Raw genomic sequence first — 57,671 nt, 5'->3', positions numbered from 1 at the left:
GTCGTACACCTGGGTGACGTGCGGATGCGTGATCCGGGCTGCGGCCCGGGCCTCCTTCCGACAGGCGGCCCGTACCGCTGGCGCGATCGGCGGCGTGAGCGCCTTCACCGCGACCGGTCGGCCGAGCAGTTCGTCGCTGGCCCGCCACACCTCGGACATCCCACCCAGCCCGATCCGGTCGACCAATACGTATCTCCGGTCGAGACGCAACCCAGGACCGAACACCATGGTCACAGTCTGTCCTGGGACGTGTGCGGCGTGGTGTGGATTTCTGGTTACCGACGGTGAGTTCCACCGGAGGATGTAATCCCGTCGTCTCCCCGCCCGGCCTGGCCGTGGAGCATCGCCTCGGTCAGATGGCGTTCTCCGCGATCACCCGCCGGTACCAGTGCGCGCTCCGCTTGAAAATCCGCCGTTGCGTTGGGTAGTCGACGTATATCAGCCCCCAGCGCTGCTGGTATCCCTCGGCCCATTCGAAGTTGTCCAGCAGCGACCAGACGTGGTAGCTCTCCACGTTGACGCCGGTGCTGATCGCCCGATGCACGGCGGCAAGGTGATCACGGAGGAAGGCAACCCGGCCGGGGTCGTCCACCGAACCGTCCGCCGCCAGCCGGTCCGGGGTGGGCAGGCCGTTCTCGGTGATCGTGATCGGCACGGTGCCGTACTCCCGGTGCACCCGGGTGAGGACGTCGAACATGCCGTCCGGGTAGATCTGTTGCCAGTCCGCCTCCGAGGTCGGCCAGCGTCGGACCGTGCTGCCGTCTGCGGCGACGTAGAACGGGGTGTAGTACTGGACGGCCAGCAGGTCGATCGGCTCGGCGATGACGTCGAGGTCACCGTCATGGATCCCACCGGCCAGCCGGCTGGCCGGACCGAGATCGGCTAGGACGTCCGCCGGGTAGCTGGCGAGGAAGATCGGGTCCAGGTACAGCCGATTCTCGTAGCCGTCGTACAGGCGGGCCGCGGCGGCGGCGGCCGGGCTGCCGTCGGCGGGGTAGCAGGGATGCAGGTTGAGCGCCGGGCCGATCCGGCACGCGGCCCGCTCGGCGCGCAGCGCCTGTACGGCCAGGCCGTGCGCGAGCTGGAGGTGGTGGGCGACCAGGTACGCCCCGTCCGCGTCCGGTCGGCCCGGTGCGTGATGCCCGCTGAGATAGCCGTTCTGTACCACGGTCTTGGGTTCGTTGATCGTCAGCCAGATCGGGACCTCGCTACCGAGGGCGTGGAACAGGATCTGGGCGTACTCGGCGAAGCGGTACGCGACGTCGCGCTGTTCCCAACCGCCGAGGTCCTGCAGCGCCTGTGGCAGGTCCCAGTGGAACAGGGTGGCCATCGGCTCGATGCCCCGTTCGACCAGCCCGGCGACCAGTCGGCGGTAGAAGTCCAGCCCGCGCCGGTTGGGCTGCCCCGTCCCGTCGGGCTGGATCCGTGGCCAGGAGATGGAGAACCGGTAGCTGTGTAGCCCGAGCTTACGCATCAGGTCGAGATCGTGGCCGTACCGATGGTAGTGGTCGGCCGCGATGTCGCCGGTGTCGCCGCCGCGGGTCCGACCGGGGGTGTGGCTGAAGGTGTCCCACACCGATTCGCCACGGCCGTCCTCTTTGGCGGCGCCTTCGATCTGGTAGGCGGAGGTCGCCGCGCCCCAGCGGAAGTTGTTGGGAAAGTGCAGACCGATCGGACGTTCGGGATCGGTGCGGTGGCGGACGGCCGGGTCGGCTCCGGTCGCGCCGGCTGGTTCGGCTCCGGCCGGGCCGACCGGGTCGGCGATGGCTCGGCCGGGTTCGGCGCCGGTGATGCGTCCGGTGCCGGTGCCGGTGGCGCGGCCTGGGTCGCCGCTCGGATCGTCGTTCGCTGCGCGGACGGCGGAACGCTCGGCCCGGCGGTGCAGGTGCCGGCGGGACAGTACGGCCATCGGGCTCTCCTGACAGTGGTGTCCGATCCACTGCGGTGCGGCACGGGCGCGCGGATGCGCCGGTCAGGTGGCGCGGATGGGGGATCGGCGGTGGTGGAACCGGGTCGCGTCGGCCGGACGGCCGGACGGGGTGCCGGGTCGACCGATTTCCTGCCGGGCGCGGGGAAGTAGTGTGGGGACGGGGAGGGCAACCCCCGTCCCCACCATCAGTTGCTCTCACGCACGAGCGGTTTGGCGTCCAGGTCGTGCGTGACGCGCGGGAGCCGGGCCACGCGAGTGGCTCTGGATCCACCTCCTCTCCCAGGTGGTGTCTGCAGCTGCCGGCGGAGTCCGGGCTGGCCCGCCGTCAGCTGTACGACCGGTAGTGGTGTGCTCCACCGGAGCGGCGGAGCACCGCAGGCACGGTGTACTCTCACGTGTTGCCACATCCATCGATGGAAGCGCTCCCATCGACGTTGGTTCTGGACTGTAGTCTCCGTCACGGGTTTGTGAAAGACCCAAAACGAGATCGAAACATGTTGGTGGCGTGAGTGAGTTCGTCCGCGCCCGACCTTCCCTGGTGAATTGCCTGCTCAGCATGAGTCCGTCCCGGGTCTGCGGTGGGTTGTCGAAGGTTGCCACTTGCTGCGGGAGCGCTCCCATGTAACACTGTCGACCATCGCAGGTGGGAGCCAGCAGACCACGCGACAGCGGCAGCCGAGGGCATCCGACTCCGTGTCGGTACGGCGCCACGCAGTGAACCGGAGCCGCCGGTCCGGCGCCCTCCGTCGTATGCAGACCCCGGTCCGGGACGGGTCGCACCCATCCGGCGCCTGGCGTCCGACGCGCTGCTCCACGACATCGCCCACCGCGCCCAAGGCGCCAAGCCGAGGTGTACCTCACTGCCTCGGCCTGGTTCGCGAGGAGAACCCCGCACATGAGATTGACCGCGACGAGACGGCGGCTGGCAATGCTCGCCGCTGGCGTGATGGTCGTCGGAGGTGTCGCCGCCGTCCCCGGCGTCGCCAACGCGGCCACCGCCTGCGACGTCGTCTATTCGACCAACGACTGGAACAACGGCTTCACCGCCAACGTGACCATCGAGAACCTCGGTGATCCGCTCACCGGGTGGACCCTGCGCTTCACGTTCCCGGGCGGCCAGCGGGTCACCCAGGGCTGGTCGGCCAACTGGACCCAGTCCGGCAACGTGGTGACCGCGACCAACGCCGCCTGGAACGGCAACCTGGCCACCGGTCAGTCCACCAACATCGGCTTCAACGGCTCGCACACCGGCTCCAACCCCCGGCCAACCTCGTTCTCCATCAACGGTGTGACCTGTAACGGCGCGTCGGAGAACCAACCGCCCACGGTCGGTTTGACGGTGCCGTCGGGGCCGTTCATCGCGCCGGCCGACGTCCCGCTGACCGCGACCGCCAGCGACGCCGACGGCACCATCGACCGGGTCGAGTTCTACCGCAACGGGCTGCTGGTCAACACCGACACCACGAGCCCGTACCAGTACGTCATGGAGGATCTGCCCGCAGGCAGCTACACCGTGCAGGCCCGGGCGTACGACAACGCCGGCGCGAGCGCCACCGCCGAACGGTCGTTCACGGTCAGCCCGGCAAACCCAGGTCCGGCGCTGGTCGCCACGCCGTCATCGGTGAGCGTCGAAGAGGGCGGCAGCAACACCTTCAACCTGCGGTTGAGCTCCGCGCCGACCAGCAACGTACCGGTCAGCCTGGCGATCTCCGGCGACAACAGCATCACCCGGTCGCCGTCGTCGGTCACCCTCACCCCGAGCAACTGGAACACCGGGGCGACGGTCACCGTGTCGGCCGCCGAGGACAGCGACACGGTCAGCGGCACGGCCACGATCACCGCCACGGCGAGTGGCCTGGCACCACTGGCCATCGTGGTCACCGAGATCGACAACGACTCGCCCGGCGGCGACAACGAGTACATCGAACGCTTCCTGGAGCAGTACGGCAAGATCAAGAACTCGGGGTACTTCAGCCCCGAGGGCGTGCCCTACCACTCCATCGAGACGCTGATCGTCGAGGCCCCGGACCACGGTCACGAGACCACCTCGGAGGCGTTCAGCTTCTGGATCTGGCTGGAGGCCAACTACGGTCGGGTGACCGAGAACTGGGCGCCGTTCAACAACGCGTGGACGGTGATGGAGCAGTACATCATCCCGGGCACCGCCGACCAGCCCACCGCCGGCGTCGCCGGCACCCCGCAGTACGCCGCCGAGTACCTGCAGCCCAACCAGTACCCGTCGCGGCTGGACCAGAACGTCCCGGTCGGTACCGACCCGCTGCGCAGCGAGCTGCAGTCGGCGTACGGCACCGGCGAGATCTACGGCATGCACTGGCTGCTCGACGTGGACAACGTCTACGGCTACGGTTTCTGCGGTGACGGCACCACCCGCCCCGCGTACATCAACACCTTCCAGCGCGGCCCGCAGGAGTCGGTCTGGGAGACCGTCCCGCAGCCGTCCTGTGACACCAAGGCGCACGGCGGCCCGAACGGCTACCTGGACCTGTTCATCGCCGAGGACAACGCCCCGGCGTCGCAGTGGAAGTACACCAACGCCCCGGACGCCGACGCCCGCGCCATCCAGGCGGCCTACTGGGCGCTGGTCTGGGCCGAGGAGCAGGGCAACGAGAGCGAGGTCGCGGCCACCGTCGCGAAGGCCGCCCGGATGGGCGACTACCTGCGCTACGCGATGTTCGACAAGTACTTCAAACGGATCGGCAACTGCGTCGGCGCGACCAGCTGCCCGGCCGGTACCGGCAAGGACTCCGCGCACTACCTGATGTCCTGGTACTACGCCTGGGGTGGTGCGACCGACACTTCGGCGGCCTGGTCGTGGCGGATCGGCTCCAGCCACAACCACTTCGGCTACCAGAACCCGTTCGCCGCCTGGGCGCTGACCAACGTGCCCGAGCTGCGGCCGCGCGGCGCCACCGCGGTGCAGGACTGGACCGAGAGCTTCGACCGACAGATGGAGTTCTACCAGTGGCTGCAGTCCGCTGAAGGTGCCATCGCCGGCGGTGCCACCAACAGCTGGAACGGCTCCTACGCCCAGCCGCCATCGGGAACCCCGACCTTCTACGGCATGTACTACACGGAGCACCCGGTCTACCACGACCCGGGCAGCAACGAGTGGTTCGGCATGCAGGTCTGGTCGCTGCAGCGGGTGGCCGAGGTCTACTACGTGACCGGTGACGCCCGGGCCAAGCAGATCCTCGACAAGTGGGTGCCGTGGGCCATCTCGCACACCGAGATCGGCACCGGCGGGGACTTTGCGATCCCGTCGACCATGGAGTGGACCGGTGCGCCGGACACCTGGAACCCGAGCAACCCAGGTGCCAACAACAACCTGCACGTCGAGGTCGTCGGTACCGGTCAGGACGTCGGCGTGGCCTCGGCCTACGCCCGGACCCTGATGTGGTACGCGGCCGCCTCCGGCGACACCGAGGCCCGCGACACCGCCAAGGGCCTGCTGGACGCGTTGTACGCCAACGCCGACGCGCAGGGCTCCTCCACCGTGGAGACGAGAGGTGACTACCGTCGCTTCGACGACGTCTACAACGCCTCCACCGGGCAGGGTCTGTACATCCCGAACGGCTGGTCGGGCACCATGCCCAACGGCGACACGATCGAGCCGGGCGTGAGCTTCCTGGACATCCGGTCGTTCTACCTGGACGACCCGGACTGGCCGAAGGTCGAGGCGTACCTCAACGGTGGGCCGGAGCCGGAGTTCCGCTACCACCGGTTCTGGGCACAGGCTGACCTGGCGATGGCCTACGCCGACTTCGGTCACCTGTTCCCGAACAACTGAGACCGGTGTCCGGGTGGGCGGCCGGCCCTGCCCGCCCGGACACCTTCACCACGATCCATCACCTGAACCAACACCTACCTACCACCGTCCCACCGAACGGTTCGGCACCGCCCGACGGTGCCGAACCGCCGCAGACGGCCTGATACCCACGGTCAGGCCCGCCCGTGGTGGGCCGGCCGGGATTGGCCAACGCAGCGATCCCGGTCGGCCCACCACACCCTTGTGCTCGTCGGCTGACGTCAGCCCCGGTAGCACCGCCAGCTGTACGCGTCCCGACGACTGCCGGCCTCGGCGATGACCGGCTCGCCGTACCGGCTGGCGCAGGCCCGGCGGACGTCGAGATCCCGGTCATGATGGGTCCACGGCCGGACGCACTCCCAGTCGGTGCCGTTGCCCGGCCAGTCACGCGGCCACGCCATCCACTCGCCGCCGTGCTCCTGTTTGCAGTAGCTGTCCAGCATGCCCCGGAGATCGTCGCTGTTGTCCGGGCCGAGCAGTTCCGGCTCGCCGCCGCCGGTCGGGGCGGCGCTGGACGCCGGCGGGTCCTCCGACGGGGGCGGGGGAGGGGCGGGGGCGGACGCGGGCTGTTCGGGGGGCACGGCCGGCGGTTCGGCCTGCCGCACCTCGGGTGACTGCTCGCCGTTGCCGGCTGCCGGCGAGGCGTCGGTGACCTCCGGCGTGACGGTCGCGGCCGGGGCGCTGCCCGCCGTCGCGGTCGGCGGGCCCGTCGAACTCGCCGGGCTCCACAACAGTCCGTTGCCGGAGACGAACGGTGCCGAGCACAGCAGCGCCACTGCGGCGACCGAACCGGCGGCCACCACCCAGCCGTACCGGCGGACCAGTGCGATGAACCGGTCCGGCTCGTCCGGTGGCGCGGTCCGGGCCGGCCCTGGCACGGCCGCTGCCGGTCCCGGCAGGGTTTCCGCCGGTCCCGGCCCGGTGCCGGCCGGTCCAACCGGTGGTTGTGCTGGTCCGGCGGGCAGGTTCGCATCGGTGGCGTCGGCAGCGGGACGGATGGCCGCAGGGCGGACCACCGGCTGCTCGACCGTTGGTTCGTCGAACGCGTCGGCCTGGCGGTTCGCGGCCCGGCGAGCCGTGGCGCTCGACGGCTGGACAATCGGCTGCTCGACCGTTGGCTGCTCGACCGCTGGTGCGTCCGGAACCCTCGGGCCCGGCGGCCGGCCACCGGGCAGCGCGTTCAGCTCGACGGTCGGCTGCGTGAGGGCACTGTCCGCAGCCGAGTCGCTGCGTCTGGTGCCGCGAGCGGAGTCAGCAGGTTTCTCGGCCACGGAAACGCCTGCCTCCTTGTGCGGATGCGGTCGGGACAGCGTGTCACTCTAGTCACATCCGTACCGGCCCGGGTCGTACGGGAGGCCGATTCGTCACCGTAGGTCGGCCGGTAACGGATGGCGTATCCCCGGGTGCCCGGCCGGAAGCGACCGGCGGAGCACCCACCAGCTCACCGCCAGGCAGGCGGCGACCAGCGGCCAGGCTAGCGCGACCCGTAAGGCGGCCAGCGCCATCGCCTGGTCGGCGAGATAGAGCGGGACGAAGACGGCCACCCGGGTCACGTACTGCCCGACCCAGACCCAGCTGGCCCGGCCGTACGCCCGCAGCAGCGCCGGATCCCGGCGCCACCCGGTCCGTTGACCCAGCACCGCTCCCACTACCACGCCGAGCAGCGGCCGCCGGACGACGATGCTGAACGCCCAGGCCAGTGCGCTCGCCGCGTTCGACAGCAGCTGCACCAGGAAGAAGTCGGACGCCCGCCCGGTGCGTAGCGCGATCACCGCGGCGACGCAGACGGCGAGCAGCCCGATCAGCACCGACCGGGGTCGATCACCACGCCGTAGGCGTACCCCGGCGATCACCACGCCGACCGCGACCGCGCTGCACACGCCGACCCAGATCGACTCCCCACCGGCCACCCATCCGACGCCGTACGCCACCGCCGGCAGCGTGGCGTCGATGGCGCCTCGTCGCCCACCGAGCAGTTGCGCCAGTGACTCCGCCTGGGTGTCGCCCGATGTACCGGTCACCGTCCGCCTCCCGCCGTCGTCCTTAGGTAAGGCTAACCGCTCCCGGTGGTGTCGGTGGTGGCGGCTGTCCGTCGGCGACTGTCCCAGCGCAGCGGACCGGGGTGCAGCGACCAGACAAGCCGCTGCCACCACGGCCGCCGGGCACGTAGCGCCGCCACCCAGACGGTGGCGTAACCGCCGGCGCGCCGGGCCTGCTCGTCGTCAGTCTGCCCCGGCGCGAAGCTGGCGAGGTTGACCAGCTCGGCCAGCGGGTCGAGCCGGGGCAGCGCCGCACCGTCCGGCAGCGCCCGACCGTGTCCGGCCACCTCGCTGGCGGACATGTGCACCCCGGCCGGGTGACCGGCCAGCCGGAGCGCGTCGATCACCTCGAGCCAGGCCCCGCAGATCCGGTGCGCGGGCGGGCCGCTGTCGAGTCGCCGGTCGCGTAGCCGGCGACGTAGCAGCAGGACGACGCCGACCCATCCGGCCGCGCCGGCCCCGGCCACCGTCGCCGCGACGACGCCGAGCAGCCAGCCGGACGGCCGGCCGCCCGGCGGCGCGGAGGCCGCTGGCGGCGGAGTCGACGGCGGCGGGTTGACCGTCGGTAGCGCGGAGGGCTCGACCGGCGGCGTCGGCTCGTCCGGTGCCGGCCGGAACTCCTCCTCGATCGGGCGCGGCGTGCTGTCCGGTCGGGGCAGCGGATCGAACGGCACCCAACCGACACCGGAGAAGAGCACCTCTGGCCAGGCCACCGCGTGCCTGCCGTGCACCGTCGCTTCACCGGACGGCACCACGAATCCGACGACCACCCGGGTGGGCAGCCCCATCAGCCGGCCGAGCAGCGCGTAGGCGGCGGCGAACTGCTCGGAGGTGCCCCGCTGGCCGCCGGCCTCGCGCGGCCCGAAGAGGAAAAAACCCAGATTCGGGTACGCGTGCCCGCTCGGCGCGTCGGCGACAAGTTGGTAGTGGTCGGCGAGGAACTGCTCGACGGCCAGCGCCCGCTGGTACGGCGCACCGTTGTCCCGGGCGAGCTGCTGGGCGAGCCGACGGATCTCCGCGGGCACCCCGTCAGCCACCCGCAGCGTCCGGGTAACCGACTCTCCGGCCGGCACGTCTGCGGTGGTCAGCGCGTTCAGCGGTGGTCGAAGCGGCACCGAGTCGACGGCGTACGTGACGCCGGAAGTGAGACCCTCGGGGTGCAGCAAGGTGCTGCTGGCCCGGTCGTAGGCCACCCGGACGCCGTCGACCCGTACCGGGGCGGTGATCGCGGGCAGCAGCCGGCCGGACAGCTCGGCCACGGTGATCTCCTGGCGTACGGCGTCCGTCGACAACGCGTCGGTCCGCGACGCCGCGGCGTCGCGGACCGACGGCAGCACCCGGCCGGCGTTGCGATAGGTCCCGCCGACCCGCCAGGTGACGCCGTCGTAGTCGTGCAGCACAGCCAGGGTCAACCGCAGCGCACCGTCTCCGGTCGGATGTGGGCCGGCCCCAGCAGCTCGTCGCCCGTCCACCGTCGACACCGGCGACGCGCCGACCTGCAGGTCGAACAGCGGCTGGTCGGGATTGAGCGCCCAACCGGAGATCCTGATCAGGGGATTCTCGTCGAGAATCTCCACCTGCGGCGGCGCGACGTACCGACGTGGGTCGACATCGGTCGTCGCGATCCGGGCCACCACCCACGGGGCGCTCACCGCCACCAGCAGCAGTACGGTGGCCGCGCCGGCCAACGACACCGCCGCCGTCCGCAGCCGTACCGCCGTCAGCGCGCCACCACCACCGCCACCGCTGCCCGGCCCGGCCGGCTGGTCCACCGTTGCCGCTGGCTCGCGCGGTCGGGCAGCGGGCACCGGTGCCGCGGTGGCCAGCAGCCCGACCGCCGCCGCCGCGACGAACAGCAGCGCCGGCCACCGGGCCGGCTCGGCGTTCGGCCCGACCACGAACGCCGCCGCGCCGAACAACAGCAGCGGCGGTAGGCAGCCGAGCAGCATACGCCGGGCCCGTACCGCGAGCTCGGCTGCGGTGAAGCCGGCGAGCCAGCTGGCCACGACCGGAACCACCACCGTGTCCGGCACCGCCTCCATCGGAATCATCGCGGTCAGCAGCCGGGGCACCCCGTTCGCGGCGGCATCGGCGAGTAGCCGGGTCACCGGGCTGGTCAGCTCCGCCCGGTCCGCCGTCCACCATCCGGCCGCCAGCAGGTAGCCAGCCATCAGCACGACCGACAGCGGCGCCACCTGCCAGTTCGGTAGCCGCCGGGCGAATGTGCCGACCAGCACCGCCGCCAAGCCGGCGCCGGCGATCAGCCAGGTGGCCGCCGCCCCGTCGTAGATCCGGCCGAGCAGGACCGCTGCTGAGCCGACCATCGCGATCAGCGCCGCCGCCACCGCACCGAGACGCGCCAGCCCGGTCGCCTGGTCACCGGTCACCGGTCACCTGCCGCGTCCCAGCCGGCGGCGAAGCCGGCACCGTCGGCCGCCTCGACGAGGAGCACACCGGTCAGCCCGGTCGAGGCACCCGCCGCCGGTGGCCCGCCCGCCGGCCGGCCGACGGCACCGGTGATCCGGCCAACCAGGATGGACGCGAAGACGCCCCGTAGCCCACCGACACGGGCGACGGCGTCCGGATCACCGGTGCCGGCCAGATAGACCAGTGTGTCGCCGGGTCGTTGCTGGCGCAGCTGGTCGCAGATCTGCCGGACCGGGTCCCCGCCGGTGAGCCGGTCGGCGCCGGCCAGCGTGACCTCGGCCAGTCGGTCCAGCGGGTGCCGACTCGGCGTGTCCTCCGGCGGCTGGTCGACGACCATCCGCAGCAGCACCGGAAGGTCGGCCCGGGTCGCTGCGTCGACGACCGACGCCGCCGCCTCACAGGCCGACTCGAACGTCGCCGACGCCCCGTCAACCTGGTCGTGGTATGCGACCGTCCGGTTGTCCAGCAGCACCACCATCCGGGGCAGACTGGTGTCGACGTGTTCCCGCACCATCAGCTGGCCGATCCGGGCGCTGGTCCGCCAGTGCACCCGGCGCAGTTCGTCGCCGACGACGTACTCCCGCAACGAGTCGAAGGTGATGCTGCCGTGCGGCACCCGGTCAATCCGGCCGTCCAGGCTCCGGGCGATCCCGGCCGGCACCGCGCGCAGCGGATGCACCTGCGGCCGGACCCACACCCGGACCGGCTCGCCGTCCGCGCGCGCGACGGCGACCAGGCCGAACGGGTCGCGGCGGAGCACCCGCAACGGGCCGACCGGGAGCACACCCCGGCGATCGGTGGGCACCGGATAGCGCACCGTGGTCGTGGCGCCGGAGCGCAACCGGGCCAGCGGCACCGGAACCCACCGCCGGCCGCACCGCTCCTCGGCGAGGACGCTCGCCACGCCCCACCGCCGCAGGTTGCCGACCTGCAACGTCACGGTGCACACGTCGCCCCGGTTCACCCGGTCGGGTGCGACGGTACGGCGTACCGACAGCCGGGGCTGCCACAGGGCGTAGCCGGCCGCGTAGCCGACCACCGTCAGCCCGGCGGTGCCGAGCAGTGCGAGCTCCGGATAGCCGAGCACGGACCCGACGGCGGTGAGCAGCGCGGCGGTGACGCCGAGGCCGAGACAGCGGGCGGTGACGTTCATGGGCCGGCGGCTCAGACCCCGGCCGCTGCCGGCTGGCCGGCCGGCAGCGGTACCGGGACCGACCGGACCACGTCGGCGAGCACCTCGGCCGCCGTGACGCCGCGCAGTTGGGCGTCCGCGGTGAGTAGCAGCCGGTGCGCGAAGACCGGCTCCAGCAGGGCCTTCAGATCCTCGGGCAGCACGAATCCCCGGCCGCCGATCAGCGCGTACGCGCAGGCCGCCCGGGTCAGGGCGATCACCCCGCGTGGACTGACCCCGACCCGGATCTGCGGGTGTGTCCTGGTCGCGGCCGCCAGCCGCACCGCGTACCCGTACAACGGGTCGGCGATGTGCACCCGTTGCGCCAGTTGGATGAGCTGGCCGACGGTGGCCGTGTCGGTCGCCGGCTCGAGTGTCTCAGGGGACCGCAGGGTCGCTCCGCGCAGCACCTCGATCTCGGTTTGCTCATCGGGGTAGCCGACCGACAACCGGACCAGGAACCGGTCCAGCTGGGCCTCCGGCAACCGGTAGGTGCCGTCCATCTCGACCGGGTTCTGGGTGGCCACCACCAGGAACGGCCGGGGCACCGGATGCCGGACGCCGTCCACGGTGACCGTGCGTTCCTCCATCACCTCCAGCAGCGCCGACTGGGTCTTGGGCGAGGCGCGGTTGATCTCGTCGGCGATGACGATGTTGGCGAACACCGGGCCGGGATGGAACTCGAACCCCTGGGTGGACTGGTTGAAGATGGTCACCCCGGACACGTCGGCGGGCAACAGGTCGGGGGTGAACTGGATCCGCCGCCAGTGGCCGCGCACCGTGGCGGCGACGGCTCGTGCCAGGGTGGTCTTGCCCACCCCTGGGACGTCCTCCAGCAGGACGTGGCCCTGCGCGAACAGGGCCGTCAGGGCCAGTCGCACCACCTGCGGTTTGCCCAGCACCACGGTGGAGATCTCCCCGGCCAGCCGGGTGGCGGTCGAGGCGAAGCCGGCTACCTCGTGGGGCGTCAGCGGGGTGGTCGTGGTCACTGCGGCTGGTCTCCTCGCCGGGGTGGATCGGTAGCTGTCCGGGTGAGCGGTGTCAGCAGGTGGGCAGCTGGTTCAGGTCGTCGCCGCCGGCCAGGTTCAACCAGGCCCACGGGATGTAGTTCTTTCCGCGGTACTCCACCCGGATCCACCAGGTGCTGGCCTTGCCGTCGTTGTAGATCCAGGCGTCGACGTGCCCGCCCTGGCGGCGGCACAGCGCGGTCAGTCGGGTGCCGTCGGGCACCCAGCCGACCTGGCGGCTGTTGTCCTGCTCCGGCACGGAGAAGATCTCGTTGCCGTTGCGACCGGGAACGTCGTCGTCGCAGTAGGTGCGTTGCTCGCCGTCCGGACCGTTGACGCAGGTGGCGGTGCCGTGCAGGGCCCCAGTCGCCCGGCTGTGGGTGGCGGTGCCGGTGCCGGCCGCGTTGCTGGCCCGGACGGTGAACTGGTAGGACCGTCCCGGGTAGAGTCCGCCGACCCGGATGCTGTCGCAGCTGCCGGTGACAGCCGCCGCACCGTCGACCGCCGCGCTGCAGATGACGTTCCCGCCACCGGCGTCCACCGAGAAGCTCAGGGTGACCGCGTTGGTGCCGGCGGTGGCACCGGTGACGGTGACCTTCGGCTCGGCGACGGTACGGGCCGTCGTACTCACCGGCGGGCCGGCACCGGCCTCGTTGACCGCATGCACCGAGACCGTCACGTCGGCCCCGTCGCCCAGCCCGGTCAGGGCGACGGCGGTGCCGTCGGCAACCTCGGTGCGCTGGTCGCCGACGGTCACCACGTATCGGATGATCGGCCGCCCGTTGCCCGGCGCTGGGGACCAGCCGACCCGGAGGGCTCCCCGCTGGTCGGCGACGGTGGTCGCCTCGACCGCCGCCGGCTCGCCCGGGACCGTGAAGGGCACCACCGAGTTGCTCAACGGTGACGCCGTCGAGTTGGCTCCCTGGTCGCTGACCGCGACAACGGTGAACGCGTACTGCGTGCCGTAGTCGAGCGACCCGGGCGCGAGGACCAGCTCGGTGCCGGAAGCGGCGCCGACCGGCGCCGTGGCCTCGGCCGAGACCGCGGTGACCGTGTAGCCGCCGATGACGTTGCCCTGGCCGTCGGCGGCCGGCCAGCTCACCGCGACCGAGCCGTCCGCGCGGGCCTGCGCGGTGACCTTCGCCGGGGCGTCGGGCACCTCGGCGGTGGGGACGACCGGGTTGGACTCCCGCTCGGGACCCGCGCCCTCGGCGTTGACCGCATGGACCGAGAACCGGTACGTCTCGCCGTTGACCAGCTCGGTGACCTCGAACGACCGTTGGTTGGCTCCCACCTCGAAGCTGCGGCCGTCGCCGGTGACCACGTACCGCTGGATGCTCGAGCCGTTGTCCGCGGCCGCCTGCCAGCTGACCCGTACGGTGGTGTCGCCGGCTGCCGCGCTGACCGCGCGTGGCGCACCCGGTCGGCCGACCGTCGGCTCCGGTGGCGGCGGTGGCGGTGGTGGTGGCGCCGGCGGTGGGTCACCGCCGAGGATGTCGTTGGCGTACTTGTCCACCTGCCGTACCTCGTGGGTGTCGGTGACGACTCGGGCGGTGGCCGCGTCGGGCGCGTTGATGAACAGGTGGTTCTCCCGGACCTCCAGGTCGAGCGGGCCGCTGGTTTCGGTGACGTCGATCGACGGGAGCAGTGCTCCCGCTCCGTCGAACGCGAAGATCTCCCGGCTGCGTTCGTCGGCGCAGTAGACCCGACCCGCCCAGCTGACGGCGGGACGTAGTGCGGATCCGCTGCCCGGCACCGAAAGTTGCCGGACCTCGTCGTCGTCGACCAGGACGATACGTCGCCGATCGGGAACGGTGACTGCGACCAGGCTGCCGGTCGTGCGGGCCGGCAGAACGCCCGGACCGTCCAGGTCGAGCGGCACCTCGCGGCGGTCGCCGCCGCGCAGCAGGGTCAGTGCGCCGGCCGTCCGGTTGAGCACCGCGACGCCGTCGTCGAGCGCGGAGATGGTCAACTCGTTGCTGGGCGGGGCGACCGGCACGGTCCGGACCTGGGTCGGCCCGGCGGCGGCATTGGCGGCGTCCGTTTCCGGCCCGGTAGCGGCCGGCTGGGGGATCGATGAGTCGAAGACGGACTCCGCCGCGCCCTGCGCCGGGTCGCTCGGCAGCGGCGCGGCGGTGATCGCCGAGACGGTGCCCTCGCTCGGCACTGCGATCCACAGCCGACCGGCGCCGTCGAAGTGTCCACCGGCGATCCCCGGCGGGTAGCGCACCGGGTCGCCGACGGGCTGCAGTGACCTGGGGTCGATCTGGCGAACCACGCCCTGGACGGCGTCGATGATGAAGGCCGCGTCGCCTTGCATCGCCACGCTCACCCCGAGCCCGGTCGTGCTCCGGACTGTCGCGCCGACCTGCAACGTGGCGAGATCGAGCGAGCTCACCTTGCCGGTGGCCAGTTCCCGCAGGATCAGGAACTGGTCCGTCTGCACCACCTGAGTTTGGTGGCCCTGGGCGTCGGCGACCTCGACCCGGGTGTCGACCCGCCCGGTGAGCCCGTTGACCCTGGCCAGCTCACTTCGGGCGGAGCTCCACAACCACGAACTCGCGTCGTAGCCGGCCGCCGCGTGGTCGGCCGCGCCGAGCCCGAGTACGGTGAGCCCCATACCGACGACGACTGCGGCGACCGTGCCGACAGTCACCAGCGTGCCGCGGCCGCGGCGTCGCCGGCCGTTGGGGCCGCCGCTCTGCCGTGTGCCGCCGTCGTGTGTGCCGCCGTCGGCTGTGCTGCCGTCGCCCGTGGTGACCACAGTAGGTCGCCTTCCGCCCCGTCGGTCGTCTGGTGTCCGTCGTCCGTATCGTCGGTCGTCGCCGGCCGGGACCGCCCCGGTACCCGGCCGGAGGCCATCCTATGGGGCCGTCACGCCGACCGGAAACTTCTCTGACCGCCCCTGTGGACAACGTCGGACGGGATTACCGAGGAACTGCTCGGGAATTCGTGTTTCCGCTGATCAACTCCGAGTTTGTCGACTAGTCCGGATCGGCTGTCCGACGGTCGGTGCAGACCTGGTCCGAGGGGACGTACTCGTCGGCGGAGTAGACGGCGAGCACCGCGAAACAGTAGTCGAGTTCGGGATTCAACCCGTTCACGGTGAATACGGTCTGGCCGGGATTGACCGTGGCGAGTGCGCCGAGTTGTTGTCCGCTGCGGCCACTTGCGACGATGAACGGCACCGTTCCAGCGGTCGGGTCGGACCAGGCCAGCGTCACGGCCGTGGTGTCGTCGGTCAGCCGCAGGGCGGTCGGCGGGTCGCCGACCGTAGTGGGGTCGGACCCTGGACGCCCCGGTCCGGTCGGTGTGGTGGTTCGTCCGTCGAGCAGGACGGTGACGCCCACGATGACCACGACCACGGCGGCGATGACCGCTGCGGCCGCAGCGCCGACCGCGACGACGACCGGTAGGGACCGCGATGGTGCCGCGACGCCTGCGGCCGGTCCGGTCACGGCGGTGGACAACGGCGGCGGTCGATCGGCGGCGGTCGTTACCTTCCGGCCGGAAACCGGGGGTGCCGGTGCCGGGGGTGTCGGCTGGCTGGGCGGTACCGGCCGGGTCAGCAGGTCTGGCTCGCGCTGCGCAGCGGTGGGAGCCGGATCGACCGGGGCGACCGACGAGTCGGCCAGGTACTCCCGGGCCGCACGGACCTGCCAGTGGTCATCACCGAGCTGCGCCGGGCCGGCGGCGGCGACCCGGGCGAAGTTGCGGCGGGCCTCATGCCGGTTGCCCAGTTCTTCGGCGAGCGTCGCGAGCTCGTACGCGATTGCCAGCATGACCGGCGCCCGGTCACCCAACCGTAGTTCGCCTGCTGCCAGCGACTCCTCCAACAGCCGCCGGGCGGCTGGTTGGTCGCCGGCCTCACGTCGAAGGCGGGCCAGCAGGTGCGCGGTCCACAGGACCTCTGGTTCGTCCGTGCCGAAGGCGTCGCGGGCCGAATCCAGCGCCCGAAGCAGGTATTCGCACGCGCCGGCGAGGTCGCCGCCAGCACGCATGGCGGCCGCGTTGTCGCGGACACCGACGAGGAGGGAAGGCTGGGCCACCTCGCCATGCTGCCGGGTGCCGTCGGTCCACCCGGCCCCGGGGTGCCGAACGGCAACGTCGGGGAGTTCGGATCCAAGCGTACGGATCCACCACCTGTCCGTCCGATGTGACCTGAGTCACCAGATGGTTTCCGGCGGATCTGGCAATGTTGCCGGTTGCCGTCGGAAGCCGGTCAGCTGACCTGGTTTTGCCCGTACCAGGTTGGCGTTATTGGTCGGCAGAGTTCACACGGTCGTAACTGGTTGCCGCTAAGTTTCTCCGCAGAGTGACATCGATTGATGCAGAATATTCGCTCTGAGCTGCCGCAACGGTGGATCCTCCGGCGGTCAGCATCGAATCCGGGACCACTGCTCACGAAGCGGGAGTCTGATGAGTACTGCAGTCGACATGCGTGACCTGGTGATCGCCTACACCCCCTGCGGCGAGATCGAGCCGAGCCCACGCATCGCCAGCGCGGTTCGCCGGGGCGGCGGCACCGGCGTGCTCGACCTGGCCGGAACCCGGCCACAGGTCCTGCGCGCCGTGGAGCAGTTGGCCGCCTGGTCGGACGGGCCGATCGCGGTCCGCGTACCGGCGAGCTGTCCGGCCTCGGTGGACGACCTCGAACGGCTCGCCCCCGGCCGGGTGGAGCTGGTGGTCGTAACCGGCGAGCTGCCGTGGGACCTGTCCGAACTGGTGACCCGCTACCGCGTACTCGCCGAGGTGACCAGCCTCGCCGCGGCCCGGACCGCAGCGGCGGCGGGTGTGCACGGGCTGATCGCCCGTGGCATGGAGTCCGGTGGCGAGGTCGGCGAGCTGAGCACCTTCGTTCTCGTCCAGCAACTCACCGCCGCCGACCTGGGCGTGCCGGTCTGGGCGCTGGGCGGGATCGGGCCGTACACGGCCGCAGCCTGCGTCCTGGGCGGGGCCGCCGGTGTGGTGCTGGACAACCAACTGGCCTTGATGCCCGAGTCGGACCTGCCGGCCGACGTACTGACCGCGATCCGGCGGATGGACGGCTCGGAGAGCGTCCTGGTCGACGGATACCGGGGGATCCCACGGGCTCCGCGCCGGCCGGGCGCGGCCGGTGTCCCGGCCCGCGCCGACCTGCTGCCGGTCGGCCAGGACGGCTGGCTGGCAGCCGAGTTCGCCGGCCGCTGGTCCGACGCCGCAGCCGCGGTCCGTGGCATCCGCGAGTCGATCGTCGACGCGACGACCGACGGCGCTGCGGCCGAGGTACTGCGCCCCGGCGGTCCGTTGGCCCAGGACCTCGGCCTGCGGGTGCCGGTCGCGCAGGGCCCGATGACCAGGGTCAGCGACGAGGCCGGCTTCGCCGCGGCAGTCGCCGCCGACGGGGCGCTGCCGTTCATCGCGCTGGCACTGGCCACCGCCGAACGCACCGAGGAGATGCTCACCGACACCGCCGCCCGCATCGGCGGACGTCCCTGGGGCGTCGGTGTGCTCGGCTTCGCGCCCGAGGAGATCCGCGCCGCCCAGCTCGACGTGATCCGGCGGATCCGCCCGGACTTCGCCATCATCGCCGGGGGCCGCCCACCACAGGCCAAGGAACTGGAACGGGAAGGGATCCGGACCTTCCTGCACGTGCCGTCACCTGGGCTGCTGCGCCAGTTCCTGCGCTCCGGTGCCCGCCGGTTCATCTTCGAAGGCGCCGAGTGCGGCGGCCACATCGGCCCGCGGGCCAGTTTTCCACTGTGGGAGGCGCAGCTCGCCGTACTCGCCGAGCACCTCGCCGGTGCGACACCGGAAGAGGCGGCCGAGATCCAGATCTTCTTCGCCGGCGGCATCCACGATGACCGGTCGGCGGCCATGATCGCCGCGATGGCCGCCCCGCTGACCCGGCGAGGCGTCCGGGTAGGGGTGCTGATGGGCACCGCCTACCTGTTCACCGCGGAGGCCGTCGCGCACGGCGCGATCCAACCAACCTTCGCCCGGATGGCCCGGGAAGCGACCCGGACCGCGTTGCTGGAGACCGCACCGGGACACGTGACCCGGTGCCTGCAGAGCGACTTCGTCGACGACTTCCACGCGCTGCGAGCCGAACTCGAGTCGGCCGGCCTGGAGAACCGCCAGGTGTGGGAGCACCTCGAGCTGCTCAACGTGGGCCGGCTGCGGATCGCCAGCAAGGGTAAGCGGCGCGACGGCGACGCGCTGGTGGACGTCGACGAGGCGGCCCAGCTCAGCGAGGGCATGTTCATGGCCGGCCAGGTCGCGGTGCTGCGGGAGCAGGAGACCACGGTCGCGGCGCTGCACGGTACGGTCACCGACCAGGCGGTCGCCTTCCACGCCGCCCGGTCCCAGCGGCTGCGGGCCGACTGGACCCCGGCCGAGCCGGAGGCGCCGGCGGAGCCGCTGGACATCGCCATCGTCGGCATGGCGTGCATGCTGCCGAACTCGCCGGACCTCGCCGCGTTCTGGCGTACCGTGCTGGACGGCGCCGACGCTGTCACCGAGGTGCCACCGCACCGGTGGAACCCGGACATCTACTACGCGTCCGAGGTCGGACCCGGTCAGACCGGCCGGTACAGCGTCTCGAAGTGGGGTGGCTTCCTCGCCGAGGTCCCGTTCGACGCCATCGGGTACGGGATTCCGCCGTCCGCCCTGGCCAGCATCGACCCCACCCAGCTACTGGCCCTGGAGGTCTCCCAGCGGGCCCTCGTCGACGCCGGCTACACCCCCGGCAGCGACGGGGTGGACCACTCCCGTACCGGAGTGATCTTCGGAGCCGAGGCCGGCAGCGACATGGGGCACGCGCAGACGCTGCGGACCATGCTGCCGGCCTACCTGCCGGAGGTTCCCGGTGAGCTGGACGAGCAGCTGCCGACCGTCACCGAGGACTCGTTTCCCGGCATCCTGGCCAACGTCATCGCCGGTCGGGTCGCCAACCGGCTCGACCTGGGCGGCCCCAACTACACCGTCGACGCGGCCTGCGCCTCGTCGCTGGCCGCCATGGACGCCGCCTGCAAGGAACTCGCCAGCCGCGGTAGCGACCTGATGATCTGCGGTGGTGCCGACCTGCACAACGGCATCAACGACTACCTCATGTTCACCTCGGCGCACGCGCTGTCCCCGACCGGGCGGTGCCGTTCGTTCGACAGCGCCGGTGACGGGATCGCGCTCGGCGAGGGCGTCGCCGCCGTCGTGCTCAAGCGACTGTCCGACGCGCAGCGCGACGGTGACCGCGTCTACGCGGTGATCAAAGGACTCGGCGGGTCCAGCGACGGACGGGCGCTGGGCCTGACCGCGCCCCGGGCGGCCGGCCAGCGGCGTGCCCTGGACCGCGCGTACCGGCAGGCCGGGGTGTCGCCGGCGCAGGTCGGCCTGATCGAAGCACACGGCACGGGCACGGTGGTCGGCGACCGTACCGAGCTGGAGACGCTGACCACGGTGTTCAGCGAGGCGGGTGCCACACCCGGCAGCTGCACCCTCGGGTCGGTCAAGTCGCAGATCGGGCACACCAAGTGCGTGGCCGGTCTGGCCGGTCTGATCAAGGCCACGCTCGCGCTGTACACCGGGGTCCGGCCGCCCACCCTGCACGTGACCCGGCCCAACCCGGCCTGGCACCCCGATCGGAGCCCGTTCGCCTTCGAGACCTCAGCGCGGCCGTGGGCGGCACCGGCCAGCGAACGCGTCGCCGGGGTCAGCGCCTTTGGGTTCGGCGGCACCAACTTCCACGCGGTGCTCAGCGCCTACGCCGACGCACCCGAACCGCGACACGCCCGCGACGAATGGCCGGCCGAGCTGTTCTGCTTCCGGGCCGGCGACCGGGCCGGCACGCACCAGGCGATGCGGGCGCTACTGGACACCATCGACACCCGCGACGCGCTGGGCCGGCGCTGGCGGTTGCGCGACCTCGCCGCCGCCCAGTCCCGCCAAGCTGAAAACCGGTCCGGCCCGGTGCAGGTCGCCATCGTCGCCAGTGACCTTGACGACCTGGCCGGACTGCTGCGCCGGGCGATCGCCGGTGAGCACGATCCGGCGCGTGGGCTGTTCCAGCCGGCTGAGCCACCGGGCGCGGACAGCAAGGTCGCCTTCCTCTTCCCTGGCCAGGGCAGCCAACGCCCGGGCGCGTTGGCCGACCTGTTCGTAAGCTTCCCCGAGCTGCGGCGGTTCCTGGGCATCGGCCGTGACTACGTCGAACCGCTCTTCCCGCCGGCCGCGTTCGACCCCGAGTACGACCGGGGTCACCAGGACCGGGTCCGGGACACCCGGATCGCCCAGCCGGTGCTCGGCATCGGTGGGCTCGCCGTGCACCACCTGCTCGGTCGGCTGAACATCCGGCCGGACCTGGCCGGCGGGCACAGCTACGGCGAGCTGGTGGCGCTGTGCGTCGCCGGCGCATTCGAGGACCGGACACTGCTCGAGCTGAGCCGCCAGCGCGCCGACGCGATCCTGGCGGCTGCCGGCAACGATCCCGGCACGATGGCCGCAGTGGCGGCCACCGCCGAGCAGATCGGTGAGGTGCTGTCCGGCGCCGGGCTGGCCGGTGAGGTGGTGCTCGCCAACCACAACGGCCCGCGGCAGGTGGTGATCTCCGGCCCGACCCCGGCGGTGCGCCGCGCGGTGTCCGTACTCAAGGAGAAGGGGCTGTCCGCCCGGCCGATCCCGGTGGCCTGTGCGTTTCACAGCCCGGTGGTCGCCGACGGTGTCACCGCCTTCAGATCCACCCTCGACGGCCATCCGGTGGCCGCCCCCAGCCTCCCCGTCTGGTCCAACCGCACCGCCCAGCCCTACCCGGGTGGTGCAGACCAGATCCGCGACGAACTTGCCGCGCAGATCGGCGCCCCGGTGCGGTTCGTCGACCAGATCGAAGCGATGTACGCCGCCGGAGCCCGCGTCTTCGTCGAAGCCGGTCCCGGCCAGGTACTCACCCGGCTGGTTGACGCCGTCCTGGGTGAGCGCCCACATGTGGCGGTCGCCTGCGATGGTCGGCGGGCGGACGGACTACGTGGCTTTCTCTCCGCCGTCGCCGAACTGGCCTGCGCCGGGGTCCCGGTGCAGACCGACTGGCTCTACCGCGGCCGGCGGGTCGCCGAGATCGCGCCCGCCCCGCCGTCGTCGCGTCCGGTCTGGACGGTCGACGGGCAGCTGGTACGCGACCAGCATGGCCGGCCGCTGCCCGGCGGCATGACGCCTCCCCGACAAATCAAGGAGCTGTCGATGAGTGCATCCACCGAGGCCGGAAACGGTCGTGGTCTCGGCAACGTGTCCGGCAACGGCCATGGTCCCGGCAACGGCCATGGCAACGGCGTGGCACATGTGCCCGGCAACGGGCACGGTCCGAGCAACGGGCACGGTCCGAGCAACGGGCACGGTCCGAGCAACGGCCATGGCAACGGCGTGGCGCATATGTCCGGCAACGGGCATAGCCATGTCCACGGCAACGGGGTCAGCCACCTTCCAGCTGCCGATGCCGGGGTCCGGCCAGTCCCCGCAGCCGGCTACCGGGACGGGCGCGACGAACTGATCAGCGAGTTTCTGCGGACGAGTCGGGAACTGATCGCCTCCCAGCGGGACGTGATGTTGGCGTACTTCGGGGAGCAGCCGCCGGCGGGCAACGGGTGGGTCGGGCCTGCGGCGTATCCGTCGGTGGTGGCTCAGCCGGCGATTGCCGCGCCGAGCGGCTACCCCGAGGTGGTCGCGCCGACCAGCGCACCCCGGGTGACGGATCTGCCGGCCATCCCGGCCTCGCCTGTCGACCCGACGCCTCCGGCGGCCCCTGCCGCCCAGGCTGCTCCGGCGGCCCCTGCCGCCCAGGCGGCCCCTGCCGCCCAGGCGGCCCCTGCCGCCCAGGCGGCCCCTGCCGCCCAGGCTGCTCCGGCGGTGCGCGAGGACGTGCCGGCGGCCACGACGGTCCACAAGACCGCCGCACCGGCTGTCGCCGCCACGTCAGTGGCGGCCCTCACGGATCCCGTGTCGACGACAGCGGCGGTGACCGCGACAGTCGCGGTACGGCCGGCGGCCGCGTCGGTGGGGGTGGTGCAGTTCCAGGAGGCGATCTTGGAGGTGTTGAGTGAGCGGACCGGGTATCCGGTGGATTTGATCGAGTTGGATTTGGATCTTGAGGCGGATCTGAGTATCGATTCGATCAAGCGGGCTGAGGTTGCTGGTGAGGTTGCGACCCGGTTGCGGTTGTCGGTGGATGGTGACGAGTCGGAGTTGGAGGAGCTGGTTCGGGCTCGGACGGTGCGCACGATGGTGGCGTGGTTGGCCGAGAAGATGGCGGCCGCACCAGCGACTGTCGAACCGGCCGAGTCGGTGGCCGCACCGAGCCCTGTGCCTGCCGTCACGGCGACTGCAGCGTCCGCGCCCGCAGTCGCGACGCCTGCCGCCCCCACGTCATCCCCGGCGGCCGCGTCGGTGGGGGTGGTGCAGTTCCAGGAGGCGATCTTGGAGGTGTTGAGTGAGCGGACCGGGTATCCGGTGGATTTGATCGAGTTGGATTTGGATCTTGAGGCGGATCTGAGTATCGATTCGATCAAGCGGGCTGAGGTTGCTGGTGAGGTTGCGACCCGGTTGCGGTTGTCGGTGGATGGTGACGAGTCGGAGTTGGAGGAGCTGGTTCGGGCTCGGACGGTGCGCACGATGGTGGCGTGGTTGGCCGAGAAGATGGCGGCCGATCAGGCACCCGATGCGGCACCGGCGGCAGCGCCGGCCGTACCCCCGGCGGCCGTCCCGACCACGGCCACCGCGCCGGCCGTCTCGGCACCTGCCGCCCCCACGTCATCCCCGGCGGCCGCGTCGGTGGGGGTGGTGCAGTTCCAGGAGGCGATCTTGGAGGTGTTGAGTGAGCGGACCGGGTATCCGGTGGATTTGATCGAGTTGGATTTGGATCTTGAGGCGGATCTGAGTATCGATTCGATCAAGCGGGCTGAGGTTGCTGGTGAGGTTGCGACCCGGTTGCGGTTGTCGGTGGATGGTGACGAGTCGGAGTTGGAGGAGCTGGTTCGGGCTCGGACGGTGCGCACGATGGTGGCGTGGTTGGCCGAGAAGATGGCGGCCGATCAGGCACCCGATGCGGCACCGGCGGCATCTCCGGCGCAGCCGGCCGGATCCGGCCCGGACAGCGGTACGGCCCCACGTCGACTCGTTGCCCGGCCGGTTCCCGCCACCGGTGCGGTCGTCGCGCCGGAGACGCTCGCCGGCACCCGGTTCCTGATCACCGGCGGGTCGCCGGCCCTGGCACCGCTGGCCGAGCAGCTCGCCCAGCACGGCGCGGCAGGCGCCACCGGATCGATCCACGCCGGTGGGTCGGACCAGGTGACCGGCCACGACGGCGTGATCATCCTGGACGGACTGAACGACAGCGGCGGGCCGCTGCTGCCCGGCATCTTCCCGTTCATCAAGCAGGCCCTCGCGGCGGGCGTGCGGTGGCTGGTCGCCGCCGGCACCGCCGGTCCGCGTACCGACGGATTCGCCGGCCTGTTCCGGACCATCCAACGGGAGTACCCGCAGGTCTCGGTGACCTATCTGGAGGTACCGGCGGGCGCCGACCACACCCAGCTTGCCACCGGCCTGGTCACCGAACTGCTCAGTGGCGGACAGACCCCGATCGTCACCTGGTCGGCGACCGGCCGGCAGACCGTCGACCTGGCTGCGGTCGATCTCGGCCCGCTCGCCGCAGGCGGTGCCGGACCGGCCGGTGACGGTGTCGCCGAGACCCAGGCGATCGGTCTGGACCAAGACTCGGTGGTGGTGCTCGTCGGTGGTGCCCGGGGCATCACTCCGTGGTTCGCCCGTACCTTGGCCGCCGCCAGCCGGTGCCGCATCGAGCTGGTCGGCCGTACCCCGCTGCCGCAGGAGGCGGAGTCCCCGGCGCTGGCCGCTGCGGCGGACAAGCCGGCGTTGCGGGCCGCGCTGGTCGCCCAGGGGATGCGCGCACCGGCGGAGATCGACCGTACGGCCACCGCGATCCTGGCCGCCCGCGAGGTCCGCGCGACCCTGGACGAGCTGCGTGAACTCGGCAGCCAGGTGCGCTACCACAGCCTCGACGTCACCGACGCCGACGCCACCCGGCAACTGCTCAAGGAGATCCAGGGCGAGCACGGACGGATCGACGGTCTGGTCTACGCGGCCGGCCGGATCGAGGACAAGCTGATCGCCGAGAAGGATCCGGCGTCGTTCGACCGGGTGTTCCAGACGAAGGTGCAAGGTGCGGTGACGGTGCTCGACGCGCTACACGACGGCTCCGAGCCACGCTTCGTAGTGCTGTTCGGCAGCATCGCGGCCGCGTACGGCAACCGGGGTCAGAGCGATTACGCCGCCGCCAACGACGCGCTCGACCGGATCGGTGGCCGATGGGCGGCCGGCACCGGGGTACGTTGCCTGACCGTGCACTGGGGGCCATGGGCGCCGGGCTCAGTGCACGGCGGGATGGTCAGCGCCGAGCTGAGCCGGGAGTACGCCCGCCGGGGCATCGACCTGATCGATCCCGAGGAGGGCGCGCTGAGTCTGCTACGCGAGCTCGCCTGGGGTGACCCGGCGGTCACCTCCGTGGTCTACACCGCCTCGGGATGGTGAACCAGATGTCGGACCTGAACGACCCACACCAGACGATCGCCATCGTCGGTATGGCGGCGCTGATGCCGGGCGCCCCCGACCTGGATGCCTACTGGCGCAACCTGGTCGACGGCGTCGACGCCATCACCGACGTGCCGGCGCACCGCTGGGACGAGGAGTTCTACGATCCCGACCAGGCGCACCGCCCTGACCGGATGTACTGCCGGCGTGGTGGGTTCGTCGACGACCACGCGAGCTTCGAGCCGCTGCGCTTCGGCATCATGCCGACCTCGATCGGCGACATCGAACCGGACCAGCTGATCACCCTGCAGGTCGCGGCCGCCGCCATCGACGATGCCGGTGGCCAGGACCGGCTGCCGGACCGGGACCGGATCGGCGTCCTGCTCGGCCGGGGCGGGATCCTGAGTCCGGCCCAGGCCCGCTACGCCCAGCGGGTCCGGATGTCCAGCCAGGTCATCGGCATTCTCAAGGAGCTGATCCCGGATTTGCCGCCGGAGAGCCTCGACCGGGTCCGGCGCAAGTTCGATGAACGGCTCGGGCCGCAGCAGCCCGAGGGCACGATCGGACTGGTGCCCAACCTCGCCGCCTCCCGGGTGGCGAACCGGTTGAACCTGCGGGGTCCGTCGTACACCATCGACGCCGCGTGTGCCTCGTCGCTGATCGCGGTCGACCAGGGCATGACCGAACTGCGGGCCGGCCGGTTGGACGCGGTGCTCGCCGGCGGTGTGCACCATGTGCACGACATCAGCTTCTGGTCGGTGTTCAGCCAGCTCCGGGCGCTGTCCCGGCAGGGTGAGATCCGTCCGTTCGACTCGTCGGCGGACGGTCTGCTGATCGGCGAAGGCACCGGGATCGTGGTGTTGAAGCGCCTGGCCGACGCGCTGGACGCCGGTGACCGGGTGTACGCGGTGATCCGCGGCAGCGGCGTGTCCAGCGACGGCCGCTCGGCGAGCATGTTCAACCCGGCGAGCAGCGGACAGTCGCTGGCCATCCGGCGGGCCTGGCAGTCCGCCGGCCTGGATCCGACCGCGCCGGATGCGCTCGGCCTGCTGGAGGCGCACGGCACCGGCACGCCGACCGGGGACGCCGCCGAACTGGTCACTGTCGCCGAGGTGTTCGGCGGTTACCAGGGCGGCCCACGGCCGGTGATCGGCTCGGTCAAGTCGATGATCGGGCACACCATGCCGGCGGCCGGGATCGCCGGCATGATCAAGGCGACCCTCGCCGTGCACCGGGGCGTTCTGCCACCCACCCTGCATTGCGGGCAGCCCCGCGAGGAGATGGCCGCGACCCGGTTCGCGCCGATCGCCGCCGCCCAGCCGTGGGAGAGCGACGGACCTCGCCGGGCCGGGGTCAACGCGTTCGGCTTCGGTGGGATCAACGCCCACCTGATCATCGAACAGCCACCCTCCGCTCCGTCCGCCTGGGCTGCCGTGCCGAACGGCGCGGCCGGGCAGCCGGTCCGCCCGGGCCGCGTCGAGGTCGAGGAACCGGACCAGGTGCTGTGGCTGGCCGCCGACGACCCGGCCGGTCTCGCCGTGCTGCTGGACCGCGACGATTCCTTGGTACGGCGCGAGGGCACCGCGTTCGCCGACGGCCCGCATGCGCACGCCGCGCCGCCGTGCCGGATCGGGGTGGTGGATCCGACCGACAAGCGGCTGGCCACCGCCCGCCGCGCGGTGAGTCGGGGGGAGCCCTGGCGGGGTGCCCGGGACATCTGGTTCACCACGGCCCCGCTGCTGACCGCCGGCGGGAAGCTGGCGTTCGTCTTTCCCGGGCTGGAGGCCGAGTTCACGCCGCGTACCAAGGATCTGGCCGCGCACTTCGGGCTGGTGGACCGGGAGTGGTCCGCCGCCGATCTGGGCCGGCACGGTGCCGGCCTGATCGAAGTGGGAAAGTTCCTCGACGAGGTGCTCGGCCGGATCGGCATCCGGCCGGACGCGGTCGCCGGGCACAGCATCGGTGAGTGGTCCGCCGCGGCGGTGAGCGGGCAGGTCAGCACCACCGACATGGATGGTTTCCTCAAGCTGTTCGACGCCGACTCGGTGGCGGTGTCCGGCTATGTCTTCGCCGCCGTCGGTGCCGGTGCCGACCAGGTGACGCCGGTGCTCGGCGGCTATCCGGGAGTGGTCCTGTCCCACGACAACGCGCCCGCGCAGTCGGTGGTCAACGGCCCGGAGGAGCAGGTCGACCGACTGATCGACGAGCTGCGCCGGCGCAACGTGCTGTGCCAGAAGCTGCCGTTCCGGTCGGCCTTCCACACTCCGGCGTTCGCCGACGGGCTGCGGTCGATCGGCGTCGCCCTGCAGTCCTGGCGGGTGCATCCGACCACGGTGCCGGTCTGGTCGGCGACCTTGGCGGCACCGTTCCCCGCCGATGAGCAGCAGGTCAACCAGATCTTCGTCCGGCACATGATGGAGCCGGTCTGGTTCCGGCAGTTGACCGCCGCGATGTACGACGCCGGGTTCCGGGTCTTCCTACAGGTCGGAGCGGGACAGTTGGCGTCGTTGGTCGGCGACAATCTGCGCGGGCGGGATCATCTCGCGATGCCGGTCAACGTGGGTCACCGTACCGGTCTCGATCAGTTGCGCCGGGTGGCCACCGCGCTGTGGGTGGAGGGCGCGGCACCGGACCTGCGGGCGCTGCGGCCACCTGCTGCGGTCGCCGCCCCGGCGGAGCCGGCACCGGCTGTCCCGGCGGCACCACCGCGCCGGGGGCCGAAGATCCAGCTGGACCTGGGTGGCCCGTTGGTGCGCCTGGGGCCGGGTGCCGACACCCTGCTCGGCCTGGCCGATCTGCCGTCGCACCGGCCGTCCGGTCCGCCGGTCGTCGAGGCCCAACCGTCGGCCACCGCCACCGCCGCACAGGAGGTACCCGCGCCGCCTGTTGAACCCCGTCCACCTGCTTCACCCCGGCGACCGGCGCACGCCGAATCGCCGGCAGAAACTGAGCCGTCGGCAGAAACCGAGCAGCCGGCCGGTTCGCTCACCGCGTTGCACCGGCTCGCCGGCCGGTCCAAGGCCGCCGCCGAGCTCGCCGCGCTGTTGCGGGACACCGCGGACGGCGCGGTGACCGTGCTGGATGCGGCCACCCGACCCGCCGGCCCGGCCCCGGTGGCAACGGCTCCGGTGTCTCCAGCCACGCCGGCCCGGCCGGTCACCGCACCGCCGGCGGACGCCCGGCCGGTCACCGCACCGGCCGCAGCCGGGCCGACCAGGTCGGCGCCGGTGCCGACGGCCGCCCCGCCGCCCCGTACCGAGATCGCCCGGACCACCCTGCGGGTCTCCGTGCAGACCATGCCGTACCTGCTCGACCACTGCTTCTTCGTGCAGCCGGAGGACTGGCCGAACCCGGAGGACCGGTGGCCGGTGGTGCCGGCGACGACCGTCGTACACCACATGATGGACGCCGTTGCACAGGCCGTCCCCGGTCTGCGGGTGATCGGTGTGCGCGATGCCCGGTTCAACCGGTGGACTATCGCGGCACCGGCGCAGGACGTCGAGATCGTCGTACGGTCGGCCGGCCCGGACTCGTACGCGGTGAACTTCGGCAGCTTCGCCCGGGCGACGGTCGACGTGGCCGCCGACTATCCGGCCCCGGTGAGCGAACCGTGGACCCATGACCCGGCCACCGAGACCGCTCCCCGGATCAGCGCCGAGGAGATGTACGCGGAGCGGCTGATGTTCCACGGTCCCCAGTTCCACGGGGTGACCACGGTGCACGCCCTCGGCGAGATGCACGTACGCGGCGTGGTCACCGCGCCCGTCCCGCCGGGTGCCCTGCTGGACAATGCCCTGCAGCTGATCGGGAACTGGCTCATCACCACCCAGGCGATGCGCACCGTGGCGCTGCCGGTCGGTCTCGGCCACGTCCGGTTCTTCGGCCCGCCGCCCGAGCCCGGCACGGCTTTCGAGTGCGTCGCCCGGGTCCGATCGATCGACGACGCTCAACTGGTCGCGGACACCCAGCTGTCCGTCGGCGGCCGGGTCTGGGCGCAGATCGACGGCGCGGTCGACCGTCGGTTCGACAGCCACCCACAGGCACGTCCGGCGGAACGATTCCCGGAACGTCACCCGATGTCGGTCCGCCAGCCGGAAGGGTGGACCGCAGTGTTCGACTGCTGGACCGATCTGGTCACCCAGTCGATGGCCGCACGGGGCATCCTCGGTACCGCCGCGTCCGCCGACTACGAGCGGCAGCCAGGGAAGATCCGCAAACAGTGGCTGCTCGGCCGGATCGCGGCGAAGGATGCGGTGCGGTTCCGACAGTGGGACGCCGGGCACACCGACGTGTACCCGATCGAGTTGACCATCGCCAACGACCCGAACGGCCGGCCGCGTGCCGACCTGCGTCCCGGCCGGGACCTGCGGGAATGCGACCTGTCCCTGGCACACTGCGCCGAAGCCGCCGTGGCGATCGCCGGCCCCGCCCGGTCGACGCCGGACGGCCCCGGCGTCGGTATCGACATCGTCGAGGTCACCGACCGGCCGGACAGCACGGTCGACTACGCCCTGTCCGGTGCGGAGGTCGCGTTGCTCGACCAGGTCAGCGCCGGCAGCGACCGGTGGTTCTGGTTCGCCTGTTTCTGGACGGCCAAGGAGGCTGCCGGCAAAGCGGAGGGGACCGGGCTGGATGGAGCGCCCCGCCGGCTACGGGTGGTCACCGTCGACGCCGGCACCCTGCTGGTCGTGGCTCCGTCCGGCAGGTCCTACCGGGTCACCTGCCGCAGCCTGGAGAACCCGCCCGACCTGCCGCAGCGACGCTATGTCGTTGGCTGGACCTGGGGCCCGGAACCTACCCGGTAGGCCCCGAAAGCGGCCCGATCGACCCACCGAGAAAGCCGATCGACGTCCTGACAAGGAGACCCGCATCATGCCCGCCGACCACGACACCATCCTGACGGAGATCTCGCAGATGCTGCGCGCGGTGCTGCCCGGCATCGATCCGGACGAGGAAATCACGATGGACACCAGCTTCCGGGATGACCTGGAGATGGAGAGCATCGACGTCATCTCGCTCGCCGGGCGGCTGCAGGCCCGGTACGGCGACTCGGTCAACTTCGCCCAGTTCGTTGCGGGGCTCGACGTGGACTCGCTGCGCGCGCTGCGGGTCGGCGAACTGGTGGAGCACATCGCCGCCGCGCTGGACAGCCCGCCGGCCAGCGTGGCGCAGGTGGCCGGCCAGTGACGATGCTCCAGGTCAACGGCCTGGTGACGCATGTCCAGGAACTCCCACCGGTGGCCGCCGACGCCGCCGCCGGGGGAGTAGCCGCAGCGGCGGCCGGTCCGGCCGCCGAAGCTACGGCCGGCCGACCGGTCGCGGTCCTGATCCACGGTATCGGGCCGGACAGCCTGGCCAGCTGGTATCTCAGCCTGGCACATCCACTGGCCGACGCCGGATTCCGGGTGATCATGTACGACCTGCGGGGCCACGGACGGACCGAGCGGCCGCCGGCCGGCTACCGGTTGGACGACCTGGTCGACGATCTGGCCGCGCTGCTGGAGCGGCTCGGGGTCGACACACCGGTGCATCTGCTGGGCAACTCGCTGGGCGGTTCCATCGCCTTCGGGTACGCGGCCCGGCATCCGGACCGGGTCGCCTCGCTGGTCGCGGTGGAGTCGGCCCCGGCCACCGCCCAGTGGCTCGCCCGGGTGGGCCGGCAACTGGTCCGGGCCGCGCAGCCCGACGGCGACGGTGACTCGCTGTTGGCGACCCGTGGGGGTGAGCGTGGCGCCCGCTACACCGCGGCGGTCCGCCGGCTCGTCGCCACCACCACCGCCGGCCGGGACCTGCCGGCCAGCACACCCGCCGACCCGGCTGCGGTACGGGCGATCACCTGCCCGGTGCTCGGCGTCTTCGGTGGCGACTCGTCCGCCGCCGATCTGGCGCCGGCGCTGGTCGAACTGCTGCCACAGACCGAGCTGGTGGTGGTTCCCGGGCACCGGCACGCGGTGCTGGTCACCGCCCGCGACCAGGTCCGGCGCCAGGTGTTGCCCTGGCTTGCCCGGCAAATCGCCGACACCGGTCGGCCCGCCCTGCGCGGCTGACGTCGTCGTTTTCACCAGGAGGTTTCGATGCAGTTCGAGGCGCCCGGACGGGCGATCATCATCAGCAGCGGGCGGTGTGGTTCCACCCTGCTGTCCGACCTGATCGTCGAGGAGCCGGCGACCCTGTCCGTCCAGGAGTTCTTCATGGCCACCCCGTCGTGGGCGAAGGCCGGCGAGCCGATCACCGGGGCGGCGTACTGGCAGGTGCTGAGCAGCCCGAAGCCGGAGCTGACCACGCTGTTCGCCATCGGCCTGCCGCCGAAGGAGGTGCGTTACCCGGCAGACGGCAGATGGGCCGGTAACCTGACCGAGCTGCCGCAACTGCTGGCGATCACCCTGCCGAAGCTCACCGACGACCCGGACGGTCTGTTCGACCAGCTCGCCGGCCAGGTGCCGAACTTCCCGGAGCAGTCGTTCGGTGACCATCACCGGATGTTCCTGGACCTGCTCACCCGGTTGACCGGCCGGCGGCGTTGGGTGGAGCGGTCAGGCGGGTCCAGCCAGATCGCCCCGTACCTGCTGCGGTCGTTCGCGGACACCCGGATCGTCTACCTGACCCGCAACTGGGCGGACACCGCCCGGTCAATGAGCCGGCACTCGTCGTTCCAGCTCATCCAGCTGCGCCTGGAGTTCGTCTCCCGGTGCGGCGTGGACCCCTTCCAGATGGGCCCAGACCAGCGGGTGCCGGCCGAGCTCGAGCACCTGCTACCCGGCCGGATCACCGCCGACCTGCTTCGCGAGCGGGGCGAAGACAGCACCCGCTACCTCGGGCTCTGCGCGTTCATGGCGGCGCAGGCCGAGCAGGCGCTCGCCGACAATCCGCCGGCGCACCTGCTCACCATGACCTACGAGGACCTGGTTGCCGACCCGGAGCCGCAACTGGCCCGGCTCGGTGAGTTCCTGGAGTTCGACGACCCGTCCGGTTGGGCCCGACAGGTCGCCGGCCGGGTGGGCAAGGGTGGCTCGGTACGGCAGACCGCCGCCGTGTGACCCGGAGCCAATCCGCACCAGTCAACCACAGTAGAGGGAGAGAGTGTTTGATGCGTAGGTTGCGCCCATCCGCGAGCCGGTCGGTCGCCGCCGCCGTGCTCGCCGGGCTGCTTCTGGCCGCCGGCCCGGCCGCCGCCGGCCCGGCCGCCGCCGCACCGGTGGCCGGTGCCGAGTCGGCAGCCACCACCGACGGCAGGCACGGTGGACACCACGGCGGGACCCGCTACCAGAGCACGCTGTTGGCCAAGGCACCGGCGGACGAGTGTTTCGTCGACATCGGTGTCGACTACCCGGCCGGGCCGCCGTGCGAGGCCGGCCAGCCCAAGGTCAACCAGTCGTACGTCTGGGGGCTGACCCGCTACAAGCACCGGCTGTGGTTCGGCACTGGGGCCAACATCAACTGTATGACCAGCGGCAACAACCTGCGCAACACGGAGCCGACACGCAACGACGACTGGGTTTGCGAGTACGGTCAGAGCGAGATTGCCCGCCGCAACCCGCAGTTGCCGCCGACCCTCGGTGACCACCGTACTCCCCGGCTCTACACGTATGACACGAAGAGCCGACAGATGATCGAGCGTACCGATGCGGTCCGTGCCGCCTCAGCGGACGACGCGAACCGGTTGACCACGACCGCCGGTATCCGTGCGGCAGGAAACCACCGCGGCGTGGTGCTGCTTGGCGGTCCCGCGCTCGGTGCAACGCTCAACCTGTTTGCGTTCGACGCCGACACGGGCGCATTCCTCGGCTCGCGCAACTTCACCGAGTACGGCAACATCCGGCATTTCCTAGTCGCCGACGGCGAGCTCTACACCGGCGTCGGGGTGGGCCCCAATGGCGGTGAACGCGGCCTCGTGCTGCGCTGGACAGGAAGCAAGTCGGACCCGTTCAGCTTCACCGAGGTGGCGAACCTACCAGCGCAGGCGGTGGACCTGACCGTGCATAAGGGGCGGATCTTCGTTACCACCTGGGTCGGTGTGGAGGCCGATGTGGCCACCGTAGCCGGTCCGGCGTCAGCCACTGCGGACATCGCCGACATGCCGACGGCTGACGATCCGAGTCCGCCGAATGTCGCCGGGGTCTGGATGAGCCCGAAGCTGTCTGACAACGGGCCGGGCCTGGACGGCCGCGACGCCGACGGGTGGACCCGGGTGTGGAGCGTGCTGGAGTACGAGCCGGATCCGATCGTCGCCCGTACCTACGGGCTGGGAGGGCTCGCGTCCTACGGTGGCTACCTCTACTGGGGGACCATGCACGTGCCCTTCAAAGCGACGACGGTGCACCTGGCGGCGTACCCGCCGACCGACGAGCAGGGGGTACGGGACTCGGTGCGCAACACCCAGCGTGCCATCGGCATCTTCCGGGGCAGCTTCGGCCACCGTCATCACCACGGCCAGGGCCAGGGCGGTGGCGGCCACGGCGACCGGGTCGACCTGCTCTACGGCACCAGTGAGCTACCGGCCTACGACCCGGTGGCCGGCGTCTGGGCCAGCACGTCGACCGGGTACACCCCGCTCTACGGGGCGTCCGGGTTCGACAACCCGACGCTCAACTACACCTGGAGGATGGTCGTCGCCGGTGGCCGGCTCTACGTCGGCACGATGGACTGGAGCTACCTGGCGAAGGAACTGCAGCAGGAGGAGCCGGTGCCGCCGGCCGACGTCGCCCGTGGCGGTGACGACGATGAGGAGGAGGAGCTGGCCTTCGGCGCCGATCTCTGGGTCTTCGAGTCGCCGCACCGGCCGGCCAAGATGGTGGACAACGCCGGGCTCGGGAACTACCTCAATTACGGCGTCCGTAGCATGGTGGTGGACGGGTCCACGGTATACCTCGGTATGGCCAACCCGATGAATCTGCGGACAGATCCGACAGATGACGTCCCCGAGGGCGGCTGGGAGTTACTCAAGTTGACTCCGAAACACCACCACCACTAAGAGAAGCAGGTGAGCGATGTCGCGGTTCCGGCGCCGGTCGGCGGTTCTGGTCGTCACGGGGGTCCTCGGGACACTCGTCGCAGGCTGCACGTCGGCGCCGGACCCGGCACCGCCGACATCGAGCACCGCCCCGCCGGCCACGGACGGCGGGGCGGTCGCTCCGGTCGACACCCCGCCGGTCGGCTCGTCGGCCGGGTCGATCACCGTCGACGGCTACGAGCGGACCTACCGGGTGTACCGCCCGGCCGACGTCGCCGAGACGACGCCTGCCCCGGTCGTCGTCATGCTGCACGGTCTGCTCGGCAGCGGCCGGCAGGCCGAATCCTGGTACGGCTGGAACGCCGTAGCCGATCAGCACGGCTTTGTGGTGGTCTATCCGGACTCCCGTAACCGGGCGTGGGCGGTGACCGAGGAGTGCTGCGGCGCTGCGGCCCGCGACGGTGTCGACGACGTGGGGTTCGTCCTCGCCCTGGTGGAGTCGCTCGGGCAGCGGCTTTCCTTCGACCCCGACCGGCACTACGTCGCTGGCATATCCAACGGCGGCATGCTCGCCTATCGGATCGCCTGCGACAGTTCGATGTTCGCCGCGGTGACCGGGGTGGCGACGACCATGCTCGGCGACTGCCCGGCCCCGGAGCCGATCTCCGTGCTGCACATCCACGGCACCGGCGACGAGACGATCCCGTACACCGGCGGGCCGGGGCGCCGCGACGGTGCCGGCAACGGCCGGGTGCCGGACAAGGTCGACGGCCCCGCCGTACCGGATCTGGTGGGCCGGTGGCGACAGGTCGACGAGTGCGGCGCCGCGCGGACCGCCACTGAGAGGAGTGTCACCACCTCGGTGGCGGACTGTCCGGCCGGCCGCGGCGTCACCCTGATAACCATCGACGGCGCTGGGCACCAGTGGCCCGGCTCCGAGATGACCGCGGCGGGCCGGCTGCTCGGCCTGGACCAGCCCTCCACCGCACTGGACGCCACCGCGACCAGCTGGCAGTTCTTCGCCTCGCATCCCAGACCCGCCTGAGCAGGAGAGCAGATGTCCAGTACCGGCACCCACCCGTTGGTTGACGATCCGGCCGCCGATGCGGCATCAGCCGTCCCGGCACCGGGCGGCCCGTCCGGCTCCGGCCCGGCGGTCGAGGTCGTCGACCTGGTCAAGCGGTATCCGGGCCAGGACCACAACGCCATCGACTCGCTGTCGTTCGCGGTCCGACCCGGTGAGGTCTTCGGTCTGCTGGGGCCCAACGGTGCTGGCAAATCGACAACGGTGGGCGTGCTCACCACTACGATCCGGGCCAGCTCGGGCACGGCGCGGGTGGACGGCGTCGACGTCGTCCGGCACCCGGTGGCGGCCCGGACCCGGTTCGCCGTGGTGCCGCAGTACAACAACCTGGACCGGGCGTTGACGCCCCGGCAGAACCTGCTCAGCCACGCCGCGTACCACGGGGTGCCCCGGGCCGAGCGGCGCCGCCGGGCCGACCAGCTGCTGACCGAGTTCGGGCTGGACAAGCAGGCCGACTCGCGGGTCGACTTCTTCTCCGGCGGGATGGCTCAGCGCCTGATGATCGCCCGGGCGCTGATGCACGACCCCCGGGTGGTCTTCCTCGACGAGCCGACCAACGGGCTGGAGCCGCAGGCCCGGCTGCTGATCCGGACCCGGATCCGGCAGCTGCGCGAGCGTGGGGTGACCGTCGTGCTGACCAGCCACGAGATGACCGAGGTGGCGGAGCTGGCCGACCGGGTGGCGATCGTCGACCACGGCCGGTTGCTCACCCTGGACACCCCGGCCAACCTGGTACGCGGCGTCGCCGGTCGGGCGGTGCTGGACCTTGCCCTGCGCCCCGGGCCGGGTGACGGTGCGACTGATCTGCTCGCCGCACTCACCGCGCTCGACGGGGTCCGTACCGGGGAGGTCACCACCGGCGGCGCGGCTGTCCCCGCCCCGGCGGGTCGCGGCGGTCCGGGGCTCGCCGGGCTGGCCGCCGATCCGCGGATCGCGGCCCGGATCGCCGCGGCCAAGGCCGATCCGCGCAAGGCCGCGAAGCTCGCTGCGGCCCGCAACGATCCACGGTTCGCCGCGCTGTTCGCCGCCGCACCGGCCGCTGCGGCCGACGGACCGGGGGGCGAGATCCGGCTGCGGCTGCACCTCGACGCCGACCCCGCCGCCGTGCTCGGTCCGGCGTTGACGGTGTTGACCGGCCGCGCGGCCCAGCTGACCGACGTGCACATCGGCAAGCCCGGCCTGGAGGACATCTTCCTGAGCCTGACCGGTAAGGAGATCCGTTGAGCCTGGCCGAGGTCACCCCCGTACCGTCGTCGGAGACCACCGTGCCGGCCGCGCCGCCGCGACCACCGGTGGCGCGGGCCTTCGGCGCGATCCTGTGGCGGGACCTGTTCGTCGCCGGCAAGGACATCTGGTTCGTCCTCGCACAGGTGCTGATGACCCCGCTGTTCATGCTGTTCATCTTCACCCGGGTGCTGACCATGCAGGGCATCGTCGGCGCCGGGTTCGCCGACATCCTGCTGCCCGGTACGGTCGCCCTCGCCACCTTCACCACCGCGCTGCAGAGCGTGGCGGTGCCACTGGTCAAGGAGTTCGGCTTCACCCGGGAGATCGAGGACCGGCTGCTGTCGCCGCTACCGACGGCGCTGGTGGCGGTCGGCAAGCTGATGGTCGCCACGCTCCGTGGCCTGTTCGCGGCGGTGGTGGTCTACCCGCTCGGCGCGCTGGTCGTCGGGTCCGCACCTGGCGGCTGGTCGGCGCTGCCACTGTCTTTGGTGGTGGTGCTGCTGGCCGGCTGGGTCGGCGCGGCCCTGGGCATGACCCTGGCGACGGTGCTGCCGTTGCAGCGCATCCAGGCCACCTTCTCGCTGTTCGTCACCCCGATCATCTGGACCGGCTGTGTGCACTATCCGTGGCAGCGGCTGGCCGAGATGCCGTGGTTCCAGGTGGCGACCGCGGCGAACCCGATGACGTACGCCGCGGAGGCGCTCCGCGCGGCGATGGCGCCGCACGTGACCCACCTGCCGATCGGTCTGTGCCTGCTGGTCCTGTCGGGGGTCGCGGCAGTGGCCACCGCCGCCGCGTTGCGGGCCTTTGCCCGGCGTGCCGTGCGGTGACGTCACGCCGCACGTCGGCGGGCGGCCGGCTACCCGGCGGTCCGCGCGGTCATTCGATCCGGTAGTCCCGCCGGGCGGTCCCGCTCCAGCGGCACGTGGGCCATCACGGCCCGGAGCATCGGCCATCCGGCGGCGAGCTGTCCGACCCAGTCGACCTCGGTGTCCGTGTCGGCCCGGCCGGCCTTGAGGTCGGCCAGGCTCCGACCCGACTGATCCGGATTTACCGCCTCAACCGACGATTTATCAAGTTACCGTCGGTTGACGTGCTGGGCGGGAAGGGCGGCCATGACGGAGCAGACCACGACGGTGGGTACGGCACAGCCGGCCCCGCCGCGCCCGGTGGAGTTGGGAGCCGACGGTGCCACCCCCGGCCCGGTCCGCGCCGCGGTACCGGGCAACTCGCTGGCCCGGCTGCTGCGGACCACCGACGCCAAGCAGATCGGACTGTTGTACCTCGGCACGTCCTTCGGCTACTTCGTGGCGGGCGGCGTCATGGCCCTGCTGATGCGGGCCGAGTTGGCCCGGCCCGGCATGCAGTTCCTCTCGCCGGAGCAGTACAACCAACTGTTCACCATGCACGGCACGATCATGATGCTGCTGTTCGCCACCCCGCTGGTGTTCGGGTTCGCCAACTACCTGGTGCCGTTGCAGATCGGCGCTCCGGATGTGTCGTTTCCCCGGCTCAACGCGCTGGCGTACTGGCTCTATCTGCTCGGTGGGCTGCTGGTCATGGGGGGATTTCTGACGCCCGGCGGCGCTCCCGACTTCGGCTGGTTCGCCTACACCCCGTTGAGCCGGATGGAGCACACCCCGGGCGTCGGCGCCAACATGTGGATCGTCGGCCTGGTCGTCTCCGGCCTCGGCACCATCCTCGGCTCGGTCAACCTGATCGCCACCATCATCACCCTGCGCGCGCCGGGAATGACGATGTTCCGGATGCCGATCTTCACCTGGAACATTCTGATCACCGCCCTGCTGGTGGTCCTGGTGTTCCCGCTGCTGGCGGCGGCGCTGCTGGCGTTGCTGGCGGACCGGCTGCTCGGCGCTCACGTGTACGCACCGCAGACCGGCGGCCCGATGCTGTGGCAGCATCTGTTCTGGTTCTTCGGCCATCCCGAGGTGTACATCGTCGCCCTGCCGTTCTTCGGCATCATCAGCGAGGTCATCCCGGTCTTCGCCCGCAAGCCAATCTTCGGCTACAAAGGCCTGGTGGCTGCGACGATCGCGATCGCCGCGTTGTCAATGAGTGTCTGGGCGCACCACATGTTCGGCACCGGGCAGGTTCTGCTGCCGTTCTTCGCCATGCTCAGCTTCCTGATCGCGGTCCCTACCGGGATCAAGTTCTTCAACTGGATCGGCACCATGTGGAAGGGGCAGTTGACGTTCGAGACGCCGATGCTTTTCTCCGTCGGATTCCTGGTGACCTTCCTGCTCGGCGGGCTGACCGGAGTGCTGCTGGCCAGTCCGCCGATCGACTTCCACGTCACCGACACCTACTTCGTCGTGGCCCACTTCCACTACGTTCTGTTCGGTACGATCGTATTCGCGGCGTTCGCTGGAATCTATTTCTGGTTCCCGAAGATGACCGGCCGACTGCTCGACGAAGGGCTCGGCAAGGCGCATTTCTGGACAATGTTCATCGGCTTCCACGCCACCTTTCTGGTCCAGCACTGGCTCGGCAGTGAGGGCTTTCCTCGCCGGTACGCCGACTATCTGCCGACCGACGGCTTCACCGTCCTGAACACGATCGCCACCATTGGATCGTTCATCCTCGGGGCGTCCACGCTGTTCTTCTTCTGGAACGTGTGGAAGTCGTACCGATTCGGCGAGCAGGTGAGCGTGCACGACCCGTGGGGGTTCGGCAACTCGTTGGAGTGGGCGACCACCTGTCCGCCGCCGCTGCGTAACTTCGACCGGTTGCCCCGGATCAGGTCCGAACGCCCGGCCTTCGAGGCCAAGTACGGCCTGTTCGTCGCGGATCTCGGTCGTGACCTGCCGCAACGGGACACCGAGCCGCCGCAGCACCTCGTCGACGAACTACACCGTGATCCGGCCGCCCACCGGATCGTCCCGCGCGGTCCGGCGCAGGGTCCGACCGACATCGCCACCTTCGTGCCGGACCCGGTGTCCGGTGCCCGGGCCGTCCAGGTGCCCCGGCCGGAACAGGTCCGCCGGCCCAGTTTCGAGCAGACCACCGAACCGGAGGACACCCTCGGTGCGCAACGTGGTCCGCAGGAACGACGGTGGCGGCTTCCGTCCGCGGACGAGGACGAGGACTCCTGACCGACTCAGCGACACGCGCGCCGCCCGGCGGTCGCCGGGTGGCGGCTGCCGTACCGGTTCCTGGTGGGTTAGCCTCCGATCCCTGGTCGCCATGACTGCCGTGGAACCGCCGAGGAGGCGTAGACATGTTCGAGGAAGTCGCGGGAATCCCCGCCCATCCACTGCTGCTGCATGCGGCAGTGGTCTTCGTCCCGCTGCTGGCGTTGCTGGCGGTCGGGTACGCCCTGGTCCCGTTCATCCGTGCGCACACCCGGTGGGTGCTGGCCGTGCTGGCCGTTGTCACGCCGATCGCAGCCCTGGTCACCAAGCTTTCCGGCGACGCGTTTCTGAGCCGGATGGACACGGCCGGCCGGATCACCGAGAGTTTCCGACCGGTGATCGAGGAGCACGAACAACTGGGGAACCTGACCCTGATCGCGTCGATCGTGCTGGCGCTCGCCACCTTGGCCCTGGTCTACCTGGTCGGTCCCCGGGTCGCCGCGGCCGCGCACAGCACGACCGTCACCGGCGCCCGCGGTAACGGGGCGCTTGCCCTGGTGGTGAAGGGTCTGGTCGTCGTCACCGCCGGGGTGAGCCTCTACTTCGTGGTGCGGGCCGGCGACTCGGGGGCCAAAGCCGTCTGGACTGGCTACTGATCGTCACCAAGTGCTGGTTGGCTGCGCCGGCCGCCACAGTATCCGGATGCCGACTTGAAATTCCGGCCCGGCCAGTGAACTCTTCGCACTGAATCGCCGTTGGTGGGGATATGGGCACTGGGGCGTACCACACCGGTGGCTATTCGGTGACGGAGGAAAAGTGACGGTAAGTGCGCGTAGTGAAGCTGTTCGGTCGGTACATGCGCCGAGTATCGGGCTGCTCGCCCAGATCACGGCCCTGCTGATCCTGGCGGCGACCAGTGGCCTCGGCGTGGCCGGCTGGTCGGCCGGACTGGTCTACGGCCTGGCGACCTGGGCGCTGCTCATCCGGGCGATGCAGCAGCCCGAGGTGGCCGGCTGGGGTCCGGCGGACAGCGTCACCCTGGCCCGGGGCACCCTGGTCGGCGCCGTGACCGCGCTGGTCGCCGACTCGTTCGTCGGTCCGGCTCCGGTCGCGCTGCTGGTGACCCTGGCCGCAGTGGCTTTGGCGCTCGACGGCGTAGACGGCCAGGTGGCCCGCCGGACCGGCACCTGCTCGCGGCTCGGCGCCCGGTTCGACATGGAAACCGACTCGGCGCTGGTCCTGGTGCTCAGCGTGTTCGTGGCCGCGTCGGTCGGCTGGTGGGTGCTGGCGATCGGGGTCTTCCGCTACGTGTTCGGCGCCGCCGCCCGGTTGCTGCCCTGGCTGCGGGCGCCGCTACCGCCCCGGTTCAGCCGCAAGACGGTGGCCGCCACCCAGGGCGCAGTGCTGGTGCTGGCCGCCGCCGGGATCGCGCCGCCGGCGCTGGTCACCGCGTTGGTCGCCGGCGTGCTGGCCGCGCTGCTCTGGTCGTTCGGGCGGGACGTGCACTGGCTGTGGCGCGGCCGCGAACCGCAGGTCGACCGGTGGCAGGCGGAGCTAGCCGGCTGACCCGCCCGGCAGCACCGCGTAGACGTCGCCCGAGTTGGCCGCGTGCGGCAACGACCGAACATGATCGGTCATCTCCGCTTCCGACACCCAGCGTCCGAAGATCAGCCGCTGGCTCTCACCCAACGCGACGTCGAACCGGTAGTCGCCGAGCCCAGCCAACCGCCGCAGACAGCGCAGCGCCGTGTCCCGCTGGATCGTGGTGAACTCGAAGGACAGCGCCGGCAGCGGCCTGGACAACCCGGCGAGCACGGTCTCCTCGAATCCCTCGACGTCGATCTTGACGAACGTCGGCCGGCCGTACTCGGCGACCAGTTGGTCCAGGGTCGTCGCCGGCACCTCGATCTCGCCGTCCCAGACCTGGTCCGACCAGCCGGCGGCACCGTCGGCGGCACTCACGAAGTCGGCCGACGCGGTGGAGACCGTGGGGTTGGCCGAGTTGATGTACATCCGTACCGCTCCGGCGGTGTCACCGCACGCCGCCGGCAGGACGGTCACCGCCGGATCGTCCGCGTAGACCAGCCGTACCGCGCGGGCACACAACGGCTGCGGCTCCACCGCCACCACCCGCGCGCCCAACCGCCGGAAGCTGCCGACCCGGTCGCCCACGTGCGCACCGATGTCGAAGACCAGATCGCCCGGCGCGATGAACCGCCGGTAGAGCAGGTCCATGGCGGCGTCCCGGTCCGGATCGCCGTAGTAGTACTCCAGCGACCGGCGCAACCCGGCGAGCTGCGGATCGGCGGCCAGCACCCGGGACGGCACAGCGGTGCGTGGCTGGTCAGCGGCGGTCACCGGCCGATGGTACGCCGCCCGGGTGCTTGCCTGGCGGTGAACGCCTCCCGAGTCAGGAACGCCAGCTGAGCACGCTTGTCGGCCAACACCAGCTCCACGTCGAACTCGAAGCCCAGCCGCTTCCAGCGGCGCAGCGCCCGGTCGTTGCGAACGTCCGGCTCGATGACGATCCGTCGCCGGCCCGGGTCGGCGAACAGGTGGCGGGTGAACGCGTCCGCCACCGCGCCGGTGAACCCGGCGACCGGCCGCCGGGCCGGAGCGAGGAACAGATGGATCCCGATGTCACCGTCGCGCACCGGGTAGTGCTCGCCGAGCGGGTCCTCGGCCGGCAGGTAGGTCTGGAAGATGCCGACCGGCTCGTCGTCGACGGTCATCAGGTACGCGTGGTGTGAGTCGAGACCGTCGAGGAACCGGTAGACGTCGCCCACCTGTTCTCGGGTGTGCCCGGTCATCCCCCAATACCGGGCCCGCGGCGCGGTGACCCAGCCGTGCAGCAGGTCGAGGTCCTCGGCGGGGTCCAGCACCACCAGGCTGAACCGGCCGATGCCGGACAGCTGTTCGACGTACACGCTCGGTCGTACCGTCCCGCCGGGGCCGGTGGTCCACCGTACCGGCGCGACCGGGACCAGTTGACCCGCCGTCCACCGTGGCAGCTGGTCGGCGAAGTGCCGGTGACCGGGCCGTCCCGAGGCACCGAACGGCACCACCCAGCGGCTCGCCGACGGGTCGGCGAGGTCCCAGACGTAGCGGGCCACCGGCCCGCGCCAGCAGACGTCGGAGACACCGGGCACGCTGGAGGTGGCCAGGACGCTGCCGGTGTCGCCGTCGAGCGGGACCGGGCCGCCGAGCGCGTCGGTGGCCGGGTCGGCGGCGCCGGGCAGCACCCGTACCGGGTGCAGCAGGTGCCGGTCGCCCCACCGAATCGGCGGCGGCCCGTCGGCCACCTCGATCAGCGCGGCCACCGCGCAGCGGCCCGGGTCGCCACCCAGCCGGGGCAGCCCGTCTACCAGCCGGTCCAGCGCCAGCCCGATCCGGCCCACCGGGTCGGTCCACGGGGCGAACAGTTCGTCGAAGCCGGGTTCGGCGTGCAGCGGCCGCAGGCAGGGCTCGGCGGACAGCCGGTGGACCAACGCGGCCCGCCACACGGCGAACAGCCCGGCGTCGGCGCTGTCGGCCGCCATCCGACCGTCCCACTCGAGCAGTTTCTCGCGCAGCTGTCGGACCGGCCCGGGCTGGTCGGTCAGGTCGAGGCCGCGTAGCAGCCGGCGCAGCCCGGCCGTTGGCACCAGGGTGTCCATGTGCACCGACTCGGGCGCGGCCCCGCTGTCGTACAGCTGGCGGATCCGCCGGGCCCGGTGCGGTGGGGCGAAGTCGACGCCGAGGTCCGCCGTGTCGCCGCCGCGCCGGTCGTTGGCATTGACCACCACGTCGGACACGTCGGCGGCGGGCAGGGCGGCGTACCCGGGTCGCCAGGCGTACCGGGGTGCCCAGCCGGGCACCGGCACCTGCCGGCACCGGTCGTCGCGCACCGGCACCCGGCCGGCGACCAGCCGCCGTACCGCGCCGGTACGGTCGGCGACCAGCACGCTGTTGACCGGCTCCACCCAGTGCCGCAGTGCCCGTTCCACGTCGCCGACCCGGCGGGCGCGCAGCAGCGGCAGCAGCGCGTCGAAGCCCAGCGCCCCGCCGACCCGGCTCGGTGTCCGCAGGCTGATCGCCTCACCGGTGCGTCGGTCCACGTCGATCACCGGCCCGCGCGGAGTCTCGACCACCTCGACCGGCACCGGGTCGGCGTCGCGTACCGCGATCAGCTCGGTGTGCGCCGGCACCGGGGCCCAGCCGTCGACCTGGCGGACCAGCACCCGTCCGTCGACCCGGCGCAGCTGTTCGCGGTACAGGTCCTGGTAGTCGGCCATGGCGTTGGTGATCGCCCAGGCGACGTCGCCGGCGTGACCGAAGTGTGGTAGCCCCGGTACGCCGGGGAAGGCGAACCCGAAGACGTCGAATTCGGGGCAGGTCAGCTGTACCTGCTGGTAGACGTTGGGCAGCTCCAGGATCCGGTGCGGGTCGCCGGCGATGACCGGGGATCCGGTGCCGCTGTGCCGTCCGGTCACCGCCCAGGCGTTGCTGCCCGACGACGCGGGCGGCTCCATGGCGAACAGGTCGACCGCGGCCGGACCGAGGGTGGCGGTGACGTGCGCCCGCCACAGCTTGTTGCCGAAGGTGCCGAACAGCACGTGCTGCACCAGGAACACGCCGAGCGGGGTCCACGGCCGCCAGGTGCCGGCGGTGGTGGCGGTGGCGGCGAACTCGGGTGCCGCGACGGCGCCCTCGGCGAGACCGTCGTTGACGCCGTCGACGTACGCGCCCACCCAGCGGCGGGTCGCCGGGTCCAGCCGGTGGAAGCAGCGTTCAGCGGTGTCGTCGAGGCGGATCCGGCGGGCGAACCGGTCCCAGCCGACCTCGGTCGGGCCGAGCCGGCTGGCCAGCGCGCCCTCTGAGCGCCACCGCTCGACCTCAATCTGCCAGGCCCGGTCGGTGGCGGCGGTGTGCCCCTGCAGGTAGGCGAGGTCGTCGACGTCGGCCGCCCACAGGTGCGGTACGCCGTACCCGTCCCGGTACACCCGCCCGGACCGAGCGGTGCCGTACCGGGCCGTCCCGGCGCCGGCGCCGGACGGAGCCGTCACGGGGCCGGCGCCGCGACGGCGGCGATCGGGTTGTCCTGTGTACCGACGAAGATCAACGACCCGGCCTGATCGGTCAGGTCGACCATCTGCAGTGTGTTGCGCAGCTGCAACCGGTTCAGGCAGGAGTGCCGGAAGGTGGGCGCGAAGAAGTCCAACCGGTCCCGCAACTGCGGGTGGTCGTCGCCGTGCTGGCGGACGCACTCGGCGACCAGTTGCCAGAACCGGTCCGCTGGCAGCACCCCGTCGGCGTCCAGGATCGCGGCGAGGAAACGCAGGAACCCGTCGAAGACGTCGGTGAACACGGCCAGGACCCGGAAGTCGTCGTCGACCGGCATCCGGATCCGTTCGACCGTGGCCGGCAGTTCGCGGTCGTGCATGGCGACGACCTCCTCGCCGATGTCCTTCATGAACACCCGGACCGGTACGTGGTCCGCCAGCACGAGGATCAGGTTCTCCCCGTGCGGCATGAACGCCAGGTCGTGGCCGAGCAGGCAGTGCAGCAGCGGGCGCAGGTAGGCCCGCAGGTACCGGGCCAGCCAGTCGGCGGCCGGCAGGCCGGACGCCGCGATCAGGGCGGTGGCCAGGTGCGCGCCGTCGCGGTCGCGGTGCAGCAGGCTGGCCATGGTGGCCAGCCGCTGCCCGGGCGCGATCCGGGGCACCGGGCTCTCCCGCCACAACGCGGCGAGCATCCGCTGGTACGCCGAGACCGGTGCCCCGCTGCGGTGGTACGCGTCCCCGGTGTAGCCGACCGAGGCCAGCTCCCGCAGCACCTCGAACCCGCAGTCGCGCAGTGTGTCGTCGCCGGCGACCAGGTCGGCGACCCAGTCGTTGATCGGCGGGGTCGCCCGCATGTAGGCCGGGGACAGCCCGCGCATGAAGCCCATGTTCTGGATGGACAGTGCGGTCTTGACGTAGTGCCGGTGCGGGTGGTCGATGTTGAAGAAGGTACGGATCGACTGCTGCGCCCGGTACCGGTCCGGGCTCGTGCCGACCGGGACGATCGCCCGGGACGCCACGTCGGCGGCGAAGGTGACGCCGACCTTGTGTTCCCACTGCCACGGATGCACCGGCAGGTACCGGTAGTTGGCCGGGTCGAGGCCGAGGTCGCGCAGCTGGTCGGCGAACCGGTGCAGCGTCTCGGCACCCAGTTCGTCGAGGTAGTGGCTCTGCTCGTCGACGCCGTGGCCGGCGGTGAAGGTGCTGAGGTCGCGGCGTACCGCCAGCCAGACCAGCCGCACCGGGGTGCCGGCCTCCGGCGCGTACGCCTCGTGGTCGGCCAGGCCGAAGCCGATCCGGCCGTTGTTGGCGACGAACAGCGGGTGCCCCTCGGTCATCGCCGACTCGATGGTCTGAAAGTCGGCGTGCACCAGGTCGGCGGCGCGTTCCCGCCGGTGGTGGTGCTTCCAGGCGGCACCGGCCAGGGTGGCGCTGATCTCCTCCAGGTAGGTGCCGAGCAGCTTCGCCGGAATGCCCAGCGTCTCCCGCAGCTCGACGACGAGGTCGAGGGCGTCCAGCTCGGCCGGTGCGCCCGCGACCTCGCGGGTCAGCGACGCGGCGTCGATCAGCCAGTGGTCCAGAGCGTACCGGCGGGCCCGGAACCGGTACGCGACCCGGTCGCTGGTCGACAGCTGGTACCCGTCGCCGCCGGGGCCGGCCGGGAACGTGTCGTCGGGCCGGGGCTGGATCAGCCGTTCGTGGCTGAACTCGGCGATGGCCTTGGCGACCAGCTGGCGGTGGGCGGCGGTGATCGGGCCCGGCGCGAGGTGGGCGGGGGGTGTCATTGGGCTCTCCGTGGCTGGTCCGTCGGCATCGGCCGCCGCGCCGTCGCTCGGGCTGCTGCCCTCCGGACTGCGGGTACCGCCAAGCCGGCTGGCACTGAACGCGGACCGGGAACAGAAGCTGAGCCGGGCCTGCTTGTCGGACAGTTGGATCAGCCGGTCGACGACGAAGCCGGCTTCGGCGTTCTTCACGGCGATCGCCTCGTTGCGTACGTCGGGCTCGACGACGACCCGGTGGTGCGCCGGGTCGGCGAAGACGAAGGCCATCACCGTCCGCATCACCGCCGACGTCACCCCGTGCCGGGGCTCGCCGTCCGGCGGTGCGACCAGCACGTGCATCCCGACGTCGCCGGGCTGTACGGGGTAGTGGTCGGCGAGTTCGCTGTGTGCGGGTTCGTAGGTCTCGGTGAGGAACAGCGGTACGCCGTCGAGTCGGCCGAGCCACGCGTGATGGCGCGGGTTGGCGTCGATGCGCTGGTACTCGCGCCGTACGGTGTCGAGGTCGGCGTCGGGCATCCCCCAGAACACCGACCGGGGGTGGGTGATCCAGGCGTGCAGCAGATCGGCGTGAGCGGCGACGTCGAGCGGTTCGACGGTCATCCGGCCGAGCGGGTCGTCGATGGTGAACATGATCGTCGTGGCGGCGGTCACCGGATGAGCGCCTCCTGCCGCTGCGTGACCACCGGACCGGTAGCGGCAGCCGGTGCCGACGGTGTGTTGCTGTCCGACGGTGCGCCGAAGTGCTGGAAGGCGATCTTGCGCTCGATCGGGTAGACCTCGCGGCCGAGCATGTTGGCGATGATCACCGAGTTGCGGTAGGGGCCCATGCCCAGGTCGGGTGCGGTGAGGCTGTGGGTGTGCTCCTCGGCGTTCTGCACGAAGATCTCCCGGTCGCCGTGGTCGACGGTGTAACCGAGCGCCACGTCGAACCGGCCCCGCTCGTCCCACCGGATCCGGTCGCGGACCGGGTCCAGGAACGCCGCCACGGCCGGCCGGTAGCCGGTGGCGAGCACCAGGCCGTCGGTATCCATGGTGAAATCGCGGTCCTGCTCCTGGTGGTGCAGGGCGAGTCGGTACCGTCCGGTGTCGGGGTCCCAGTCGGCGCCGGTCAGCGCGGTCCCGGTGAGCAGGGTGGTCGGCACCGGGCCGCCGACGTCCTTGCGGTACAGCGTGTCGAAGATGGTGTCCACCAGGTCTCCGCTGATGCCCTTGTAGAGGTTGCGCTGGTCCCGGTTGAGCCGGTCCCGGCTGGCCGCCGGCAGGGCGTGGAAGTAGCGGACGTACTCCGGTGAGGTCATCTCCAGGGTGAGCTTGGTGTACTCCATCGGGAAGAACCGGGGCGACCGGGTGACCCAGTTGAGCTGGTAGCCGTGGGTGTCGATCTCCTCCAGTAGGTCGAGGTAGATCTCCGCGGCGCTCTGCCCGCTGCCGACCACGGTGACCGACCCGAGGCTCTGCAGCCGGGCCTTGTCCGCGAGGTAGTCGGCGCTGTGCACGGCCGGGCCGGGCAGGTCCCGGACCACCGCCGGGCGGTACGGCACGGTGCCGATGCCGAGCACCAGCCGCCGGGTCCGCAGCGTCGTCGTCGCCCCGGTGCCGGCCTCGGCGACCCGTACCAGGTAGTCGCCGGTCGCGGCGTCGTGCTCGACCCGCTCGACCCGGCTGCCGAACCGGACGTTGGGCAGCTGGGCGGCCGCCCAGCGGCAGTACGCGTCGTACTCGGCACGCAGCGGGTAGAAGTTCTCCCGGATGTAGAAGCGGTAGAGCCGGCCGGTCTGCTTCAGATAGTTGAGGAACGAGTACGGCGACGTCGGGTCGGCCATTGTCACCAGGTCGGCCAGGAACGGCACCTGGATGGTGACTCCCTCGATCATCAGCCCGGGGTGCCAGGCGAACTCGTCTCGCTGCTCCAGGAACACCCCGTCCAGGTCGTCGACCGGCGCGGTCAGGCAGGCCAGACCGAGGTTGAACGGCCCGAGCCCGACGGCGACGAAGTCATACGTTCGCATTGGCGCACACCTCCGGGGTGACCGGCTCCGGGGCGATGAGCGCCGGATCCCATTCGGCGTCGAGCAGCTCCTGGCCGGTGCGGCGAATCAGCTCGATCACGGTACGCAGGTCCTCGACGGTGGTGTTCGGGTTGAGCAGCGTGAACTTGAGCCAGTAGTGCCCGTCGACGACGGTGCCGGCGATGATCGCGGTGCCGTCGGCGAACAGCCGAGCCCGCAGCCGGGGCAGCAGCCGGTCGCAGTCCTGCACCGGTAGCCAGTCCGGTCGGTACCGGAACAGCACGGTGCTCAGCACCGGTCGCATGACCAGCTCGAAGTCGTCGCACTCGCGGAGCAGACCGTATGCCTGCTGAGCCAGGTCGACGACCTGGTCGAACATCTCGCCGAGCTGGTCGGCGCCGATCGCCCGCAACGTCATCCACAACTTCAGGGCGTCCAGCCGGCGGGTGGTCTGCAGGCTCTTGTCGACCTGGTTCGGCACGGTCGCGGTTCGTGGGTTCAGGTAGTCGGCGTGCACCGCGACCCGCCGCATGGTCGGCGCGTTCCGGACGATTATGGCGCTGGAGCTGATCGGCTGGAAGAAGCTCTTGTGGAAGTCGACGGTGACCGAGTCGGCGGCGGCGATGCCGTCGAGCAGGTGCCGGTGGCGGGTGGAGATCAGCAGACCGCAGCCGTACGCCGCGTCGACGTGCAGCCACACCGCCCGGTCGCGGCAGACGGTGCCGATCGCGGCGAGCGGGTCGACACAGCCGCGGTCGGTGGTGCCGGCGGTGGCGACGACCGCCATCGGCACCAGGTCCTGGTCGAGCAGCCGGTCGATCTCGGCGTCGAGCGCCACCGGGTCCATCCGGCCGGCGCCGTCGGTGGCGACCGGGACGACCGCGTCGGCGGCGAGCCCGAGCAGACCGGCGGACTTGCCGACGCTGAAGTGGCTCTCCGCCGTGGCCAGGACCCGCAGCCGGGGCAGCATCGTGGCCCGGTCGGCGTCGGCGCGGACCAGGCGGTCCTCCCGGGCCAGTAGCAGACCGTGCAGGTTCGACTGGGTGCCACCGCTGGTGAAGACGCCGTCGGCGGTCGGGCCGAAACCGATCCGCTCGGCCGTCCAGGCGATCAGCCGCCGCTCGATCAGCGTGCCGGTGGTGCTCTGGTCCCAGGTGTCGACCGAGGTGTTGACGGCGGCGAGCAGCAGTTCGGCGTTGAGCGCGGGGATCGCCACCGGGCAGTTTAGGTGGGCCAGGTAGGTGGGCTCGTGGAACCACACCGCGTGGTCCAGATACAGGCCGGCGACCTCGTCCAGCGCGGCGTCGGTGGTGCCGAGCGGCGCGTCCAGGTCGACGCTGTCGACCTTGGCCTGCAGTGGTGCCACGGCGTCGCCGGAGTACGGCTGGCGGACCGCCCGTACACGGTCGGCGAGGACCGCTGCGGTCCGGTCGATGCTGGACACGTAGGCGTCCACGGTGTGCCGGCCGAACAGATGCGGGTACATTGGTCTCTCCAACACCGCCTCCATAAGGGTAACCTAACCTAACTTAGGCGAGGCTACTTGGAGGGCCGGTGAAACGGAACTGGGCAGGACCCCTTCTCCACGGGGCACGGGGCCGGCAGGCACGTCCCACGCCCCTCGGTGGGACCGCTGCCGTGCGTCGTGACCAGCGGATTCATGCCGCCAGCAGAGGTCGAGCGGACGCTTGTGACCTGCGTCCCACCAGGTGGATTACCCGGTGGATTCCGGGGTGGCCGCTCGGCGTCGGCGGGAGGGCTGCCGGATGACCGTCACGGTCGCCGCCCGCGGGCGGACCATGCCGATCCTGACCGCGCTGTACGTCACCCAGTACCTGGGATTCGGTTTCATCACCGTCGGACTGGCCAGCATCCTGCGGTCCGGCGGCACCTCGCTGGACACTCTCGCGCTGCTCAACCTGATCGGCCTGATCTGGCCGGTCAAGTTCCTCTGGGCACCGATCCTGGACCGGTACGGCCCACGGCGCGGCGGCCACTACCGCTCCTGGCTGCTGATGCTGCAGAGCGGTATGGTGCTGGCCCTGCTGGCCCTGCTCGCCGCCGACCCGGCGACCGGGCGGATCGGCCCGATCGTGCTGATCTGCGCGCTGTTCGTGTTCCTGTCCGCCACCCAGGACATCGCCGCTGATGCGATCGCGGTGCGGATGCTGGCCGACTCGGTCCGGGGCACCGGCAACGGGATCCAGGTGTCGGCGAGCTATGTCGGCAACATTCTGGGCGGCGGCGTCTGCGTGGTGGTCTACGACCGGTTCGGCTGGCAGGCGGCGGTCGGCCTGCTCGCCGCGCTCACTGCGACCGGTCTGCTGGTGGTGTGGCGGTTCCGCGAGCCCGAGCGGATCGCCCGGCCGGCCGGGGCGCTTCAGGCGTACGGCGCGCTGCTGTCCGTCCTGGGTCAGCCCGGCTGCCGCCGCTGGGCCCTCGGCGTGGTGCCGCTGCTCTACATGGGAGCCGGTGCGGCGTACGGACTGGTGTCGCCGGCCCTGGTCGACGCCGGCTGGTCGTTGCAGCGGATCGGCTTCGTCACCGGGATCGTCACCAGCGTCCCGGCCGTCGTCGCCGGGCTGGTGGCCGGCGGCCTGGTCGACCGGATCGGCCGGGCCGGAGTGCTGGTGGCCGGCGGCGGGTCGCTGGCCGTCGCCACCGTGCTGCTGCTGCCGATGTTCGCCGGACGGGCCGCCGGCGCCTTTACCACGGTCGCGTTGTGCTGCTTCATGGCCGCGTACACAGTGGCGAACGTCGCGCTGTACACGGTGAACATGGACTACTCCCGGCCGGGCACCGGGGGTACCGACTTCACTGTGCTGTCGTCGTTCGGGCTGGTCTGCTCCTACCTGGCTGCGGCGCTCGGCCTGACGGCGGCGGCCCGGGTCGGCTACCCGGCGGTCGCGGTGGCCGCGATCGTGCTGATCCTCGCCGGAGTCGCGGTCGGCGTCCGCCACCAGCGCCGGTACCGGCCCGCGACCGGTCCGGCGCCGTTCCCGGAGCCGACCGGATCACCAGGGCAACGGTCGGACGAACATGGCGTGCCGGCGCCAGCCGGGGAAGGGCACCAGGTCGCCGACGTGCTGCCAGCCCAGCACCCGCATGCTGCGCAGCACCCGGGAGTTGGAATCGGCGACCGCCAGTGAGGCCCGTTCCTCGGTGCGGCTGGCCAGTAACTGGGAGAACAACGCCACGCCGACCTGCTGACGTTGGAACTCGGGCAGCACGAACGCCTCGCAGACAGCGAAGGTCCGCCCCGGCCACTCCCGGGCAAGGTCCGGGTCGGCACCCGACCTCAGGTCGCGCCACCAGAGCGTCTCCGGTGGCAGCGGACAGCCCATCACCGTTCCGGCCAGTTGGTCACCGACGTAGCCGACGGTGGCGGCGAACCCGGGTGCCTGCGCTGTCCACTCCAGCCGTTGCTCCACCGACGGCTCGGTGTGGTCGGTCAGGTGCAGGTCCTTGGCGTGCACCTGGCGGTAGACCTTTGCGAGAGCATCGATCTGTACCTGGTCGGTGAGCACCACCCGGTGGCGGCCGGTACCGGTCTCCGTCGTACGTTCGAGGCCCATCCCACTCCCTTCAGTGATGAGGTGAGCCTAACCTAACTGGATGCCCGGGTTCTGCCAAGGCCGACGGTCCCGCTAGAACCACGGGAAGTAGGCACTGGTCAGTACGGTCGCCACGACGATCAGCAGGGCCGGTGCCCGTTGTGTGGTGTCCCGGCGGGTCAGACAGACCGCGGCGAGCCCGAGCAGCCAGAGCAGGTACTGCGGGGAGAGCACCCGGCTGGTCACCACCGCCACCCCGACGGCCAGCAGCGCCAGGTCGAAGCCGACCGTCGGGGCCCAGTCGGTCCGGCGCCTCCGGAACAGCCACCACCAGCCGAGCAGGCCCAGACCGGCGAGGGTCGCCGCGGGCAGCACAGCGGCGACCGAGGTGGCGACCGGGTGGATGAACTCCATCGCGCCTTGCCATCCTCGCCGCCCTAATCGGCGGCGATTCCAGCCACGCCGCGCGTGACACGCGCAGTGTTCTGGTGGGTTACCGTTTCACCGCGCGGTGCCGGGACGGGTCCCGGTCCTACCCGCGCTCCACGGTCGTTGACGTCCGCCTGCCCGGCGGCCTTGATGTTGATCGCGGCGTTGACGTCCCGGTCGTGGTGACCGCCACACGGACACACCCACGACCGGACGTCCAGCGCCATCCGCTCGTTGATCCGGCCGCAGTCCGAGCACATCCGGGTGGACGGGAGCCACCGGTCCACCCGGGCGAACGTACGTCCGTAGTGAGGTCGGTTCGGGGCGCCCTGTCGGTGTTGCCACCGGTGGGTTTCCCCGAACCGCCTCCCGAACCCGCCGTGCGCCTCACAACGCAACGGGCTCTCCACAAGCCCCGTCAGGTCACCTCGTTGTTCTCACCAGGCGGATGGCCATGGGCTGGGGATCTGCGCCCCGCGATATCGGTAGCGCGTGGTGGGCACCTTCGCAGGGTTGAACAGCGATCCACGTTCCGTGACCGGCCACCAACCACCGCGGCAGTAGATGCGGCGGATGGTCTTCCAGTTGGCCTTGAAATGTTTGCGCCGCGCCCAGCGGATCACCGTCTCCCACGCATAGTGGGACAGGTATTGGAACGTGGCGCTGGACACTCCGGGCCGGAAGTATGCACACCAGCCTCGCAACACGGGATTCAGCTCCCGGAGCAGGGCTTCCAGTGGCATGTTGACGTTCCTGCGGCAGATCGTCCGCACCTTGGCCACCACGGCCTGCACCGACTTCTTGGCCGGATAGGTGTAGACGTACCGCTGGGCAGTGCCCTTCTTCTGGTGACGCTGGATGCGCCAGCCGAGGAAGTCCAGCCCTTCGTCGATGTGCGTGATCTTCGTCTTCTCCACCGACAGGCGCAAACCCATCGGAGTGAGGGCTTCTGCCACCTGGTCGCGCAGGTCTTTCGCATGGTCGCGGTCACCCGCGACCAATACCAGGAAATCGTCGGCGTACCGGACCAGCCGGAAGTTCGCCTTCCCCTGACGTTTGCGTTTGGCCCGCTCGCCCTGGGCGGAGTTCGGCCCTCCTGGGGCCTGGGCGATATGCTCGTCCAGGATCCCCAGAGCGACGTTCGCCAGCAGCGGCGACAAGATCCCGCCCTGCGGAGTGCCGGTGTCGCTGTCTCGCAGCGCGCCGTCCTGCTCCAGGATGCCCGCCTTGAGAAACGCCTTCACCAGGCTCAGGACCCGCTTGTCTCCGATCCGGCCACGGACTCGGTCCATCAGAGCCACGTGATCGATCATGTCGAAGCATGCCTCGATGTCGCCCTCGACCACCCACTCGTAGTGATGGGAGGCGAAATGACGGCTCTCAGCGATCGCGTCATGAGCCCGACGCCCGGGACGGAACCCGTAGGAACACGGGAGGAAATCCGCCTCGAAAATCGGCTCCAGCACCAGCTTCAGGGACGCCTGCACCACCCGGTCCGCGACGGTCGGGATACCCAGACGACGCCACTTGCCATTCGCCTTCGGGATCATCCGTTCCCGCACCGGAACCGGTCGGAAACTGCGGTCCTTGAGTTGCGACCGCAGCTGGGCAAGGAAACCCTCAACACCCAAGCCCGCTTCGACCATCACGACGGTTCGGCCATCGATCCCAGCCGTACGGGCTCCCTTGTTACTCCGCACCCGATTCCACGCAACCAGCAAGAACGCGGGATCGGTGACGAGGTTGAACAGGTCGTCAAACCGTTGATGAGAATCGTTGGTCGCCCAACGGTGCAGCTTGGTCTGAATACCCAGTACCCGCAATTCGGCCCGGTACAGCGCCGATTCCAGCTCGTCGGTATTCACCGGCGACCTCCTGGCATTCCAGCATCCTCCCTGCTGACTTGCTGGCTCCCTTCGCCATGTACACGGCTCTCCCGCGCTCGGACTACTACGGAGCCTCCGTCCCGCCTGATGATCATCAGCCGGCGATGGGCCTGTCCCCCGCACGGGCCGGCTGCCCGGTCAAAGGACGATCATCAGGCGGTTCCCACGTTCACTGCGCAACCGTTCGACCAGCACGGCACCCGGCTTTACCCCGACAGCATCACCACGCCTACGCCGCAGACATTCAGCGTGGTCTCCGCAGCAACTACAAGGACACTGCCACGAAGTCGGACCCTTCACTGGAGAGGGTTCCGCGCGCTGCACACCAGCCCATATCCACCAGGTTCGAGCTGGCACAAGGATTACAGGGCTTCAGCCACCGGTTCACTCGCGTTGTACCTTCTGGTCTCGCTTGCCGGACCCGCATCGTCTGGCAGTGCCGACACGTCCCGACGTTGTCAGGGCTGCTTCCCGCCCTCCCCGGCACCCCCCGGATCAGACTGCCCCCAGCTTCCACGCGGCTGCTGCGACAGCCACGCGACGATGGTCTCTCACCTCCGTACGGTTACTCAGCGCCTCGTGGCGCACCCTCGCCGCCTTGTACTCCAGCATGCCGACGAACGACGACCATCCGGCGTCGTGGACGGACTTCGCCAGCCGGGTCCGGCCGAGACCGACGACACACAGGTCCTCGACGTACACCGCTTGATTGTCACGGATGATCGTCGTGGACAGCTTGTGCTGCCAGTCCCGCCGGGTGTCGGCCACCCGGGCGTGCGCCCTGGCGACCTTCACGACGGCCTTCCCACGGCGGTTGCTGCCCCGCTGTTTACGGGACAGGGCCTGTTGCAGCCGCTTGAGCCTGCGGGCCGCGCGGCGCAGGAACCTGGGCGCGGCCACCTTCGTGCCGTCCGACAGGACCGCGAAGTGCGTCAGCCCCAGATCGATCCCCACCTCGGCGTCGGTCGGCGGCAACGGCTCGTCCTCGCCGGTCTGCACGACGAACGAGGCGAAATACCGCCCGGCGGCGTCCCGGATGACCGTCACGGACGACGGGTCCGACGGCAGTGTCCGGGACCAGCGGACCGTGAGGTCGCCGATCCTCGGCAGCCGCAGACGACCGTTGTCCAGCACCGTGAACCGGGAGTTACGGGTGAAACGGATGGCCTGCCGGTTGTCCTTACGGGACCGGAACCTCGGCGGCGCCACCATGCGGCCTTTACGCCTGCCCGACACGGAGTGGAAGAAGTTGCGGTACGCGGTGTTGAGGTCCGCGAGGGCCTGCTGCAACACCACCGCCGACACCTCGCCCAGCCACGCCCGTTCCGGAGTCGTCTTGGCCCGCGTGATGACCCGCTTCGACAGTTCGGCGTCCGACACGTACGGCAGGCCCTGCTCGTGGGCGGTCTGCCGGAGGCGCAGCCCGTCGTTGAACACCACCCGGGCGCATCCGAACGCCCGGGCCAGCGCGATCTGCTGGCCGGGTGTCGGATAGACCCGGAACTGGTACCGGAGCTGCACGAACCACACGATATCGTGTTGGTCTATGGCCGAACATGAAGACATCCGCACCGGCAGGCACTGCGTCTTCGCGATACATGTTCATTTGGTTTCGTGACGAAGTTCCGGCACCCGGTGTTCGCCGACCGGCACCTGACCCGCGTGGAGGCGATCATGCGGGACGTGTGCACGGACTTCGAGGCCGAGCTGGTCGAGTTCAACGGCGGCCACAGCCATGTCCACCTGCTGGTCGACCACCCACCCAAAGTCGCCGTCGCCCGCCTGGTCAACTCACTCAAGGGCGTCTCGTCGCGCCGCCCGCGGCAGGAGTTTCCCGACCTGGTGCAGCACTACTACCGGGCCAACAAGCTCTGGTCGGGCTCGTACTTCGCGGGCTCCGTCGGCGGCGCGCCACCAAGCATCGTGAAGCAGTACATCGAGCGGCAGAACCGGCCAGGTCAGGGCACTGCTCGGGCCCTGGCGGCCCTCCCAGCGCGGGCCTTCACCCCCGGCCTGAAGGCCGGAGCACTGGCCCGCATTCCGGTAGCTGTACTCCACCACGATCGCCGGATCGGCGACCCGGGTCAGGACCAGCGGGGTGGCGGCGACCGACTCGACCTGGAGCCCGCGGTCCACCTGGTTGTCCGAGAAACCGGACCAGGCACCGGCGTAGGAGACCGTCAGTGCAGCGCCCAGCACGGCCGTCGCGGTCACGAAGCCGATCGACATGGGGCGCAGCCCGCGCAGCGGCCGAGCGCTGATCAGCAACATCGCCGGCCAGACCTTGGCCAGTGCACCGACCGCCAGGGTCGCGCCGGCCAGCGCCGGCCGGCGGACCGTGGCGGCCAGCGCGACCACCGCCGGCGCGGTGACGAAGACGTCGTACCGCGCGTAGGTCAGCAGACTCAGCAACGGTACGGCGAGCGCCCAGCACAGCGCGCCGAGAACTCGGTTGCCGCCCCGGGACAGCCGGATCAGGGCCAGCAGGACCACCAGGTCCGCGCCGAGGGCGAACAGGACGAAGACCGTGGCGTAGCCGGTCCGCGTCGACTCGGCGAGCCAGCCGACCGCGACGAACAACGCCGCCGCGCCCGGCGGGTACTGCCACATCGGGTCGGCGCCCGGCACCCGGCCGTCGCGCAGCTGCCCGCTCCACCGTCGGTACAGGTCGACGTCGGCGAACACCTCACCGGCGTCCAACCCGGGAACGAGCTGTGCGTAGACCGCCATCAGCGCGGCCCGGGTGATCAGCCACACCAGGACCGTGGCCGGCACCGCTCACCGGCTCTGTAGGAGTCTCATCCGCGTCGGCAGCGTCAGCTCGACGGCGGTGCGACCAGCTGCGGGCCGGGCCGACCGCGCAGCACCCGCAGCGCGACGGCCGGGCGGACCACTGCGGACAACGGTGCGACCAGGTGGAACACGTCGGTCAGGGCGCGCTGCACGTACGGATCGCGGTTGGCCACGTCGGCTGCCCGGTCCAGGTACCAGCGGGACAGTCCGCCGCCGCGCCGTGGCCGTGGCCCGACGGTCGTCGGGTACCGCAGGTCGGCGCCGGTGGCGATCAGCCAGGCGGTCTCGCTGCAGTCGGCCACCCGGGCCTGCGCTGCGCGGCCCAGCGTGCCACCGCTGTCGCGCAGCTGCTCGGCCAGCACCACCGCCGTCCGGGCAGCCACGGCCATTCCCTGGCCGTAGACCGGATTGAAGGTGCAGGAGGCGTCGCCGACCACCGCGAACCCGTCCGGCCAGCGTGGCATCGCCTCGTACCGGCGGCGATGGTTGGCGGTGTTGCGGAACCCGTGAATCGGTGAGTCGGGCGTGGCGTCGCGGATCGCCTGGTGGATCAGCGGGCTGCGCAGCCCCCGGGCGAACTCCAGGAAACCGGCCTCATCGGTCGGCGGGTGGTCACCGCCCAGTCCGCCGAGGGTCACCATCCACCGTCCGTTCTCGATCGGGTAGATCACCCCGCCCCGACCAGAGCGTGGCGGCTGCGGCATCACCACGATGTTCTTCCACCCGTTACTGGCGCCCGGCGGCAGCAGGTAGCGCCGGCTCGCGTAGCCGAGTCCGGAGTCGACCCGGGTCTCGTCGGGGCGGCCGTAGCCGAGCTCGGCCAACCAGTCCGGCGCGTGTGAGCCGCGGCCGCTGGC

General features: G+C 71.1%; 32 protein-coding genes and 5 pseudogenes (2 of these 37 running past the window's edge). 15 read left to right on the top strand and 22 right to left on the bottom strand.

The window, feature by feature from the left end:
• Both O7621_RS22805 and O7621_RS22800 read right to left on the bottom strand, forming a co-directional pair.
• Positions 1-228, bottom strand: partial view of a serine/threonine-protein kinase gene (locus O7621_RS22805; RefSeq protein WP_282231150.1) — the beginning only. 1,305 nt of this gene lie to the left of the window's left edge; only the first 228 of its 1,533 coding nucleotides appear in the window; its start codon is at positions 226-228; its stop codon lies off the left edge, out of view.
• 124 nt (positions 229-352) lie between these two features.
• The gene (locus O7621_RS22800; RefSeq protein WP_282231149.1) at positions 353-1,909 is read right to left on the bottom strand and encodes a GH1 family beta-glucosidase; all 1,557 of its coding nucleotides are present in this window, start codon (positions 1,907-1,909) and stop codon (positions 353-355) included.
• Between the two features lie 916 nt (positions 1,910-2,825).
• Between O7621_RS22800 and O7621_RS22795 the strand changes: the two genes are divergently transcribed.
• Entirely contained in the window at positions 2,826-5,738 is a 2,913-nt protein-coding gene (locus O7621_RS22795) for a glycoside hydrolase family 48 protein (RefSeq protein WP_282231148.1), read from the top strand.
• Positions 5,739-5,977: 239 nt separating this feature from the next.
• Here the strand turns inward: O7621_RS22795 and O7621_RS22790 are convergent, their stop codons facing one another.
• From O7621_RS22790 to O7621_RS22760, 7 genes are all read right to left on the bottom strand, one after another.
• Positions 5,978-7,027: a hypothetical protein gene (locus O7621_RS22790; protein WP_282231147.1), complete on the bottom strand. Its 1,050-nt coding sequence runs from the start codon at positions 7,025-7,027 to the stop codon at positions 5,978-5,980.
• A 93-nt stretch (positions 7,028-7,120) separates the two neighbouring features.
• Entirely contained in the window at positions 7,121-7,777 is a 657-nt protein-coding gene (locus O7621_RS22785) for a DUF3159 domain-containing protein (RefSeq protein WP_282231146.1), read from the bottom strand.
• Positions 7,778-7,809: 32 nt separating this feature from the next.
• Complete coding sequence (locus tag O7621_RS22780) at positions 7,810-10,182, bottom strand: transglutaminase domain-containing protein (protein ID WP_282231145.1); 2,373 nt, start codon at positions 10,180-10,182, stop codon at positions 7,810-7,812.
• Positions 10,179-11,375, bottom strand: coding sequence for a DUF58 domain-containing protein (locus O7621_RS22775; protein ID WP_282231144.1), 1,197 nt, complete (start codon positions 11,373-11,375; stop codon positions 10,179-10,181). Before O7621_RS22775 ends, O7621_RS22780 begins: the two co-directional genes overlap by 4 nt.
• Before the next feature lie 11 nt (positions 11,376-11,386).
• Positions 11,387-12,382, bottom strand: coding sequence for a MoxR family ATPase (locus tag O7621_RS22770; RefSeq protein ID WP_282231143.1), 996 nt, complete (start codon positions 12,380-12,382; stop codon positions 11,387-11,389).
• Positions 12,383-12,434: 52 nt separating this feature from the next.
• Positions 12,435-15,056, bottom strand: a complete 2,622-nt coding sequence (locus O7621_RS22765) for a fibronectin type III domain-containing protein (RefSeq protein WP_282234693.1) — start codon at positions 15,054-15,056, stop codon at positions 12,435-12,437.
• Positions 15,057-15,384: 328 nt separating this feature from the next.
• Complete coding sequence (locus O7621_RS22760) at positions 15,385-16,401, bottom strand: tetratricopeptide repeat protein (protein ID WP_282234692.1); 1,017 nt, start codon at positions 16,399-16,401, stop codon at positions 15,385-15,387.
• A gap of 418 nt (positions 16,402-16,819) precedes the next feature.
• On the opposite strand from O7621_RS22760, the gene O7621_RS22755 reads away from it, so the two are divergent.
• The 12 genes from O7621_RS22755 (at position 16,820) to O7621_RS22700 (ending at position 40,886) form a co-directional block, all read left to right on the top strand.
• A complete protein-coding gene (locus O7621_RS22755; protein ID WP_282231142.1) occupies positions 16,820-24,967 on the top strand; it encodes a type I polyketide synthase in 8,148 nt (2,715 codons plus the stop codon).
• A 5-nt stretch (positions 24,968-24,972) separates the two neighbouring features.
• Positions 24,973-29,772, top strand: a complete 4,800-nt coding sequence (locus tag O7621_RS22750) for a type I polyketide synthase (protein WP_282231141.1) — start codon at positions 24,973-24,975, stop codon at positions 29,770-29,772.
• A 67-nt stretch (positions 29,773-29,839) separates the two neighbouring features.
• Positions 29,840-30,154 (top strand): acyl carrier protein, encoded by a 315-nt coding sequence (locus O7621_RS22745; RefSeq protein ID WP_282231140.1) that lies wholly within the window; start codon positions 29,840-29,842, stop codon positions 30,152-30,154.
• A 2-nt stretch (positions 30,155-30,156) separates the two neighbouring features.
• Positions 30,157-31,014 (top strand): alpha/beta hydrolase, encoded by an 858-nt coding sequence (locus O7621_RS22740; RefSeq protein ID WP_282234691.1) that lies wholly within the window; start codon positions 30,157-30,159, stop codon positions 31,012-31,014.
• Positions 31,015-31,041: 27 nt separating this feature from the next.
• Positions 31,042-32,004, top strand: a complete 963-nt coding sequence (locus O7621_RS22735; protein ID WP_282231139.1) for a sulfotransferase domain-containing protein — start codon at positions 31,042-31,044, stop codon at positions 32,002-32,004.
• Positions 32,005-32,054: 50 nt separating this feature from the next.
• Positions 32,055-33,938 (top strand): hypothetical protein, encoded by a 1,884-nt coding sequence (locus O7621_RS22730; RefSeq protein WP_282231138.1) that lies wholly within the window; start codon positions 32,055-32,057, stop codon positions 33,936-33,938.
• A gap of 16 nt (positions 33,939-33,954) precedes the next feature.
• Positions 33,955-34,962 carry an alpha/beta fold hydrolase gene (locus O7621_RS22725; protein WP_282231137.1) on the top strand — a complete coding sequence of 336 codons (1,008 nt, stop codon included), beginning with the start codon at positions 33,955-33,957 and terminating at the stop codon, positions 34,960-34,962.
• A gap of 12 nt (positions 34,963-34,974) precedes the next feature.
• Entirely contained in the window at positions 34,975-36,225 is a 1,251-nt protein-coding gene (locus tag O7621_RS22720) for an ABC transporter ATP-binding protein (RefSeq protein ID WP_282231136.1), read from the top strand.
• Positions 36,222-37,058, top strand: coding sequence for an ABC transporter permease (locus O7621_RS22715; RefSeq protein WP_282231135.1), 837 nt, complete (start codon positions 36,222-36,224; stop codon positions 37,056-37,058). The genes O7621_RS22720 and O7621_RS22715 overlap by 4 nt, the downstream gene beginning before the upstream one ends.
• Before the next feature lie 285 nt (positions 37,059-37,343).
• Entirely contained in the window at positions 37,344-39,341 is a 1,998-nt protein-coding gene (ctaD, locus tag O7621_RS22710) for a cytochrome c oxidase subunit I (protein WP_348775257.1), read from the top strand.
• Between the two features lie 125 nt (positions 39,342-39,466).
• Positions 39,467-39,976, top strand: a complete 510-nt coding sequence (locus O7621_RS22705; protein WP_282231134.1) for a hypothetical protein — start codon at positions 39,467-39,469, stop codon at positions 39,974-39,976.
• A gap of 160 nt (positions 39,977-40,136) precedes the next feature.
• Positions 40,137-40,886 (top strand): CDP-alcohol phosphatidyltransferase family protein, encoded by a 750-nt coding sequence (locus tag O7621_RS22700; protein WP_282231133.1) that lies wholly within the window; start codon positions 40,137-40,139, stop codon positions 40,884-40,886.
• On the opposite strand, the gene O7621_RS22695 is transcribed toward O7621_RS22700, so the two are convergent.
• From O7621_RS22695 to O7621_RS22665, 7 genes and pseudogenes are all read right to left on the bottom strand, one after another.
• The gene (locus O7621_RS22695; RefSeq protein ID WP_282231132.1) at positions 40,875-41,678 is read right to left on the bottom strand and encodes an FkbM family methyltransferase; all 804 of its coding nucleotides are present in this window, start codon (positions 41,676-41,678) and stop codon (positions 40,875-40,877) included. The genes O7621_RS22700 and O7621_RS22695 overlap by 12 nt on opposite strands.
• The gene (locus O7621_RS22690; RefSeq protein ID WP_282234690.1) at positions 41,675-42,232 is read right to left on the bottom strand and encodes a GNAT family N-acetyltransferase; all 558 of its coding nucleotides are present in this window, start codon (positions 42,230-42,232) and stop codon (positions 41,675-41,677) included. Before O7621_RS22690 ends, O7621_RS22695 begins: the two co-directional genes overlap by 4 nt.
• A gap of 63 nt (positions 42,233-42,295) precedes the next feature.
• Positions 42,296-44,302, bottom strand: a pseudogene (locus O7621_RS22685) (penicillin acylase family protein); the annotation flags it as partial.
• 59 nt (positions 44,303-44,361) lie between these two features.
• Positions 44,362-46,146 (bottom strand): IucA/IucC family siderophore biosynthesis protein, encoded by a 1,785-nt coding sequence (locus tag O7621_RS22680; RefSeq protein ID WP_282234689.1) that lies wholly within the window; start codon positions 46,144-46,146, stop codon positions 44,362-44,364.
• A 204-nt stretch (positions 46,147-46,350) separates the two neighbouring features.
• Positions 46,351-46,743 (bottom strand): annotated as a pseudogene (locus tag O7621_RS22675) (GNAT family N-acetyltransferase); the annotation flags it as partial.
• A 47-nt stretch (positions 46,744-46,790) separates the two neighbouring features.
• Positions 46,791-48,152 carry a lysine N(6)-hydroxylase/L-ornithine N(5)-oxygenase family protein gene (locus O7621_RS22670; RefSeq protein WP_282231131.1) on the bottom strand — a complete coding sequence of 454 codons (1,362 nt, stop codon included), beginning with the start codon at positions 48,150-48,152 and terminating at the stop codon, positions 46,791-46,793.
• On the bottom strand, positions 48,139-49,662 hold the full coding sequence (locus tag O7621_RS22665) for an aspartate aminotransferase family protein (protein ID WP_282231130.1): 1,524 nt from the start codon (positions 49,660-49,662) through the stop codon (positions 48,139-48,141). The genes O7621_RS22670 and O7621_RS22665 overlap by 14 nt, the downstream gene beginning before the upstream one ends.
• 256 nt (positions 49,663-49,918) lie before the next feature.
• Here O7621_RS22665 and O7621_RS22660 point away from each other — a divergent pair, with 256 nt between their 5' ends.
• The gene (locus O7621_RS22660; protein WP_282231129.1) at positions 49,919-51,301 is read left to right on the top strand and encodes an MFS transporter; all 1,383 of its coding nucleotides are present in this window, start codon (positions 49,919-49,921) and stop codon (positions 51,299-51,301) included.
• Between the two features lie 3 nt (positions 51,302-51,304).
• Here O7621_RS22660 and O7621_RS22655 read toward each other — a convergent pair.
• From O7621_RS22655 to O7621_RS22635, 4 genes and pseudogenes are all read right to left on the bottom strand, one after another.
• Positions 51,305-51,727, bottom strand: a pseudogene (locus O7621_RS22655) (N-acetyltransferase); the annotation flags it as partial.
• A gap of 72 nt (positions 51,728-51,799) precedes the next feature.
• Positions 51,800-52,120: an MYXO-CTERM sorting domain-containing protein gene (locus O7621_RS22650; protein ID WP_282231128.1), complete on the bottom strand. Its 321-nt coding sequence runs from the start codon at positions 52,118-52,120 to the stop codon at positions 51,800-51,802.
• 452 nt (positions 52,121-52,572) lie between these two features.
• A complete protein-coding gene (gene ltrA, locus O7621_RS22640) occupies positions 52,573-54,000 on the bottom strand; it encodes a group II intron reverse transcriptase/maturase (protein ID WP_282231126.1) in 1,428 nt (475 codons plus the stop codon).
• Positions 54,001-54,516: 516 nt separating this feature from the next.
• Positions 54,517-55,542 (bottom strand): transposase, encoded by a 1,026-nt coding sequence (locus O7621_RS22635; RefSeq protein WP_282231125.1) that lies wholly within the window; start codon positions 55,540-55,542, stop codon positions 54,517-54,519.
• Between the two features lie 25 nt (positions 55,543-55,567).
• Between O7621_RS22635 and tnpA the strand changes: the two are divergent.
• Positions 55,568-55,968, top strand: a pseudogene (tnpA, locus tag O7621_RS22630) (IS200/IS605 family transposase); the annotation flags it as partial.
• Between the two features lie 207 nt (positions 55,969-56,175).
• Here the strand turns inward: tnpA and O7621_RS22625 are convergent.
• A pseudogene (locus O7621_RS22625) lies at positions 56,176-56,631 on the bottom strand (glycosyltransferase 87 family protein); the annotation flags it as partial.
• 206 nt (positions 56,632-56,837) lie between these two features.
• Positions 56,838-57,671, bottom strand: the 3' portion of a protein-coding gene (locus O7621_RS22620) for an FAD-dependent monooxygenase (RefSeq protein WP_282231124.1). Its footprint extends 534 nt past the window's final position; the window shows 834 of its 1,368 coding nt (coding positions 535-1,368); its start codon lies off the right edge, out of view; it ends in the stop codon at positions 56,838-56,840.

It is taken from the genome of Solwaraspora sp. WMMD937 (genome assembly GCF_029581175.1).
In the GTDB taxonomy this organism is placed as follows: Bacteria; Actinomycetota; Actinomycetes; order Mycobacteriales; family Micromonosporaceae; genus Micromonospora_E.
The sequence above is the reverse complement of the archived record's forward strand: the minus strand, read 5'-3'. Positions and strand labels throughout refer to the sequence as shown.

Excerpts from the sequence above, each read along its gene's own strand:
- O7621_RS22800 (WP_282231149.1), bottom strand. The coding sequence starts at position 1,909 with ATGGCCGTACTGTCCCGCCGGCACCTGCACCGCCGGGCCGAGCGTTCC.
- O7621_RS22795 (WP_282231148.1), top strand. The coding sequence starts at position 2,826 with ATGAGATTGACCGCGACGAGACGGCGGCTGGCAATGCTCGCCGCTGGC.
- O7621_RS22775 (WP_282231144.1), bottom strand. The coding sequence starts at position 11,375 with ATGAACGTCACCGCCCGCTGTCTCGGCCTCGGCGTCACCGCCGCGCTG.
- O7621_RS22760 (WP_282234692.1), bottom strand. The coding sequence starts at position 16,401 with ATGCGTGCTGGCGGCGACCTCGCCGGCGCGTGCGAATACCTGCTTCGG.
- O7621_RS22755 (WP_282231142.1), top strand. The coding sequence starts at position 16,820 with ATGAGTACTGCAGTCGACATGCGTGACCTGGTGATCGCCTACACCCCC.
- O7621_RS22750 (WP_282231141.1), top strand. The coding sequence starts at position 24,973 with ATGTCGGACCTGAACGACCCACACCAGACGATCGCCATCGTCGGTATG.
- O7621_RS22745 (WP_282231140.1), top strand. The coding sequence starts at position 29,840 with ATGCCCGCCGACCACGACACCATCCTGACGGAGATCTCGCAGATGCTG.
- O7621_RS22740 (WP_282234691.1), top strand. The coding sequence starts at position 30,157 with ATGCTCCAGGTCAACGGCCTGGTGACGCATGTCCAGGAACTCCCACCG.
- O7621_RS22735 (WP_282231139.1), top strand. The coding sequence starts at position 31,042 with ATGCAGTTCGAGGCGCCCGGACGGGCGATCATCATCAGCAGCGGGCGG.
- O7621_RS22730 (WP_282231138.1), top strand. The coding sequence starts at position 32,055 with ATGCGTAGGTTGCGCCCATCCGCGAGCCGGTCGGTCGCCGCCGCCGTG.
- O7621_RS22725 (WP_282231137.1), top strand. The coding sequence starts at position 33,955 with ATGTCGCGGTTCCGGCGCCGGTCGGCGGTTCTGGTCGTCACGGGGGTC.
- O7621_RS22720 (WP_282231136.1), top strand. The coding sequence starts at position 34,975 with ATGTCCAGTACCGGCACCCACCCGTTGGTTGACGATCCGGCCGCCGAT.
- ctaD (WP_348775257.1), top strand. The coding sequence starts at position 37,344 with ATGACGGAGCAGACCACGACGGTGGGTACGGCACAGCCGGCCCCGCCG.
- O7621_RS22705 (WP_282231134.1), top strand. The coding sequence starts at position 39,467 with ATGTTCGAGGAAGTCGCGGGAATCCCCGCCCATCCACTGCTGCTGCAT.
- O7621_RS22680 (WP_282234689.1), bottom strand. The coding sequence starts at position 46,146 with ATGACACCCCCCGCCCACCTCGCGCCGGGCCCGATCACCGCCGCCCAC.
- O7621_RS22670 (WP_282231131.1), bottom strand. The coding sequence starts at position 48,152 with ATGCGAACGTATGACTTCGTCGCCGTCGGGCTCGGGCCGTTCAACCTC.
- O7621_RS22665 (WP_282231130.1), bottom strand. The coding sequence starts at position 49,662 with ATGGAGGCGGTGTTGGAGAGACCAATGTACCCGCATCTGTTCGGCCGG.
- O7621_RS22660 (WP_282231129.1), top strand. The coding sequence starts at position 49,919 with ATGACCGTCACGGTCGCCGCCCGCGGGCGGACCATGCCGATCCTGACC.
- O7621_RS22650 (WP_282231128.1), bottom strand. The coding sequence starts at position 52,120 with ATGGAGTTCATCCACCCGGTCGCCACCTCGGTCGCCGCTGTGCTGCCC.